The sequence below is a fragment of the Pseudomonas sp. DF11 genome (genome assembly GCF_058148565.1).
Genome location: NZ_JBYVYN010000004.1, coordinates 518083 through 575753, shown reverse-complemented (window position 1 = coordinate 575753; position 57671 = coordinate 518083). Strand labels below are relative to the sequence as shown.

Below are 57671 nucleotides of genomic sequence, written 5' to 3'. Positions count from 1 at the left end.
CAACACGATCATCGCGCCAATGGTAAAGGCCGAATACATTTTCCAGCTCTCGCGGGGAATGAACTCCGGCACCACCATCGAGACGCCCATGGCAGTGAGGATCATCACGCTGTAGGTACGCGCCGAATCGTCGTTGTAAGCCTGCTCGCCATGCTTGATCCCACCCATCAGCGCCGCGAGCCCGAGAATCCCGTTGATGTCGAGCATCACCGCCGAGTAGATCGTGTCCCGCACCAGTGTCGGCGACGCTTCGTTGCTCATCATGATCGCCAGGATCACCACTTCGACCAGCACCGCCGACAGGGTCAGGATCATGGTGCCGTAGGGATCACCGACTTTTTCCGCGAGCAGTTCGGCGTGATGGGCCACGCGCATGGAAGCCGCGACGATAAAACCGATCAGGACCAAACCGCCAAGCAACGCCACGATCTGCCCGCTGCCCAACAGCCAGTGCTCCAGCGGATAGGCAACAAACGCGGCGATCAGCGCCAGCAACAGCAGTTTTTCTTGCTTGATCAAAGTGAGCATCGCGGGCCTATCACCGTGGGCGGGGTCATGAGCTACTGACTATGGGGGGACGCGAACGTTTCGTTCGGTGTGGTGCACCAGGGGGTGGCGAGTGGTAGGCAGGTGCACCTTTATTGTTCTCAGGGGCCTCATCGCGGGCAAGCCTTGCTCCCACAGATATAGCGTCGCACTTGTGAAGCAAGCTTGCCCTCCCATGAGATTGGGCTGCCCATCTGTCGGGGTAAAGCCTGATTCCACATGGTTTGGCCTTGCACTTGTGGGAGCAAGGCTTGCCCGCGATGGCTGCATCGAGGTGTTAAATATTTGTTGTCTTGTTGGTCAGCATTTTGCATTGGTGCGGTACAGCCAACCTCACAACAAAACGGAGTTCGAGTTCATGCACAAACGCCCCTTGAAGAAGTTGCTTTGCGCCGTCGTCGCAGCCGTCGGCCTGGGCGCCGGCCTGAGTGTCAGTGCCGCCGATCCGCTGAAGGTCGGCTTCGTCTACATCGGCCCGATCGGCGACCACGGCTGGACCTATCAGCATGAACAGGGGCGCAAGGAGCTGGCGGCGAAGTTCGGCGAGCAGATCACCACCAACTACGTGGAAAACGTACCAGAAGGCGCCGACGCCGAGCGGGTGATCCGCAACATGGCCAAGGACAAGTACGACCTGATCTTCACCACCTCCTTCGGCTACATGAACCCGACGCTGAAAGTCGCCAAGCAGTTTCCCAAGGTGATCTTCGAGCACGCCACCGGCTACAAGCAGGACAAGAACCTGGGCACCTACCTGGCTCGCACCTACGAGGGCCGCTACGTCGGCGGCTTCCTCGCGGCCAAGATGACCAAGACCAAGAAGATCGGCTACGTCGCTTCCTTCCCGATTCCGGAAGTCATCCGCGACATCAACGCCATCCAACTGGCCCTGAACAAGTACAACCCCGGCAGCGAGATCAAAGTGGTGTGGGTCAATTCCTGGTTCGACCCGGGCAAGGAAGCCGACGCCGCCAACGCGCTGATCGACCAGGGCGTGGACGTGATATTCCAGCACACCGACAGCCCGGCACCGATCCAGGCCGCCGAGCGTCGCGGCGTCTATGCGGTGGGCTACGCTTCGGACATGGCTCACTTCGGTCCCAAGGCTGTGCTGACCTCCATCGTCAACGACTGGGGTCCGCATTACATCCAGGCGACCCAGAGCGTGATCGACCACAGCTGGAAATCCCAGGACTACTGGGGCGGCCTGAAGGAAGGCACCGTGAAATTGCCGATCAGCGACCTGGTGCCAGCGGCGGTCAAGGGCGAGGCCGAGCAGATCATCGCCGACATCGAGAGCGGCGCGTTCCACCCGTTCACCGGCCCGATCAAGGATCAGGCCGGCGTCGAGAAAATCCCGGCGGGCGTGAGCGCCACCAATGCGGAACTGGCGTCGATGAATTACTACGTCGAAGGTATGAAGGCTGAGATTCCGAAGTAATCCCGGCCTCAACACAACACCCCATGTGGGAGCGGGCTTGCTCGCGAAAGCGGCGGCACATTCACGATAGAAGTTGCCTGACACACCGCCTTCGCGGGCAAGCCCGCTCCCACATGGGGCCTTATTTCAATTCAGGAAAGCCGCATGAACAGCCTTCCCATCATCGACATCAGCCCTCTCTACGGCAATGAGCCCAGCGCCTGGCAAACCGTCGCCGAGCAGATCGACAACGCCTGCCGCCAATGGGGCTTTTTCTATATCAAGGGTCATCCGATCAGCCCGGCGCGCATCGCCGAGGTACTGGACAACGCCCGACGCTTCTTCGCCCTGCCCGTGGAAGAAAAACTCAAGATCGACATCACCCAGACCCGCCACCATCGCGGTTACGGCGCCGTCGCCACCGAGCAACTGGACCCGACCAAACCCAGCGACCTGAAGGAAACCTTCGACATGGGCCTGCACCTGCCGGCCGATCACCCCGATGTGCTGGCGGAAAAACCTCTGCGAGGCCCCAACCGCCACCCGGACCTGAGCGGCTGGGAAGCCTTGATGGAGCAGCATTACCGCGACATGCAGGCACTCGCCCAAACCCTGCTGCGCGCCATGACCCTGGCCCTTGGCATCGAGCGAGACTTTTTCGACACGCGCTTCAATGGACCCGTGAGCGTGCTGCGCCTGATCCATTACCCACCCCGCGACACCGCCAGTAGCGCCGAGCAGCAAGGTGCCGGCGCCCATACCGACTACGGTTGCATCACCCTGCTCTACCAGGACGCCGCCGGTGGCCTGCAAGTGCGCAACGTCGACGGCCAGTGGATCGACGCACCGCCCATCGACGGCACGTTCGTGGTCAACCTTGGCGACATGATGGCGCGCTGGAGCAACGACCGTTACCTGTCCACGCCGCACCGGGTGATCAGCCCGCTGGGTGTGGACCGGTATTCGATGCCGTTCTTTGCCGAACCGCACCCCGACACGCTGATCCAGTGCCTGCCCGGTTGCCAGGATGACCTGCACCCGCCGAAGTACCCGACCACCACCTGCGCACAATTCCTGTTGTCACGCTTCGCCGACACCTATGCTTATCGGCGGGAGCAACAGGCGGTGTAGTGGATCAGCCGGTCAGGTTTTACCAGACATTGCGGCCAGCCCCTGTAGAATGCCCGCCATCGATTCGCTGATGAGAAAAGACCATGTACGACTGGCTGAACGCCCTGCCCAAGGCTGAACTGCACCTGCACCTGGAGGGTTCGCTGGAGCCCGAGCTGCTGTTCGCCCTGGCCGAACGCAACAAGATCGCCCTGCCGTGGAGCGACGTCGACACTCTGCGCAAGGCCTATGCCTTCAACAATCTGCAGGAATTTCTCGACCTCTATTACCAAGGCGCCGATGTGCTGCGCACGTCCCAGGATTTCTACGACCTGACCTGGGCCTACCTGTTGCGCTGCAAGGCGCAGAACGTAATCCACACCGAACCGTTCTTCGACCCGCAGACCCACACCGACCGTGGCGTGCCGTTCGAAGTGGTGCTCAACGGCATCGCCGCCGCCCTCAAGGACGGAGAACAGCAACTGGGCATCACCAGCGGCCTGATCCTGAGCTTCCTGCGTCACCTGAGCGAAGAACAGGCCGAGAAAACCCTCGACCAGGCGCTGCCGTTCCGCGATGCCTTCGTGGCCGTGGGCCTGGACAGCTCGGAGATGGGCCATCCACCGAGCAAGTTCCAGCGGGTATTCGACCGGGCGCGCAACGAAGGCTTCCTGACCGTCGCCCACGCCGGTGAAGAAGGCCCGCCCGAATACATCTGGGAAGCCCTGGACCTGCTGAAGATCCAGCGCATCGACCACGGCGTGCGGGCCATCGAAGATGAGCGACTGATGCAGCGGATCATCGACGAGCAGATTCCGTTGACCGTCTGCCCGTTGTCCAACACCAAGCTGTGCGTGTTCGACGACATGTCGCAGCACAACATCCTCGACATGCTCGAGCGCGGTGTGAAGGTGACAGTGAACTCCGACGACCCGGCGTACTTCGGCGGCTACGTCACGGAAAACTTCCACGCGCTGTATACCCACCTGGGCATGACCCAGGACCAGGCCAAGCGCTTGGCGCAGAACAGCCTGGATGCGCGGCTAGTAAAACCCTAAGACTCGTGATGAACCCTTGTGGGAGCGAGCCTGCTCGCGATAGCGGTATGACATTCAACATTGATGTCGACTGACTCATCGCCATCGCGAGCAGGCTCGCTCCCACAAGGGGTTGGTGTTTAACCGGCCACCGTGCCCTCACTCAACTCCTCCAGTGTCCTGCCCCGCGTCTCCATCCCGAACAACCAGACCACCCCCGCCGCCACGGCGAAGCACAGCGCGCCGAGGGCGAACACACCGCCCTGGCCGGTGATGGGGAATACCAGCCCGGTCACCAGTGGGCCAAGCAACGAACCGACGCGCCCGATCGCCGAAGCGAACCCCGAGCCCGTGGCCCGGGCTGAGGTGGGGTACAGCTCTGGCGTGTAGGTGTAGAGCACCGCCCACATGCCGAACAGGAAAAACTGCATCAGCAGCCCGGTGCCGATCAGCAGGCCGACGTTGCCGCCAAACACCGCGCTCTGCCCATACAGAAACGCCATCACCCCGCCGCCCAACAGCGTGATGACGCATACCGGTTTGCGCCCCCAGCGCTCCACCAGCCAGGCTGCCATCAGGAAGCCGGGAATCCCGCCCAGGGAAATCAGCACGGTGTAGTACACCGACTGGGTCACGGCGAACCCCGACTGCTGCAACAGCGCACTGAGCCAGGACGTCAGGCCATAGAAACCGAGCAAGGCAAAGAACCATACGCTCCAGATCATCATCGTGCGCTGGCGATACAGCGGCGACCAGATCTGCGCCAGGGCCGAAAAGAAATTGCCCGGCGTGCTCTCAACCCTCGGCAAACGGATCGGCTCCGGCAGGTCGCGCCGGCCCAGCGAGGCCCGGACCTTGTCTTCGATTCGCTTGAGTACCACGTCCGCTTCGTCCCCCCGACCAGCCTGTTCCAGCCAGCGCGGCGACTCGGGAATGAAGAAGCGAATCGCCAGGACAAACACCGCCGGCACCGCCAGCACCAAGAAGATGTCGCGCCAGCCGATCACCGGCAGCAGGAAATACGACAGCACCCCCGCCGCCACGAAACCCAGCGGCCAGAAACCGTCCATCAAGGCAATGTAACGGCCCCGACGTTTGGCCGGGATCAGTTCCGAGAGCATCGACTGGGCAATCGGAAACTCCATGCCCATGCCGATCCCCAGCAATATGCGAAACAGCGTCAAGGTCTCGATGTCCTGCGCCGTGGAGCATAGGTAACTGGCAATGCCCCACAACACGATGCTCCATTGGAACACCGGTTTACGCCCGAAACGATCGGCCAGCATGCCCGACAGCGACGCCCCCACCACCATGCCGAAGAAGCTGGAGCTGGCGAGCAAACCGGCCTGGGCGCTGCTCAGGCCGAACTCGGCTTTGATCGATCCCAGCAGGAACGTCATCATCGCCAGGTCCATGGAGTCGAAGAAAAACGCCAAGGCAATGATGATGAGGATGACCCGGTGATAACCGCTGATGGGTAACCGTTCCAGGCGTTCCGCCGCGCTGTAGCCGTGAGTGTCCATGCCGCCTCCCCAATCCGATAATTCCCCGGGCTGAGTGTGCGCGAACCTTGCAGGTGGCTATTGCTGAATACGACCTGCCGACAGCCCTGAGCGACGCATCGGGAACGTTCCCTAGATCGCCATCTCCACCGTGTCCTGCCGGGCGAACCGGTGGATTTCCTGCTGGCCGAGCGTCGTCACCTGCAGCGCTCGCGAATCGTTGGGCAAGCTCAGCCATCCCGACTGCATGAACAGTTGCAGCAAGGCCGCCCCCAGCGCGCCCCCCAGGTGCGGACGCCGCTCGCTCCAGTCCGGACAGGCGCAGGCGACACGGGCGTTGCGATGGGCCAGGGCCTGGATGAACAGGCCACGCTCGGCCAGTTGATTGGCACCCTTGTGCGTGACGATCACCCGTTGCTCGAACTGCTCGATCCACCCGGCGTCCAGCAGACGTTGGTAGAGGTCGGCCGCCAGGGTTCCTCCCAGGTGATCGTCGCACAGCCTGGCCCGCATCAACGAAGCGGGGGCCGACGGAGCCTTGGTCGGCATGACCCTGCGCCTGAACACGTCCGGAATCTGCCGTGGCGTACTGACCAGCGTCGCGCTGGCCAGCGCTTCGACGGCAGCGCCGATTTCAGGCGCTGCCAGACGGAAAAACCGCTTGCGACCCCGGGCCTCGACTTTCAACAGGCCGCCGGCGGACAGGCGTCCCAGATGTGCGTTGGCCGAGGACGGCGACAGCCCGGCGAGCAACGCCAACTCGTCGGCCTGTCGGGCCGTGCCGTCCATCAAGGCCCACATCATTGCGCTGCGCTTGGGGTCAGCCAGCAACGTGGCGATCTGGCTGATGCAAGGTGCATGTTCCATGTATTCACTCCCTGTTGAATCATTCGTCTACTGCTCTGGCGCAGGCGGTCGCTAGTATAAGCGCGGCGATCGAGCTTTCCTGTCCTCCGGAAACCTTTGGAGGCGATTGTTCGTGAGGGAAAAGTCTCTATTTGCCCGCGACTAATGGTCGGCCCTTGTCGAGAATGGAAATCGGGCCGTCAACTGGCCGCAGCGGGCCTGGAGCATGTCCCGTAAAAGGTTGATGGGCTTGCTCAATTGCGCTCGATGGGCGCACAGCAGATTGAGGGGCGCGCGTTCGCATTGCAGGTGCGGCAAGAGGATTTTCAAGCGCCCGGCCAGCACGTCGGTGGACACATCCAGCCACGATTTGTAGGCAATCCCGGCACCCGCCACCGCCCAGCGCCGCACCACATCGGCGTCGTCACTTAAGCGGTCGCCACTGACGGTGAGACTCACCTCCCGTTTGCCATCATGAAAGCCCCATCGGTCATGGACCCGGCTGTCCAGCATGTACAACAGGCAGTTGTGCTGGGCCAGTTGTTCCAGCTGATGGGGTTCACCCCGGCGAGCCAGATAGTCTGGCGATGCGCACAACACCCGGCGGTTATCCGGGGCAATGGGTAGGGCGACCAGGCTCGAATCTTCCGGTTCGCCATAACGCAAGGCGATGTCCACCGGCTGCTTGAACAGATCGGCAATGCGATCGCCCAGCAACAGCCGCACCGTCAATCCGGGGTGCTCGCGCTGGAACGCATCCAGCCAGGGCAGCAGCAGGTTGCGTCCCAGGTCCGACGGTGCGGACAACTGCAACACCCCACTGACCTGGTCCTGACCGCTGGTCAACAACCGCCGGCCTTCATCGAGACTGCTCAACGCGGCACGGGCGTATTCGAGAAAGCCCTCCCCTTCGGCCGTCAGGCGCAGGCTGCGGGTGGAACGGGCCAACAGCCGCGCGCCGAGGTGCTGCTCGATGCGTTTCAACGCGGCACTGGCCACCGCCGCCGACAGGTCCATGACCCTGGCCGCAGCCGAAAGGCTGCCCAGGTCTGCCGCCCGGACAAACAATTGCAAGTCATCGAAGCGAAGCATGATGGCCCCATTATCAAAAAATTATTGAAAGAGCCTGTTCTTTTAGCCGGTTTTATCTCGGTGATAAATAGCTAAACATGGCCTCCATCGAACTCATCTCACGGAGCCGCTTCATGAAAGCCATCGCCTACTACCACTCGTTGCCCATCACCGATCCACAATCGCTCCAGGACGTCGAGCTGCCGGAACCGGTCGCCGGCCCCAGGGACCTGCTGGTGGAGGTCAAGGCCATCTCGGTCAACCCGGTGGACACCAAGGTCCGTCAGAACGTCCAACCCGAAGGCGGTGCAGCCAAGGTGCTGGGCTGGGACGTAGCCGGCGTGGTCAAGGCGGTGGGCAACGAGGTCACGCTGTTCAAGGCCGGGGACAAGGTGTTCTACGCCGGCTCCATCGCCCGGGCCGGCGGTAACAGTGAATTGCACGTGGTGGATGAGCGCATCGTCGGCCACATGCCCAAGACCCTTGGTTTCGCCGAAGCAGCAGCACTGCCGCTGACAGCGATCACCGCCTGGGAATTGTTGTTCGAGCGCCTGCAAATCCAGGAAGGCCAGGGCGACCAGGGCCAGAGCCTGTTGATCGTCGGCGCTGCGGGAGGCGTGGGTTCGATCCTGACGCAACTGGCCAGCCAACTCACCGGGTTGAAGGTAATTGGCACCGCGTCCCGCGCGCAGACCCAGGATTGGGTGCGCAGCCTGGGTGCCGACCTGGTGATCGACCACAGCCAGCCACTGAGCAAGGTATTGAAAGAAGCGGGTCAGCCCCAGGTGACTCACGTCGCCAGCCTGACCCAGACCGACCAGCATCTGGATGAGCTCGTCGAAGCCCTTGCGCCCCAGGGCAAACTGGCGCTGATCGACGATCCCAAGACACTGGACGTGACCAAGCTCAAGCGCAAGAGCCTGTCGTTGCATTGGGAGTTCATGTACACCCGCTCATTGTTCGAGACGCCCGACATGCTTGAACAGCACAAACTGCTCAACCGCGTGGCCGCCCTGATCGATGCCGGCACGCTGAAGACCACCGTCGGCGAACATTTCGGCACCATCAACGCCGAGAACCTGCGCCGGGCCCATGCGCTGCTGGAGAGCGGGAAGTCCAAGGGCAAGATTGTGCTTGAGGGCTTCTGACCAGCGATGAGAGCCAGACGCTTGTGAGAGCAAAACTGGCTCGCGATAGAGGTGGCGCGGTTCTCTATAGGACCGCGTCATCGTTTATCGCTCCTACAAGAAAAATCCCGTGCCGTCAGTCTGAGAATTGACTCTTGTCACAATTGCGATCGCATTCGGGTCTACACTCGAGGCCTTTGCAACGTAATCTTTTCGTGAGGAGGTCAGCAATGAAGATCCTGATAAAAGAAGTGGCAAAATCCCAATGGCAAGTGCGTCTTGACCAGCACGTCGTCACCTTCCGTACCGAGGCCGAAGCCCAGGCTTTCGCCACCACCTTGCAAGCGCGGATCCACGCGCCCCATCATTTCCCCGAACAACAACAGCAGCGCGCGGCCGGCTGAATCAGCCCTCGCGACTGGCCTGGGCCAATGCCCGGGCATTTTGCAGGCGACGGGTCAGCATCGCCGCACTCACCACCAACAGCCCGCAAAGGCTGATGACCAGCGCCATCGGCACGGCGGTGCCGTCATGCAGCGCCGCCACCAACGCCGCCGCCCCGGCCGCCACGGAAAACTGCAGACATCCCAGCATCGCCGAAGCGCTACCGGCCCGGGCACCCTGGCCACTCATGGCGCAAGCCGACGCGTTCGGAAGGATGCAACCCAGGCTGGCGATGCAGATGAACAGCGGGATTAGCAGCGGCCACAACTGCACAGGTTGCAACGCACTGACGGCCAACAGGCTCAGCCCGGCGCCCAGGTAGACCCATACCGCGCGGGTCAGCAGGAACGCCGGGCCGCGCTTGGACAGCAGCCGGGCGTTGACCTGGGCAACCAGGATGAAGCCCGCCGCGTTGGTACCGAACAGCCAGCCGAAATGCTCGGCCGGTACACCATAGAGCTTGATGAAGACGAAAGGCGAACCGGCGATGTAGGCAAACATCCCAGCGATAGCGATGCCTCCCGTCAGCGCATGGCCGAGGTAGACGGTGTCGGTCAATAACCGGCCATATTGGCGCAATGCCCCCGACAAGGGTTGCCGAGGTACATAGTCCGGCAAGCTTTCCGGCAGCCACAAGGCCACCGCCGTCGACGCCAATGCGCTGAACACGGTCAGGGCAATGAAGATTGACTGCCAGCCATGCAGGTTCACCAGCAACCCGCCCAGCATCGGCGCGAGAATCGGCGCCAGGCCCATCACCAGCATCAACTGCGAAAACACCTTGGCCGAACCCACCGCGTCGCATTTATCACTGACCACCGCCCGGGAAATCACCATCCCGGCGCATCCGCCCAGGGCCTGGATGAAGCGGGCGCCGATCAGCCATTCCAGGCTCGGCGCATAGGCGCAGGCCAGTGAGGCCAGGGTGAACAAGCCGACGCCCGTCAGCAGCGGAATGCGCCGCCCGAACCGATCCGCCACCGGCCCGTAGGCCAGTTGCCCGATGGATAAGCCGAGGAAGTAAGCCGCCAGGGTCAGTTGGATGTGCTTTTCGTCAGTACCGAAGGCCGAGGCCATCGCCGGAAAGGCCGGCAGGTAGAAGTCGATCGCCAAGGGACCGAAAGCGCTCAAGGCGCCAAGAATCAGAATGGTACGGAGGTTCATCGGGCGTCCAGCTCAGGCGTCGTTCGACAGCCCGACAGTCTAGCCGGGCCGGGCGCTCTTGAACATTCCGATAGGTCGCTAACGATTAAAATATTTCAAGCGACACTGACCTCATAGCCCTCCTCCTTGATGGCTGCGATCACGGCATCGGCCGGCAACGAACTCTGGACCTGGACGGTCCTGGTGCCCAGGTCGACGTGCACATCGGCCGCCGGATCCTTGGCCTGGACCGCCTGGGTGATGGCCTTGACGCAGTGACCACAGGACATTCCCTGAACATTGAAAGTTTGCATGAGATGACTCCTTTGGTTGAGGTTGTCGATAGCTTCAAGCTTGCCATCATGGCAAGGTCAAGTTCTGACAAAAACTGCCGGGCTGGCAATCGGCATCGCGCTCAGCCAAGCTGCACACATCAAGGATTTCACACCGGAGGTTCAGCCATGCGCTGGTCAGCGTTCAGCCTGTTTTGCATGCTCGGTTTTTCAGCGGTGGCGCCCCAGGCATCGGCCACCGGCGAAGACTACGGCGTGCTGATCATTTCTCGCGAGCGCCTGGAAGTGGCGACCTCATGCGAAATCGGCATCTACATCCAGGATCAGCTCTCGGCCAGGCTGTTCCAGGAGCAGAGCACCTCGTTCAATTTGCCACCGGGTCAATTCTCCTTGCGCCTGAAGTTGCTGCCAGGGCAGGTTCCGGGTTGCAACCCGGGCATGCTCGCACCGGGGTCGCAGAACATCACCCTCAAGGCCGGCGATATCTTGAAATTCCGCATTGCCATGAACGATGACGGCATGTACCTCAAGCCGACTGGGCTGGGTTACTGACACGCCACTCATCTTAGTGGTTGCGAGCCCCTGTGGGAGCGAGCTTGCTCGCGATGACGGCCTAACATCAACATTGATGTCGACTGACCTACCGCTATCGCGAGCAAGCTCGCTCCCACAGGGAATTGGCGCTTGACCTTGCCAGCATGGCAAGGTTGATCCTGTAGTCATTCACTACAGGGAGCCTGACCGATGTCCGAATCCACCACGTTCGATCTACCGATTGCCGGCATGACCTGCGCCAGTTGCGCCGGGCGGGTCGAGCGGGCCTTGAGCAAAGTCACCGGGGCCAGCGCCGTCAGCGTCAACCTGGCTACTGAAGTGGCGCGCGTGCAGGCCCCCGGAGACAGCCTGCCAGCCTTGATGCAGGCCGTCGAACAGGCGGGCTATAGCGTCCCCGTGCAAACCCTGGAGTTGAACATCGAAGGGATGACCTGCGCCTCCTGTGTCGGTCGGGTCGAACGGGCCCTGGGCAAGGTCGACGGCGTGAACAGTGTCAGCGTCAACCTTGCCAACGAGCGCGCCCACCTCGAACTGCTCGGCCAGGTGAATCCACAAACCCTGATCGATGCAGTCAAGCGTGCAGGTTATGACGCCACTGTCTGGCAGGCCGAGCAGCCCGCTGACACGCAGGTCAATCGCCTGAACCGTGAACGCCTGATACTGGTGCTGGCGATCCTGCTGTCCGTGCCGCTGGTGTTACCCATGTTGCTGCAGCCGTTCGGCGTGCATTGGATGCTCCCGGCCTGGGTGCAGTTCGCCCTGGCGACACCGGTGCAATTCATCTTCGGTGCACGCTTTTACGTCGCCGCCTTCAAGGCCGTGCGTGCCGGTGCCGGGAACATGGACCTGCTGGTCGCACTGGGCACCAGCGCCGGCTACGGCTTGAGCCTTTATGAATGGGTGATCGCCCCTCCCGGCAGTATGCCGCACCTGTATTTCGAGGCCTCGGCCGTAGTGATTGCCCTGGTCTTGCTGGGCAAATACCTGGAAAGCCGCGCCAAACGCCAGACCGCCAGTGCCATCCGCGCCCTCGAAGCCTTGCGACCGGAGCGGGCGATCCAGGTGATCGATGGCCAGGAGCGGGACGTTGCCATCAGCGCCCTGCGCTTGAATGACCTGGTCCTGGTCAAGCCCGGCGAACGCTTCCCGGTGGACGGCGAAGTGCTGGAAGGCCAGAGCCACGCCGACGAAGCGCTGATCAGCGGCGAGAGCCTGCCGGTCCCCAAACAACCCGGCGACAAAGTCACCGGCGGCGCCATCAACGGCGAAGGCCGGCTGCTGGTACGTACGCAAGCCCTGGGCACCGAAACCGTCCTGGCGCGCATCATCCGCCTGGTGGAAGACGCCCAGGCGGCCAAGGCCCCGATCCAGAAACTGGTGGATAAAGTCAGCCAGGTTTTCGTTCCGGTCGTGCTGCTGCTGGCCCTGGCGACGTTGATCGGCTGGTGGCTGTACGGCGCGCCACTGGAAACCGCGCTGATCAACGCCGTCGCCGTGCTGGTGATCGCCTGCCCCTGCGCCCTGGGCCTGGCGACGCCCACGGCGATCATGGCCGGCACCGGCGTGGCCGCGCGCCACGGGATCCTGATCAAGGACGCCGAGGCCCTGGAACGCGCCCATGAGGTCAAGACCGTAGTGTTCGACAAGACCGGCACCCTGACCTCTGGTACACCGCGCATCGCCCACTTGACGGCCCTGGAGGGAGATGAAGACGCGCTGCTGAAAATGGCCGGCGCGCTGCAACGCGGCAGTGAGCACCCCCTCGCCAAGGCAGTATTGGACACCTGCGCCGAGCGCGGCCTGGACGTGCCGGATATCAGCGACAGCCAGGCCCTGGCCGGACGCGGTATCGCCGGTAGCCTCGACGGGCGTCGCCTGGCCCTGGGCAATCGGCGCCTGCTGGACGAACTGGGCCTGCATCCCGGCTCGCTGGCCGAATCGGCCCAGGCTTGGGAAACCGAAGGCCGCACGTTGTCCTGGCTGATCGAACAAGGCGCGGCGCCTCGGGTGCTGGGCCTGTTCGCCTTCGGTGACACCCTCAAGCCCGGCGCCCTCGCCGCCGTACAAGCCTTGAATGAACAGCACATCGCCAGCCACCTGCTCACCGGCGACAACCAGGGCAGCGCCCGGGTGGTAGCCCAGGCACTGGGGATCTCCAATGTCCATGCCGAGGTATTGCCTGCGGATAAATCCGCCATCGTCCAGCAATTGAAGCGCGATTCGGTGGTGGCGATGGTGGGCGACGGCATCAACGACGCCCCAGCCCTGGCCGCCGCCGACATCGGCATTGCCATGGGCGGCGGCACCGACGTGGCGATGCATGCCGCGGGTATCACCCTCATGCGCGGTGATCCGCGACTGGTGCCGGCGGCGCTGGACATCAGCCGCAAGACCTACGCCAAGATCCGCCAAAACCTGTTCTGGGCGTTCGTTTATAACCTGATCGGTATTCCCCTGGCGGCGTTCGGTTTGCTCAACCCGGTGCTGGCCGGCGCGGCCATGGCCCTGTCGAGCGTCAGCGTGGTGAGCAATGCGTTACTGTTGAAGTTCTGGACACCCAAGCACCTGGAGGACAAGCGATGAACATCGGCCAAGCGGCCCGCCAGAGCGGCCTGAGCGCGAAGATGATCCGTTATTACGAATCCATCGGCCTGCTCAAGGCCGCCCATCGCACCGACAGCGGCTACCGCATCTATGGCACCGACGACCTGCACACCCTGGCGTTCATCAAGCGCTCCCGGGACTTGGGGTTTTCCCTGGAAGAGGTCGGCAAACTGCTGACCCTCTGGCAAGACCGCCAACGCGCCAGCGCCGACGTCAAGGCCCTGGCCCGGCAACACATCGACGAACTGAACCAGAAAATCCGCGAACTGGCCGAACTGCGCGACACCTTGCAAGACCTGGTAGAGCACTGCCACGGCGACCACCGTCCGGATTGCCCGATCCTCAAGGAACTGGCGTCGGGGTGTTGCAAGAATTGATGCCCACCGCCAATCCCCCTGTGGGGATCAGTGGTGAACTTAAATCCCGGGCCCCTCACACAGGGGGTTTACGGTGGGGTTGAGAGTTTCGGTAGACACAAAAAACCCGGCCATCGGCCGAATGCTGTTCACTTAAGAAGGTAGATGAACCTGTGGCGAGGGGATTTATCCCCGTTGGGCTGCGCAGCAGCCCTGCCCCCCGGTCGCCGCAGGGGCCAGGTGAATCGCATTCAAGCTTTTGGGGCTGCTACGCAGCCCAGCGGGGATAAATCCCCTCGCCACAATGAATCAGGCACGCCTTAAGTGAACAGCATTGCGGCCATGGCCGGGTCAACCGATCACTGCATCCAGGGCGGAGGCGGTTCTTCGGTCTTGCCGGGTGGAGCGTCGTCAGCGGCGCGAACGGCCTGGCGGCGTTCCTCGTCCAGGCGGGCGGCCTCGATCTCGCGCATGATCCCGCCAACGTCCGCCAGTTCCTCCGGTTCGTCGAACTCGCCGGTCAACACGCTGGCCGGATGCAGGGTGCCGGCTTCGTACAGCGCCCACATCTCCTTCGCGTACTTGGTGCGCTTGAGCTCCGGGGCAAACCGGCCGAAGTACGACGCCATGTTGCCTACGTCCCGCTCCAGCATGCTGAAGGCATGGTTGTTACCGGCGGCGTCCACCGCTTGCGGCAGGTCGATGATCACAGGTCCCGTCGGCGTGAGCAGGACGTTGAACTCCGACAGGTCGCCGTGCACCAGACCGGTACACAACATCAGCACGATCTGGGAAATCAGATAGGCGTGATACTCACGGGCCTGGTCCGGCTCCAGCACCACATCGTTCAGGCGCGGCGCGGCATCGCCATACTCGTCGGCCACCAGTTCCATCAGCAGCACGCCTTCAAGGAAGTCGTACGGCTTGGGCACGCGTACACCGGCACTAGCCAAGCGGAACAGCGCCGCCACTTCGGCGTTCTGCCAGGCGTCTTCGGTTTCCTTGCGCCCGAACTTCGAGCCCTTGGCCATGGCCCGGGCCTGGCGGCTATTGCGGACCTTGCGGCCTTCCTGATACTCGGCCGCCTGACGAAAACTTCGCTTGTTCGCCTCCTTGTAGACCTTCGCGCAACGTAGCTCGTTACCGCAGCGCACCACATAAACAGCTGCTTCTTTACCACTCATGAGTGGGCGCAGCACCTCGTCGACCAGACCGTCCTCGATCAGGGGTTCAATGCGTTTTGGAGTCTTCATCAGCTTTTATTGTGGGTCCTTTATTACCAAACACGCGAATGACAGTCGTTATACGGCAATCCTTCCTCCACGGGGAGGGGTTGCCGACCTATGAACCTGCAATGCACACAATGTGCCGGATTAATCGACCGAGCCGAATCATAGCCGAGACCGGACTTGGCGTTGCCCATTGAATGCACGGGTATTTGCGACAAGAGCTGACAGCCGTGCCTACCGTCGGTTGTAGGCAGTGCGACGACTCAATGCTTGAACAGTTCCCCCGGCGTAAAGCCGAACATTCCCTTGAACGCGGCAATGAACGCCGATGTTGAGTCATACCCACAGGACAACGCGGCGCTGGTGACGCTGTCGCCTTTCTCCAGCGATCCCAGGGACGACAACAAGCGCATGCGTTGGCGCCAGGCGCGAAAGCTCAGGCCGGTCTCGCGCTGGAACAGGCGCATCAGGGTCTTTTCCGACGTACCCAAGCGTTCGGCCCAGGCTTGCAGGGTGACGTTCTGCTCCGGCTGCTCGATCAACTCGTTACATAATCCCAGCAAACGGGCATGTCTAGGCAGCGGCAGGGAGAAGCCCACTTCCGGCAGGGTTGCCAGTTGATCCAGCAACACCTGCACCAGCCGTTCTTCCTGGGTATCGCCCTGCGGGTAATCGACCGGAAGCTGGCAGAACACCTTGATCAACTCACGGGCCAGTGGCGTGACTTCCAGCACCCGACAGCGTTCATCGGCCCATGGGCAGGCGTGGCGATGCACATATAGGCTGCGCATTTCCGCCCGGGTGGAGGTGACGACATGGTGCTCCAGGTCGGCCGGGATCCAGATGCCCCGTTGTGGCGGGGCAAAGAAGCTGCCCGCGGCGGTGTGTACACCGAGGACGCCGCTGATGGCGTAGGAGAACTGCACCCAGTCATGCCGATGGGCTTGCGTCCAGGAACCGGCGCTCAAGCTTTCGACACGGGCATAAAGCGGCCTGGGCAATTGCACCAGGTCGGGAATGCGGCGTTCGAGCTGTTGGTGTCCGTTAGGCGGCATTGATTGGCCTTATGTCGCAAGACGACTAGTAGGGACGACGTTAGGCTAAGTCGACTCTTCTTACAACTTGCGGTGCCCTATGCACATCTTCAGACACCTCAAACGCATGGCGACCGACTGGTTCCTGTGCGGCATGTTGCTCGCCACGCTGCTGGCGTACTTCTTTCCTACCTTTGGCGCCACGGGCGGGGCCATGCATGCCGAATGGGTGGTCAACATCGGCATCTTCGTGGTGTTCTTCCTGCATGGGGTCAACCTGTCCGGCGAACAGATCCGCCACGGCTTGAAGAACATCCGGCTGCACGTGATGGTGCAGGGCTTCACGTTTGGCGTATTTCCGTTGCTCTGGCTGCTCAGCAACTGGCTAGTGGGCAGTCATGTGCCAGCGCTGCTGATGCTGGGGTTCTTCTACTTGTGCGCCCTGCCCTCGACCATTTCTTCCTCGGTGGCCCTGACCGGCAGTGCCGGTGGTAATGTGCCGGCGGCGATTCTCAATGCGAGCCTGTCCAGTGTAATGGGGGTTGTCCTGACGCCATTGCTGGTCAGTTTCGTGGTCGGCAGCGGTGCCGGTGGCATCGACCTGGGTTCGACCTTGCTCGACCTGTGCATGATGTTGCTGCTGCCGCTGGTGCTGGGGCAGTTCCTGCGGCGTTGGCTGGCCGGTTTTTTCGGTCGGTACAAACGCTACACCAGCGTCATCGACAAGCTGGTGATCCTGTTGCTGGTCTACGCGGCGTTCTGCAACTCGATGGTGTCGGGGATCTGGCAGCAGCAGGGCCACGGCGTGTTGCTCAGCGCCGTGATTGGCAGTGCCGTGTTGCTGGCAATCATCTTGTGGGCGACCACCCGCACCGCCCGAGCCCTGGGATTCAACAGTGCCGATGAAGTTGCCGCCGTGTTCTGTGCCAGCAAGAAATCCCTCGCCGCCGGGGTGCCGATGGCGGCGTTGATTTTCGGCAACCATCCCGGCCTGGGGCTGATCCTGCTGCCGATCATGATCTATCACCCGCTGCAGTTGATCGTCTGCTCGATCCTGGCCGAGCGCTACGCCAGCCGTCACCGGGAACTGGCGTCTGGCCAGAACGGCGCCCTCCTCAACGCTCGATAATCGCCGTCACGCCCTGGCCGGCGGCGGCGCAGATGGAAATCAACCCGCGACCTCGCCCTGCCGCATCCAGCAACTTGGCGAGGTTGGCGACAATTCGCCCGCCCGTGGCGGCAAACGGGTGCCCGGCGGCCAGGGAACTGCCCTTGACGTTCAACCGGCTGCGGTCGATGGCCCCCAGCGGCGCGTCGAGGCCCAGGCGGGTCCTGCAGTAGTCCGGGTCCTCCCAGGCCTTCAGCGTGCATAACACTTGGGCGGCGAACGCTTCGTGGATTTCGTAGTAATCGAAGTCCTGCAAGGTCAAGCCGTTGCGTGCGAGCAAGCGCGGCACGGCATAGACCGGAGCCATCAGCAGCCCTTCGGCGCCATTGACGAAATCCACCGCCGCCGTTTCACCGTCGCGCAGGTAGGCCAGGATCGGCAAGCCCCGGGCCTTGGCCCACTCTTCACTGCCCAACAGCACCAACGAGGCGCCATCGGTCAGTGGCGTGGAATTGCCCGGGGTCAACGTGCCCTTGGCGCTTTTTTCGAAAGCGGGCTTGAGGGAGGCGAGTTTTTCCAGGGTCAGGTCCGGGCGCAGGTTGTTGTCCCGGGTCAGGCCAAGAAACGGTGTCATCAGATCGTTCTGCCAGCCTTCGGCGTAGGACGCAGCCAATTTCTGATGGCTTTCCAAGGCCAACTGGTCTTGCGCTTCCCGGGGGATCTGCCAGGTTTGGGCCATCAATTCGCAGTGCTCGCCCATGCTCAGCCCGGTGCGCGGCTCGTTGATGCGCGGTAAGTCCGGCAGCAAGTGTTGGGGGCGCAATTGCAGGAATACTTTGATTTTCTCGGCGGTGGTCTTGGCGCGATTGGCTTGCAGCAAGATCCTGCGCAACCCTTCATTGACCGCGATCGGCGCATCCGACGTGGTGTCGACGCCGCCGGCAATGCCGCTGTCGATCTGGCCCAGAGCGATTTTGTTGGCCACCAGCAGCACCGTCTCCAGCCCGGTGCCACAGGCCTGTTGGACGTCATAGGCCGGCGTCATCGGTGACAGCCGCGAACCGAGCACGCACTCGCGGGTCATGTTCATATCCCGGGAGTGCTTGAGCACCGCCCCGGCGGCCACTTCGCCGATGTGCAAGCCATGCAGGTTGTAGCGCTCGATCAGCCCCTCGAGGGCAGCCGTCAACATCGCTTTGTTGCTGGCGGTGGCATAGGGCCCGTTGGAGCGGGCGAAAGGAATGCGGTTACCACCAATGATCGCGACGCGGCGTAGCTGTGCCATGAAGAACTCCCCGTGTAAGTCTGAAGGCGCCAAAGGGCCTGAAAAAGACACTGTTCCTGCCCAAGCTTAGGCTTTATCTGGCCGATCGAACGACTGATTGCCAATCATGGTCCACACTTGGAACCTCATCAGCCGGAGTGTGTTCCATGTCTGACCGTTATATCGACTTCGCCAATTCGCCCATTGGCCGGCGCATGGTCGAGTCCCTCGGCCTGCCATCGCCGGTACGCCTGGAACGCTGGCACGCCGGGCGGCTGCGGCCGATCGAAGGCGCATTGCTGCTAGGCGGCGGGCCGTTGACCGAACAGATCGGCACGTTTGCCAAGCGCTTGACCGATGCCATTTTCATCTATGGCGGCGAGCCGACCCTGGCCACCGAGTGGATCCCCGGCCACGGCCCGAAAATCAAGGCAGTGGTGTACGACGCCAGCCATTTGGCGCAGGTTGACCAGCTCAAGCAGCTACGGGAATTTTTCCAGCCGCTGATGAAAAACCTCGACCACAGCGCCCATGTCGTCATCCTCGGTCGCGCGCCAGAGCATCTTGCCGATCCGTTCGCCGCTAGTGCCCAGCGGGCGTTGGAGGGTTTCAGCCGTTCCCTGGCCAAAGAGCTGCGCCACGGTGGGACGCTGCAACTGCTGTACGTCGGCGACGGCGCCGAAGCCCAGTTGGAAGGCGCATTGCGGTTTTTCCTGTCGCCCAAGAGCGCCTTCATCTCCGGGCAGGTCATTCGCCTCAACGCCTGTGACACCCAGGTCCAGGACTGGACCCGGCCGCTGACCGGGCTCAAGGCACTGGTCACCGGTGCCGCCCGCGGAATCGGCGCTTCCATCGCCGAAACCCTGGCTCGCGATGGCGCCGACGTGATCCTGTTGGACGTGCCGCAGGCCAAGACCGACCTCGACGCCCTGGCCGCACGCTTGAACGGGCGCAGCGTAACGCTGGATATCTGCGCCGAAGACGCCGCCGCACAACTGATCGAGCACCTCCCCGACGGCGTCGATATCGTGGTGCATAACGCTGGCATCACCCGGGACAAGACCCTCGCCAACATGACCCCGGAATTCTGGGACGCGGTGCTGGCCGTCAACCTCAATGCCCCGCAAGTGCTGACCAAGGCCCTGCTCGACAGCGGCACCCTGCGCGACAACGGCCGGGTCGTTCTGCTGGCATCCATCAGCGGTATTGCCGGCAACCGTGGGCAAACCAACTATGCGGCGAGCAAGGCCGGGCTGATCGGCCTGGCCCAGGCCTGGGCGCCGCTGCTGCAACCACGGGGCATCAGCATCAATGCCGTGGCGCCGGGTTTCATTGAAACGCGCATGACCGCCGAGATTCCCTTCGCCTTGCGCGAAGCCGGGCGGCGCATGAGTTCCCTGGGCCAGGGCGGCCTGCCCCAGGATGTCGCCGAAGCCGTGGCATGGCTGGCACAACCGGGCACGGGGGCCGTGACCGGACAGGCCCTGCGGGTATGCGGGCAAAGCCTTTTGGGAGCATGAGCATGACGATCCAATGGCATGAGGTCAGCAGCCCGCCGTCCATGTCCGGGCTGTATTCGAAAGCCGCGACACGGCGCAAAGTCACTGGAACGACCTTGCCCGAGGAAGGCCTGCGGCAAGTGCTTCAGGTCGATCCACAACGCCTGGCCGCCTATCGTAAGGTCTGCGGCTTCACCGACAACGGGCTGCTGCCGCCAACCTATCCCCACGTTTTGGCGTTCCCCCTGCAAATGCAACTGCTCACCGCCCGCAACTTTCCGTTCCCGCTGCTGGGGCTGATTCACTTGAGCAATCGCATTCGGGTATTGCGGCCCATGGGTGGGGTCGGCCAGGTACGGGCCAGCGTCAATGTCGAGAATCTGCTGGCCCACGCCAAGGGCGCAGTGTTCGACCTGGTGACCCGCCTCGATGATCAACTGGGACCACTGTGGGAGGCCCGCAGCCAGATGCTTTGCAAAGGTGTCCAGCTCGACGGAGCACTTGTGGAGGATTCACCGCAGGCCAGTCTGCCCTTGATCGAAGTCGCCCGCTGGACGGCACCGGCAGACATCGGCCGGCAATATGCCAAGGTGTCCGGCGACTACAACCCGATCCACCTGAGCGGCCTCAGCGCCCGCTTGTTCGGCTTCCCCACTGCCATCGCCCATGGCCTGTGGAACAAGGCCAGGACCCTGGCGGCATTGGACGACCATCTGCCCGAGGCCAACATCGAGATCGACGTGACCTTCAAGAAACCGGTGCGCCTGCCCAGCGAGGTGACGCTGCTGGCGAGTGCGGCGGGCTCCAGTGGGCAACTGCAACTGATGGGGGCTGGGGGGTTGGAGCATATGGTAGGAGAGTGGCGGCCGGTGGCCTGAGCAAGTCGATGGTGTTCACCGTAAATCCCTGTGGGAGCGGGCTTGCTCGCGAAAGCGGTGGGTCAGTCTGCATCAATGTTGACTGTTCGGCCGTCTTCGCGAGCAAGCCCGCTCCCACAGTTTGTTCCGGTCCGGGGTGTTCACAGAGCTGGTGTCCGCCACAAAATCCTTGTGGGAGCGAGCCTGCTCGCGATAGCGGCGGGGCTACTGGCGTCCATCTTGAATGCACCCTGGTCAGCGCGGTGGATAGTTGGCCAGGATCCGCCCCACTGTCTCGCGCACGGCCGTGTTGCGGTCCGTCGGGTTGGGGGAGTTGCTGAGCAGTTGTTCGTCACTGCCACGCCACACCAGCTTGCCGTCCTTGCCATCGAGCAGGTCGATCTGCACGGTGGCGACCTTGTAGCTGATGTTGCGGGTTTCGTTGTACATCGGCCCACCCCAATAGCCGTTCCAAGGGCCGCCCCAACCGCCGCCATAGTTGGTCGTGACCTGCTGCTGGCGATCCTCGACGATCAAATAGGTCTGGACCAGCACATCGCCGCGTCCGCCAGCCGCAGCCGGGCGCAGGCCGCGTTGATCGAGTTGATCGGCAACCGCCTGGCGGATTCGCTGCTCGGTCAGGTCGCTCTTGATGCGTGGATCATCAGGGCGATATTGCAGCGCCGGCTCTTTCCAGCTCCAACTGCGATACGCCGCGAAATCGCGGCTGGTGTCGAAGTCATGGTTGACCTGGTTAGAGGCACAAGCGCCCAACAGCAGGGTGAGGGCCAGTAGAGCAAGACGGCGAAACATGGTTTTTCTCCGTTGAGCAATCAACTTGGGGGATACGCCGACAGGGCTTTTTCCACCGCTTCGCGAATGGCGTCGGTGCGCTCGCTCTGGTTGCCACGCTGACCGGTCTCGGCGCTGGCACTCCACACCGGTTGCCCGGTGCGGGCATCGAACAAGTCCACCCGAACCACCACGACCTGCTCCTGATATGTGCGCACCATCGGCACCGGATGGTACACGCCATACCCCGGGCCATAGCGGTCATAACGGTTATAGCCGCCGTAGTAACCGGCATCGTAGTCGTCCCGGACCTGGCGTACGCGGGTCTCCAGGCGCAGGTCGGCGCTGACGAACAAATCGGCGGGCCGGTTGTCATGCAGCGGGCGCAGGCCACGCTGGTCCAGGGCATTGCTCACCGCTTCGGCCACCTGGGCCGAATCCGCCCAGGCGGTACCCGAGGGCAGGCGTCCGTCGCGCCAGGCCCAACTGCGATAGCGCCCATAATCGCGGGGCGGCGCCGGGTAGGCGCTGCGGTCGAACACCGTGGCGGCCTCGGGCGGCGCCGGCGGCAGCGGGTTGGAAGTGGCGACATAGGGATTGCTGCCCTGGCAGGCCACCAGCCCCAGGCACAGCACCAACAACCCTGAACGACCTTTCATTTCGCTCTCCGATTGCCCCCTCCGATCAGAGGGGACGGCAGATCCAGTGCAGGTAACGCCCCAACCCGGCAAACGCCGGATGGCGACGGTGGGCCAGTTCCATTTCCAGCAACTGCGCAAGCTCCACGCGGCCCTGGAATTCCACCGGCATGTAGTCATGGAAAACCCGCACGCCACTCTGGCTTTCGACCTGCCACAGGCCTTCAAGTTGCGCCGCCAATGCTCGCGGATCAAGGGGTTGTTGCGGCGTCAGGCTCTGTTTTTCGCCGGCCATGTCGTTCTTGCGCAACTTGCGGAAATGTCCCTTGAGCAGATTGCGATAGACCAGCGCGTCGCGGTTGTAGAACGCCAGGGACAGCCAACCGCCAGGCACCGTGAGTTGATGCAGCACCGGCAGGATCGCATGGGGCTCGGCCAGCCACTCCAGCACCGCGTGACACAGCACCAGGTCGTACGGTTCAGTGAGCTGGCCGAGCAGGTCCTGCCACGGCGCCTGGATGAACGTGGCGCTCTGGCCCGCATCGGCAAAGCGCTGGCGGGCGCCTTCGAGCATGGGCTCGGCCGGCTCGGCCAGGGTCACCTGGTGGCCACGCTCGGCCAGCCACAACGACATATGGCCCAGGCCAGCGCCGATATCCAGCACCCGCAGCGGACGCTGGGGCAAGGTTTCCAGCAGATCGGCCTGAAGCACCGCCAGGCGGATCGCGCCCTTGGCCCCACCATAGATTTTTTCCGCAAAGCGCGTGGCGAGTTGATCGAAATGCCGGTCGCTCATTGGCCGAACCGCCGCTCGCTGTCGGCCAGTTTGCTGCGCACCACGGCGTCCATGTCCAGGCCCAGCTCGCTGCACAGCAGCAACAGGTACAACACGATGTCACCGACCTCCTGCCCGGCGTGGGCCAATTTGTCCGCCGGCAACTGGCGCGACTGGTCCTCGGTCAGCCACTGGAAAATCTCAACCAGCTCGGCCATTTCCACGCTGGCGGCCATGGCGAGGTTTTTCGGGCTGTGGAATTGCCGCCAGTCGTTACGATCACGAATGGCATGCAGGCGTTCGGTCAGTTCAACAAGGTTCATCGGGTTCTCCTGAATGCGCATAGCTTCAGGGGGATGACCGGGGAAGGCAAGAGTCTCGGTAGGAAGCGACGGTTTACCCCATAATCGAACCAACTCGGCCGCCACAGCTCCTACAATCAGGAGCCAACGGCTCAGCTCAAACTCCCTCCCATCAGGATGCACATATGCAGGTAGAAAGCTTTTTCGAATGGCTCGGCCAGGCGCTCGGTTCGGTGATCCGGTTCATCGTCGACCTGCTCAGCGGTCTCTTCAACACCCTGGCCAATGCCGGCGGCAACTTCGTCGATGGGCTGTCACACACCCTGGGCATGGACACCTCGATCATCAGCATCATCGCGCTGATCCTCGGGCTGATGCTGCTGTACTCGGCCATCCGCGCTTTCATGCGGGCCTCGATCGTCATGGGCATCATCTGGCTGGTGCTGGGGTTGTGGCTGTTGAGTTGGATCATTCACTAAAAGCATCCACCGATCCCAATCCGGGTACCACCTTGTGGCGAGGGGATTTATCCCCGCTCGGCTGCGCAGCAGTCGCAGACCGGACGGTACGGTTCAACTGGTGCACCGCAGCGCCTGACTTTGGGGCTGCTGTGCAGCCCAGCGGGGATAAATTCCCTCGCCCCAATGAGTTCGCGTTACGCAAAGAACCATCAGACCATAACCCGCTACAATCGCGCTCCATCAAGGAGCCCGCATGTCCAACCTGATCACCGACTGGCGCGACCGCCTGACCCATCGTCGGGTCTGGGCGCTGGCTGCGCCGATGATTCTCTCCAACATTTCCGTGCCGCTGGTGGCGCTGGTGGACAGCACCGTCATCGGCCATTTGCCCCATGCTCATCAATTGGGCGCGGTGGCGGTCGGGGCGAGTCTGTATACGGTGTTGGCCTGGGCCATGGGTTTCTTGCGCATGGGCACCACCGGGTTCGCCGCCCAGGCTGCCGGGCGTGGTGACGGCGCGGCATTGCGGCAAGTGTTACTCCAAGGCCTGCTGTTGGCCACGGGGCTGGCGGTGCTGCTCGGTGCCGTCGGCGTGCCGTTGAGTGACGTGGCGTTGCACTTCATGCAGCCGTCCGCCGAACTCAATCAGTTGACCCGTGACTTCTTCCACACCCGGCTCTTCGGCTTGCCGGCGGCGCTGGCCAGTTATGCGCTGGTGGGCTGGTTCCTCGGCGCCCAGAATGCCCGGGCGCCGTTGGCGATCCTGCTGGTGACCAACCTGGTCAACATTGCCCTGAACCTGTGGTTCGTGATCGGCCTGGACTGGGGCGTGACCGGTTCGGCCCGGGCCTCGGTAGTCGCCGAATGGACCGGTGCGCTGGTCGGCCTGGCCCTGGCCCGCCACACACTGCGCGCCTGGCCCGGACAGGTAGCCTGGGCCGCCCTGGGACTGTGGCAGAGCTGGCGCCCGCTGCTGGCCGTGAACCGGGACATTTTCATTCGCAGCCTGGCGCTGCAGGCGGTGTTTTTCCTCATCACCGTGCAAGGCGCGCGCCTGGGGGATGCGACCGTGGCGGCCAATGCCTTGCTGCTCAACGGCCTGTTGCTGACAGCCCATGCCCTGGACGGCCTGGCCCATGCCGTCGAAGCGCTGTGCGGCCATGCCATTGGCGCCCGCGACCGCCTGGCGCTGCGCCGCTCGCTGGTGGTGGCGTGTGGCTGGTCGCTGATTGCCAGCCTGGGCTTTGCACTGTTGTTCCTGCTCGCCGGCCACCTGTTCATCGACATGCAGACCGACATCCCCGACGTGCGCGATACCGCTTACCGCTACCTGCCTTACCTGGCGGCCCTGCCACTGATTGCGGTCTGGAGCTATTTGCTCGACGGGCTGTTCATCGGCGCCACCCGCGCCCGGGAAATGCGCAATGGCATGCTGCTGACGCTGCTGCTGGTGCTGCCAATCGCTTGGGCGCTGCAAGGGCTGGGCAACCATGGGCTGTGGATCACCTTCCTGCTGTTCATGGCCTTGCGCAGCCTGACCCTCGGCGCTTTCGCCTGGCACTTGCAGCGGCGCGACCGCTGGCTGGGCGCCTCAGCCCAGTAACCTTCAATCCTGGCTGTCCTGCCAGCGCCGTCGCAGTTGATCGAGCCGCTCACGCTGCGACCCGCCCACCAGATCCGGCACTGGCCGGGCATCGGGGTATTGCAGGCGCAGCCACAGCCAGTCATCGAGCACCGCCCGCTCCGTGAACCCCAGCGTCAGTCCCTGCTGCAAATCCTCCCAGAGCCGACGGTAATCACGTCCGGTGGCACGGGACCATTGCCAGGCGTGCCGCTCCAGCAGGCATCGTTGCAACTGGCTCTGCTGTCGGTCGCTGAGGCAGTGCTCCGTCTCCAGCGCCGCCACCGGCAGCCCCGGGTTGGACAGTTGCTGCCAACCCTGGCTGCCGATCGCCCGGTCGGCCCAGGTGCCACCAAACCAGCGCAACAGGCTGATCGGGCCCAGCCAGCAACTGAGTTCCTGAGGGTCGCAACCGTCGAAGAAATAGCTGGCAATGTGCGGGTTGTAGTAGCTCAACAAGGCTTTGTGATGCAGGCCTATCGTCACCGTCAGCATGCGCCGCAGATGCGCCAGCAATTGCCCGACGGGCGATGAGCTGACCAACAGCAGCCCCGGCCAGGAACGTGGGTCCAGGTGACAGAGGCTGGCCAGAGCAGGCGATTGACGCAGATCCACCAGCAGCGGACCGTGCTCTCGCAGCCCATGCAGCTCGGTACCTTCAAACAGGGCAAAGCACGGGGCCTTGGCGAACTGCGCATGCACAAGCCGCGCAGCTCCGGGCGCACTCGGTACATCGAGCAACAGCCATTGCGGCGTTGATCCAGACAGGGCAGCGGCACTCATCGAGCAATGCCCGCGCCACGCCCCATGAGCATACGGCAGGTGCACAGCGGTTGGGCGCATGGGCTGAAGGGCCCGCCTTCAGGCAACAGGCACAACAAGACCAGCGGCTCGGCGTCACGGATTGCAGCCAACAGGAGCGGATCGGCAACAGACTGCCCAAATGTTTCGCCTGGGGATGATTCATCCGCAACCGCCCCTGGGACAGGCACGTTCAGAAATGCACTGATCAATGGCCGATCCGGATCGCCTTCGATAAAGCTCACCAGCACCTCGGTGCCGTCACCCAGGGCGCCCGCTCCGCCCGCGACCAGTTCGGGCGCCAAGGGCAGCCAGCAATGGCTGGGGCTGGAACCTTCGCCCTGATAGACCCAGTCGAACTGCACCGCCACACGCCCTGCCCCCAACGCCGGCGGCTCGTCCACCGCCACGACCCAGCCGCGTTGCCGGCTCACCATCCGCGGTTTTGCCGGGATCTTATCCGGCACGAACAGCACGCCCCGGGGGATGGCCCTGAAATGATTGCCGTACACCCCCGCCTGCGCCCGGTGCTCGACCTTCGTCAACAGCCAGCGCCGGTTCCAACCGGCAAAAGGATGATCCGTCAGCGACAACACCTGACCACCATGCAGGTTCATCAGATCACTACGGCCCCGGGCGACCTGCTCCCCCGACACATCGGTCTGCACGCTGAAGGTCCGCACCGCGACAGTCGCCCCGTCGCCTGCGTAAACCGCTGCACCGGCGGGGGGAAAACTGTGGGCATTGTCGGCGAACACCAGACAGTGTCCGTCCCGGGTGTGTTCGAAATGAAAATGAATCCCCGCCTGGGCGCATACGCGTTGAAGAAACTGCAAGTCCGATTCCCGATACTGGGTACAGAAATCCTGCGGTGGATAATCACCACTCAAGTCCAGGCACAGGCCGCGGCCACTGATGCCATGGGCCTTGAGCACCTGGCGAATGATCTGCGGCACCGAGCGGGCGCTGAAGACCCGTTGGCTGAAGCGCTGCGCCAGACAGGCCAGCTTCGGTCCGATACGCACCCGGCAGCCGGCGCCATGAGGGTGTTGGACCAACTCATGAAGCTGCCCGTGAATGCCCCGGCCTGGCGCCCCGAAGCTCAACCAGACGCTGCGGTACAGCAGGCCCGCCAAGTCCAGGTTCGCATCGGGCAACAACAGCTGCGCTTCATAGACGAAGGGTTCGCTGATGGCTTCGCTACCCGTGAAGGCCACGACGTCAACGGGCTCGGGCAGACCGGCTATCTCCAGACGAAATGCTGGTTCGCTGGCTGGATCGGACATCGGCGTTTCTCTACAGGAGGGGCGGCCGGGGATTCTCGCCGAGAGCCATGGCCGAGTAGAGGGGCCAAGTACAAGTTAGGAAAGGGACTACACGAAATAAGGACATCGCCGGTTAAACGCACCGGAGGGAGGAAGTAGCCGTGGCGTAAACAAAAACGCCCTCCGGAACTATCCGAAAAAACCCGCAACATGCGGTGTTTTTTCTGACAGCTCCGGAGGGCGATGCCGATCAGTTAAAAGGGGGAGCCCCTCGCCACAAACTTGCCCATCAAGACGACAGGTAGGACGAACGCGTCAGCCCCAGGCGCAAGGCATCGAGGAACTGGGTACGTTCGGCGGCGCTGATACGGGCGCTGGCGCACTTGTCGCGGTAGTGAGTCATCAACTCCTCCGGCGACAGGTGCACATAGCGCAGCATGTCTTCGATGGTGTCGTGGGTTTCGATACCGGCGTGGTATACGCTGCCATCGGCGTTCTGGTAGATGTTCACCGAGTCGGTGTCACCGAACAGGTTGTGCATGTCACCGAGGATTTCCTGGTAGGCGCCCACCAGGAAGATGCCCAGCAGATAGTCTTCACCTGGATTGAGACCGTGAACCGGCAGGCTGGTCTCGATGCTCTGCTCGTCGACGTACTGCTTGATCTTGCCGTCGGAGTCGCAGGTCAGGTCTTGCAGCACGGCGCGGCGCAACGGCTCTTCGTCCAGGCGATGCAGCGGCAGGATTGGCAGCACCTGGCCGATGGCCCAGGTGTCCGGCAGGCTCTGGAAAACCGAGAAGTTGCAGATGTATTTGTCGGCCAGCTTGTCGTTGAGCTCATCCAGCACTTGCCGATGGGAACGCTGGCGGGCCTTCAACGAGTTGTGCAGGCGACGGCACACCGCGAAGTAGCACTGCTCGGCCAAGGCTTTTTCAGCCAGGGTCAACTTGCCGTCGGCATACTGGGTCGCCACGTCGCTCATGTAGTGAGTGGCGCGCCAGTAGGTCTCGGTGACCATCTCGATATCGGTCGGGCCCAGCAGGTCAACTAGCCATTGCACGGTTTCCGGCAGGCTTTCCTTGTTTTCGATCACCGGCACGTCATCGTTGTGTTTCTCGACGTCGGTCACCTGCACCACCAGCATGGCGTGGTGGGCGGTCAGCGAGCGGCCGCTTTCGGAGAAGATGTGCGGATGCGGCAAACTCTGGGCATCGCAGAACTCCTTGAGCATGCCGACCACGACCCCGGCGTAATCGTCCATGTCGTAGTTGATCGAGCTGGCATTGCGCGAGTGGGTACCGTCGTAGTCCACGCCCAGGCCGCCACCGACGTCGATGTGATCCACCGGCAGGCCGAGGTTGCGCAGTTCACCGTAGTAACGGATCGCTTCCTTGAAGCCGTGCTGGTAGTCCGCCAGGTTGGCGATCTGCGAGCCCATGTGGAAGTGCAGCAGGCGAATGCCCTGGTCCAGGCCGGCCGCGCGGAAGCGCTCGACCACCGACAGCAATTGCGCGGCAGACAAGCCGAACTTGGATTTCTCGCCACCGGTATCAGCCCACTTGCTCGACGCCAGGGACGACAGGCGCACCCGCAGGCCAACCTGTGGCTTGACCTTGAGCGCCGTGGCCTCTTCGATCACCAGGCCGACTTCGGACTCTTTCTCGATGACGATGAATACATTGTGACCAAGCTTCTGGCCCATCAGCGCCAGGCGGATGAACTCACGGTCCTTGTAGCCGTTGCAGACGATGGTACCGCCCTTCGGCGCCAGGGCCAGCACCGCCAGCAGTTCCGGCTTGGAACCGGCTTCCAGGCCGATGGAGACGTTCTGGGTGGCGATGATGTTCTCGATCACCGCTTCTTGCTGGTTGACCTTGATCGGATAGAGCGCGGTGTACTTGCTCTGGTATTCCAGGCGCGCGATGTTGCTGTCGAAGGCACCGGTAAGCTGGCGTACGCGGTCTTGCAGGATGTCGGGAAAGCGCACCAGCAAAGGCAGCGACAGGCCACTCTGGCGCAACTGATCGACTTGCTCGAACAGGTCGATGGGCGAGCTGTCGGGACCGTTCGGACGGACTTCGACGCGACCGGCTTCATTGATCGCGAAATACCCGGCCCCCCAATGGCGAATCCCGTAAACACTGCGGCTGTCCGCAACTGTCCATTGGCTGCCATCGTCTTTGCGTGTGCGTCGTACGGACATCGAAGTCCCCTATAAAGAAGTCAAAATGCACCATCCGGTCGGAGGCTGGGGCAGTCTAGAGAGTGAAAATGACGAATTGCCTGTTCGCAAGGTAGACCCTGCTCCCAGCGATGAGTTTAGAAACCCGTTCAGAACAGGCTCTGTGAAAACCATGCGGGCGACCTCGAACGTGGGTTCGGGTCAAGCCGAGGGTGGTTTTCACAGAGGCTGCTAGCCGCCGGATTTCTTTGCCTTGAACCCGTGCTTGACCAGTTCCGCCAGCAGCAGCTCGACGTGATCGCCCTGGATCTCGATGATGCCGTCTTTCAACGCGCCACCGGTGCCACAGCGTTTCTTCAGCGTGGTGGCCAGTTCCTTGAGCGCGTCTTCGGCCAACGGCACGCCGGTAATCGTGGTCACTGTCTTGCCGCCGCGGCCTTTGCTTTCACGGCGCACGCGCGCAATGCCGTCACCTTCAGGGATGGCGGTCTGTTTGCAGATGCAGGCATTCACCGGTTGACGGCAATCAGGACAATGACGACCGGCGTCGGTAGAAAATACCAGGCCGCCCAGGGCGGCGAAGGATGCGGCTTTTTTGGCCACCGGCAATCCTCTTGGGAGGACAAAGACTGGCCGAGGGGGAACGTGCCTCGACCGCGAAACCCCACTCAGGCAGGGGCAGCGCTACTGGACCGCAGAGACGGTTCAGCTTGAAAAGTCGCGCAGTGTAACGGCAAAAAGCCGACTTGCTAAGGGCCAATCAGCGCCAATTTATAGCTTCTTTGCGACGCCGTCGCCATGGGCCCGCAAATAGCGCTCGAGCGCCGCCAAAGAGTCTGGGCAGTAAGGCTTGCACTGGATTTCCTCGAGCACCTGCTCGAGCGGCAGGAAACGCGCTTCGAGGACCTCTTCCGGTTGCAGGACCAGCGGGCCGTCCCACACCGCCGAGAACGCCGAGCACCACAGGCGACTGCCGGGGTCTTCGAAATAAAAATGGTCGTGGGCGGTCAGTTCCACGCCGCTCACCCCCAGTTCTTCCGCCAGCTCACGGGCGGCCGATTCGGCGTAGGTCTCATCGGCCTGCACCATGCCACCCGCCGCCACGTCCCAGAAACCGGGGTAAATGGCCTTGCTCAGGGTACGCCGGTGCACGCAGAGCTCACCGGCCGAGTTGAACAGCATGATGTAGGTGCCACGTCCGATCAGGCCGCGCTCGCGCAGCTCTGAACGCACCAGGCTGCCAAGCAGGTTGTCCTGCTCATCGACCCACGCGATCAACTCGGCATCCGAGGCCACTCGGTGAGCGACCTCCCGGGGGCTTTCGCTCATGTATCAGCCCTGGTTCAGCAGTTGCCGCAAGTCGATGACCGCTGCGTTGGCCCGGGAAATGTAGTTGGCCATGACCAGCGAGTGGTTCGCCAATACACCGAAGCCGCTGCCGTTGAGGATCATCGGGCTCCAGACCGGTTCCTGGGACGCTTCCAGTTCACGAATGATCTGCCGCACGCTGACCGTGGCGTTCTTTTTCGCCAGTACATCGGCGAAGTCCACTTCGATGGCGCGCAGCAGGTGCGACAGCGCCCAAGCCTGACCGCGGGCCTCGTAGAACACGTTATCGATTTGCAGCCACGGGGTCTCGACCACTTCTTCATCCACTTGTGGCACCTGGCCCGGGGCCGGGACTTCGGTTTTCAACGAGGTGTTGAGCTTGACCCGGCCAACGCTGGCCGACAGGCGCTGGGACAACGAACCCAGGCGAGTGCCGACATCCCCCAGCCAGTTGTTCAAGTTGTCGGCACGGGCGTAGAACAGTGCGCTTTTCTGGCTCGGGTCGGACAGGCGCGCCTGATAGCGGCTCAGGGAGTTGATGCCTTCCTGATACTCAGACTCACTGGAGGGCAGCACCCAACTGCGGTTATCGAAGTTGAAGCGCGGCTCGGCCTTGGCCAGGTCGGCGTCCTCGGCGGACTGGGACTGGGAACGGGCGAAGTCCTTGCGCAGGGCGCGGCTCAGGTCGCGAACCTGCACCAGCACGCCATATTCCCAGCTCGGCATGTTGTCCATCCACAGGCCTGGCGGGAAGCGGTCATTGGAGATGTAGCCACCCGGCTTGGTCAGCAGGGTCCCGGCCACCGTCTTGAGCGTCTCGACCGTGGTGTAGCCCACCACCATCTGCCGGCCGTCCTTCTCGGCCGCGGCCTGGGCGTTCTGCTGCACCGGGAACAGCGCGGGCTCCTGGCTCCAATACCAGCCGACGGCAATGGTCACCAACAGGTAAAGGCCGATCAACGTGGCCAGTGCGCGGCTGAAAAAAAGCCCGCCCAGGTAGCTGCGGGCCTCCGATTTCGGCTCGGCGGCACGTTCAGGCGCGCTGCCCGCGCGGTTTTTCCAGTCCAGCATGGCGATATCCCTTCAATCACTTGAGTTCACGGTTCGACCACAACCCTACGCCATCGTGCCTGATTTGAAACGCGATAATGCGCCACCAATCATGCCGGCCACGACAAGGCAGTCGAACCGGCACTATAAAGGAAGCGCTGCCAGCGGCCTATGAGACTGACCGGTCACAAACTGAATTTCGTGCCAGGACAGATTATTGACGTATGACACTCATGTGGGTGAAAAGAGGTGCTAGCATAGAGCCACCAGTCAATCTCAGCATGCACCTTAACTAGTTGTCAGGATATGACCGAGCCAGAAGACCCCAGCCGTGAGCGCCTCAAGCACCACTTTGCCCAGCGGGTAATTCATCAGGCTCGTCAGATCCTGGAGATTTGGCAGCGCCTGCAACGCACTGAGTGGTCAAGCACCGACCTGGCCGAGCTCAGCGAGGCCAATCTGCGCTTGCTGCGCTTTGCCGAGCGCTTCGAACAGCCCGAGCATTCCCAACTGGCCCAAGGCATCAGCCAGTCGCTGCAAGCGGTGGACGCCAATCGCGGGCGCCTGAGCAGCCACCTGATCACCGAAATCAACCGCTTGATGCAGCGCTTGTCTCGTACCGGCCTGCGCCACGGCGACCAGCTCGAACAAACCTTCCTGCCACCGCTGCGCAAACCCATCTACGTGTTGCTGCAGGACCATGACCGCGCCGAGCGCCTGGCCAAACAGCTGGAGTTCTTCGGCCTCAGCGCCCAGGCGCTGGACAATGTCGCGGCGTTCCGGGCCGCGATGGTCGAGCGCCTGCCGGCAGCGATTGTCATGGATGTGGATTTCAGCGGCCCCGGCGCCGGCCTGAAACTGGCCGCCGAAGCCCAGGAAGGCCTGGAACAACCGTTGCCGCTGTTGTTCTTCAGCCTGTTGGAAACCGACACGCCGACACGCCTGGCCGCGGTGCGCGCCGGTGGCCAGGAGTTTCTCACCGGCACCCTCGAAGCCTCGAGCCTGCTGGAAAAGATCGAAGTGCTGACCTGCGTCGCCCAGTACGATCCGTACAAAGTGCTGATCATTGATGACTCCCGCGCCCAGGCCATGCACACCGAACGCTTGCTCAACAGTGCCGGCATCATCACCCGCACGCTGATCGAACCCATCCAGGCCATGGCCGAGCTGGCGGATTTCCAGCCCGACCTGATCATCCTCGACATGTACATGCCGGCCTGCACCGGCACGGAACTGGCCAAGGTGATTCGCCACAACGACCGTTATGTCAGCGTGCCGATCATCTACCTGTCCGCCGAAGACGACCTGGACAAGCAACTCGACGCCATGAGCGAGGGCGGCGACGACTTCCTGACCAAACCGATCAAGCCCCGGCACCTGATCACCACCGTGCGCAACCGTGCCGCACGAGCGCGCAACCTCAAGGCGCGGATGGTGCGCGACAGCCTCACCGGCCTGTACAACCATACCCATATCCTGCAACTGCTCGAGGATTGCAGCTTCCGCGCCCGTCGCGAAGGCAAGCCCCTGAGCTTCGCCATGCTCGACATCGACCATTTCAAACGGGTCAATGACAGCCACGGCCATCCCATGGGCGACCGGGTGATCAAGAGCCTGGCGCTGTTTCTCAAGCAGCGCCTGCGCAAGACCGACTTCATCGGCCGTTACGGCGGCGAAGAATTCGCCATCGTCATGCCCGACACCGATATCGACGCCGCCTGCAAGGTGCTGGATGAAATTCGCCAGCGCTTTGCCGAAATCCACTATCCGGCCCAGCCCCAGGATTTGTGGTGCACCTTCAGTGCCGGCGTGGTGGAGATGAGCGATGACTCCGACAGCCTGATGATGGCCAGTCAGGCGGACGAAGCGCTGTACCGCGCCAAGCACGCCGGGCGCAATCGGGTACAGAGCGCCCGGCAATCAAAGCAAAGTGCCACCTTTTCATCGGAATCGACCGATTCAGTCATAAACCTGTAACGCAAGCGCAATAAATTCAGGCACTTACGATTCTGCCCTTGGTAGACCCTTGATGCGCCTGAAGCTGCTGACCAATCTCAACACCCTTCTTCTCGTTGCCGTGTGCCTGGGCCTTGGGGCCACGCTATGGTGGTCGCAGGTCGCCCTGGAACGCCCCTACTTGCTGATGGAGCGCTACCTGGGCCTGTCGCGGCAATTCCAGGGCGATGTGGCACGCAACATCGAGGACTACCTGGCCAGCGGCGACGCCTTGCGCCTGAGCGCTGCGACCCAGGCCCTGGAGACCCTGCAAAAAGACCTCGATCAGTTTCCCCCGGCACTGGCCAAGACCCTGCGCCCGAGCCTGTCGAACCTCGACAGTTTCAGCAAGACCGACCTGCTGGCCGCCGGCAAACTGGCCGGCGATCCGCAAGCCTTGTTGTTGCAAGCCGAGCGCGAACTGAGCGCCAGCCTCGACCAACTGGCCCAATACGCCAATGGCACCCCAGCCTACTTGCCCGCGTTGTTTGCCGCTTCGCAGCACCTGGGCCGGTTATCCCTTACACGGGACAAACTGGTCAGCAGCGGTCGCAGCGAATTGGCCGCCGACGTCGAGCGGGAACTGGCGAGCATTCGCCTGGAGGCCGAACGCCTCGACAGCCTGCCACTGCTGGGCGTCACTGCCAGCAGTGAGTCGGGCAGCGATGATTTCGCCGCGCTGATGGGTCTGGAGACCCAGGAAAAAACCGCTGCCGAAGATGCCGGCATCGCCCTCAAGCGTGAACTCAACAGCCTGCTGGGCCGCTACCCCGCCGAATTGACCCGTACCCGCGAACTGATCCAGAAACGCACCGAGCTGAGCAGCGCCACGCACCTGAAAATCGCCGACGTGCAACAGGCGATCGATGCCATGGAACCGGCGGTGCGGGCCCAGCATGGGCAGATCCAGGGAGAGGTTCGCCTGATCCAAGGGGTGATGATTGGCTTGATCCTGCTGATCGCACTGCTCATCGACACCTTGCAGCGACGCCTGGCCCGCACCTTGACGCACCTGGCTCCGGCCCTGTCGACCTGGGCCGAAGGGGATTTCAGCCGCGATATCCATGTGGGCGCCAGCAATCGCGAGTTGCAAGACATCGAAGCGTCGCTCAATCGTCTGCGCGCCTATCTGGTGGACCTGGTGGGCACCATCCGCGTCAACGCCGAACAGGTTGCCGGCAGCAGCCGGGCCCTGGCCGAGTTGAGCGGCGAGCTACACAGCGGCGCCGAGGATCAGGCCGGCGACACGGCGCTGATCCGTGATTCCCTCAGCGAACTGGAAGCGACGATCCAGCAAGTGGCCGGCGACGCCAGCCAGGCCGCGGACGCCAGCCGCAGCGCCGGCCATGCCGTGGAGCAAGGACAGAAGGTTATCGGCCTGAGCCTCACCGGCCTGCACGCACTGGTGGGGGAAGTGCAGGGCAACGCGCAGATGATCGAACAACTGGCCGAGGAATCCGCCACCATCGGCGGCGTATTGACGGTGATTCGCTCGATTGCCGACCAGACCAACCTGCTGGCCCTCAACGCCGCCATCGAAGCGGCCCGCGCCGGGGAAATGGGCCGGGGCTTCGCGGTGGTGGCCGAGGAGGTCCGTTCCCTGGCCCAACGCACGGCCGGCGCCACTGCCGAAATCCAGACGCTGATCGCCCGCTTGCAACTGGCCGCGCGCCAATCGGTGGACGGCATGCGTGCCCAGGTCGAACACGCCGAAGCCACCGCCAACCAGGCGCAAGCGGCCGACGGCGCGCTGGACGAAATCGTCGGCGCCATCCAGACCATCTCCGCCACGGCGGTACGTATCGCCGACGTCACCGCCCAACAAAGCGGCGCCGTCAGCGAAATCCGCGACCACAGCGAGCGGATTCACCAATTAGGTGCAGACAACCTGCTGCGCATCGGCCAGGGTCGGGAACAGGGCGACAACCTGCTGGTGCTGGGCGGACGGCTGCACACCGCAGTGCAGGCGTTCCGAGTTTAAGCGCCACAGAACCATTCCGGTCGCAGGACTAATGTCCGCCACTGAACCATTGAGGGAGCGAGCCTGCTCGCGATCGCGGTGGGTCAGCTTGCATCGATATTGAATGTGCCGCCATCTTCGCGAGCCTGCTCGTACCAAAGGGTTCAGTACAGTCTGGCGAAACCGGGGATGACCGGATTTTGGAGCATGGTCACAAATTTCGCGTAAACATCGGTCATCGTGCTGGCTATTGCCGAGAACTGGACAGTCATTAAGGCTTTGCGGCATAGTCGCCAGGTTCTGATACCTGCTCACAGATAACAAGGAACAGCAGATGGCGACCCTATTGGTCCTGCATGGACCCAACCTGAACCTGCTGGGCACCCGTGAACCGGGCGTCTACGGGGCCGTGACACTGGCCCAGATCAACCAGGACCTCGAGCAGCGGGCCCGCAATGCCGGCCATCATTTGCTCTATCTGCAAAGCAACGCCGAATACGAATTGATCGACCGCATCCATGCCGCCCGTGGCGAAGGCGTGGATTTCATTTTGATCAATCCAGCAGCTTTTACACACACAAGTGTCGCATTACGTGACGCGCTGCTGGCGGTGAGCATCCCATTCATCGAAGTGCATTTGTCCAACGTGCACAAACGCGAACCTTTCCGTCATCACTCCTACTTCTCCGATGTAGCAGTGGGAGTGATTTGCGGCCTCGGCGCCAGTGGTTACCGACTGGCCCTGGAGGCCGCCCTAGAGCAGCTTGAAAGACCGGCAACAGCTTGAACAACAAGCGTTAAACGCCCCTGACCGACCCTTGGGAGTTGATGATTCATGGATATCCGTAAAGTTAAGAAATTGATCGAATTGCTGGAAGAGTCCGGCATCGACGAGCTTGAGATCAAGGAAGGCGAAGAGTCCGTACGCATCAGCCGCCACAGCAAGACCCCGGCCCAGCAGTTCTATGCACCGGCCCCAATGCAGGCTCCGGCCGCCGCGCCCGCTCCAGCAGCCGCCCCGGTTGCCGCCGCAGCGCCAGCCGCACCTGCGGCACCGACGCTCAACGGCACTGTCGCCCGTTCGCCAATGGTGGGCACGTTCTATCGCAAGTCTTCGCCAACCTCGCCGTCCTTCGTTGAAGTCGGCCAGACCGTGAAGAAAGGCGACACCCTGTGCATCGTCGAAGCCATGAAGATGATGAACCACATCGAAGCTGAAACCAGCGGTGTGATCGAGTCCATCCTCGTCGAAGACGGCCAGCCGGTTGAGTACGACCAACCGCTGTTCACCATCGTTTGAACCGCGGAGAGCCTTTGATGACTGCGAAGTTGGAAAAAGTTCTGATCGCTAACCGCGGTGAGATCGCCCTGCGGATTCTGCGTGCCTGCAAAGAGATGGGCATCAAGACCGTCGCCGTTTACTCCAAGGCCGACAAAGAACTGATGCACCTGGGCCTGGCGGACGAATCCGTCTGCATCGGTCCGGCGTCGGCTGCGCACTCCTACCTGCACATCCCGGCGATCATCGCCGCTGCCGAAGTGACCGGCGCCACCGCCATTCACCCGGGCTACGGCTTCCTGGCGGAAAACGCCGACTTCGCCGAACAGGTCGAAAATTCCGGTTTCGCCTTCATTGGCCCGAAAGCCGAAACCATCCGCCTGATGGGCGACAAGGTATCGGCCAAGCACGCCATGATCGCCGCCGGCGTTCCAACCGTTCCGGGTTCCGACGGCCCGCTGCCTGAAGACGAAGAAACCGCTCTGCGCATCGGTCGCGAAGTCGGTTATCCGGTGATCATCAAGGCCGCTGGCGGCGGCGGTGGTCGCGGCATGCGCGTGGTACACAAGGAAGAAGACCTTATTTCCTCGGCGAAACTGACCCGCTCCGAAGCTGGCGCGGCGTTCGGCAACCCGATGGTCTACCTGGAAAAATTCCTGACCAACCCACGCCACGTCGAAGTCCAGGTGCTGTCCGACGGCCAGGGCCATGCGATCCACCTGGGCGACCGCGATTGCTCGCTGCAACGCCGTCACCAGAAGGTTCTCGAAGAAGCGCCGGCACCGGGCATCGACGAGAAAGCTCGCGAGGAAGTCCTGGCACGCTGCGTCAAGGCCTGCATCGACATCGGCTACCGCGGTGCCGGTACGTTCGAGTTCCTGTACGAGAACGGGCGTTTCTACTTCATCGAAATGAACACCCGTGTTCAGGTGGAGCACCCGGTTTCGGAAATGGTCACCGGTATCGACATCGTCAAGGAGATGCTCAGCATCGCCGCCGGCAACAAGCTGTCGTTCACCCAGGATGACGTGGTCATCCGCGGTCACGCGCTGGAATGCCGGATCAACGCCGAAGACCCGAAAACCTTCATGCCAAGCCCAGGTACGGTCAAGCACTTCCATGCCCCGGGCGGCAATGGCGTTCGCGTCGACTCGCACCTGTACAGCGGTTATGCCGTTCCACCGAACTACGATTCGTTGATCGGCAAGCTGATCACCTACGGGGCAACCCGTGACGAAGCCATGGCGCGCATGCGCAATGCCCTGGACGAAATCGTGGTAGACGGGATCAAGACCAACATCCCGCTGCACCGCGACCTGGTCCGTGACGAAGGCTTCTGCAAAGGCGGCGTCAACATCCATTACCTGGAACACAAGCTGGGCAGCCAGCACTGATGTTTCAAGTGGTGTAGAAAAGACCCCGGTCAATTGGCCGGGGTCTTTTTTTGCCAGTCTTTCAGACACGCGAATGAATCAGCTCAGCGCCACGGTAGCGAACGCGTGCGCTTCGATCTGCGCCGCCGTCGCCGGCCTGCCCTGCGGGGTGTGAACTGCACCATTGGCATTGGCTACCAGTGGTTCGCTGCGCAAGCGCGTCATGAACCCACGGGCACGCACCGACACCGGATCAGAACTCTTTTTCGCCCTCGCCAGCACCGGGATGTAGTAGCGCTCAACCTGATTCTGTGAGGTCTTGAATACCGAGGTGACCCCACTGCGCAGATCCAGTGACACGCCGTAGGTATTCCCGAAGCAGGAAGAATACGACCAATGATCCCAGGTAGGCTGCAGCCCCTTGCGCCTCATCGCCGATCTCACCCGCCCGCCAATATCGGCCCCCGTCAACCAGTCTCCACCCACCAGGGTGGCGCGGATATCCTTGGCGGCCCCTCCCAGGCGCTGCGTCACATCACGAACACTGCGTTCGATCAACGTGCGGATATTGTGATCGAAATGAATGACTGCCCCCACCCTGGTGGCCGGGTTGTACAGCGAAGCGATCACACAGGTCTGCGCGTTCAACGAGAACAGATAATTGTCCGCCGCCGCTTCGCTGAATCTCGCCACCACCGCTTCGCCTTGCAACGCGCCTCGCGCCACATCGGGGAAGACATGCCCGGGAAACCCCTCCCGCAGATCGCTCACTCGCCCCAGATTGCGTACCTCGTCATTTCCGCCGCTCATACCGACGGGTCTACGTGCCCATTTGCCATTCGCCATCCGGTACACGGGCGGCTTGTAAAATGCGCCGGGACGACGGGCATCCACCAGGCACAAACCGTCGAAATAGACATCTCCCCTTACCTGGTAGTACCGGCCTTTATGCCGTATGTAGAAGGCATTTCGTGGCTGGGTTGCGCTGGACGGGCTGAGATAGGTGCCCTGGAAAGCCCCGTCGGGCACCCACTGCAAATCCTTGGGCGGTTTCCTGACCGCCTGTTTCGGATTGAAACGGATGGGCTGGATCAGCGGCCCGGCTTCCTTGGTGGCAACCGCTGGCACATGCCTCAAGCGCTGGGCAGCCAGTGACGTCGGCCTCACGGCGAGCTTCAAGCTCCGGACGGCGTGCCCCAGCAGTGTGGCCATGCTCATTGCCCCAAGCGTGCCGAACAGCGCCCCCCAAGTCGCTTGCAACCAATGCTGGAGCGCCCGATTCGTGTCGCCCTGCACATGCGCCTCGATCGCCTGCCTGGAACTGAGGGCGATGAAACCGGCATCCAGCAATAGGGCAAAGGGCGGATAAACCATGCACACAGGAGCGGAGGCAAAGAGCAGTCCCTTGATCACCTGATACCTGATCATCTCGCCACGACTTTTGGTGACGTCCTCCACGTCGGTGACAGCGCGCTCGATGTAGGCATCGAATTGCGACGAGATATCCATCACCCGATTGAACTCACGCAATGCATCGATGCCAACACTCGCCGTCGCCAACCCCACCAGCGCGCGCCTTGCGGCGGCACGGGCACCGACTGCCACGCGCTCGAGCATGTAGTCACGCAGGCGCGCAGCGACCGCCCCGGGGAAGTCCTGGTATTGGCGGAACATGACGCCATCCGGAGCGTCGGGCGTGTACAGCCAATAGACCCCCTTCGGATCAAAGTACGCAAAGACATAGACGCCCAATACGACATGACCGCCGACGGTAAACCTGAACAGCCCCTCACGCGTTGCGACGGCCTCTGAACTCACTGCACCGTCTACAGGCATCGACTCACTCAGCAGCGTGATTTGCCGGGTGAGCCACCAGAATTCACCGGCACTCACCAAGGACTTGCCCGCCGCGACACGCAGGTCGCGATCCATCCTGGTCAACAACAGGCTGCGGTAAGCATTGCGTCGCCTGGTGTATTCGGGAGCACTGGCATCGAGGAACCGGGCGCGAATCTGGCGTGCATACTGCTCCCCCACATAAGCCCGCCGAATATAGGTCGCCAGCTCCGCACTGCGGACCTGCCCCAGGTCCTGCCCAACCGATGAATGGACGCCCTTCCTGGGATTATCGATGCCCCAGTTATCGTCATACCCATGGATGGCGAGATCCAGCAGGCTGGCGACCTTCGTCTTGCCATCCGCCAACCCCGGGCTGTAGTCGATGAGCACCGTTGCCGGGTCAACCGCTTCGCGCACACCCTTGCTGCGCATGTACGGCGCGATGGCCTGGCTGACCGTACGCTTGGCGAAGTCCACAAAGACTTCATAACCGGCCATCTGCTCGTTGAAGATCTGCTGATGAAGCCGAAACTCCTGGCTCAAACTGCTGATGATTCGCCGGGACTCCAGCGCCAGGGTGGCGTACCACTGGGGTGATTCGTCCTGCTCCACCTGCGCAAGGTTATTGGCCAGGCCCATTGCAACGGACGTCTCGAGACATGCCCTGAAGACCGTCGTCGTCCCCCTGAGGTCTGTGTTCAGATCCCACACCGCCGGCTTGTCCGCCACGCTAGCAAAGTACTCACGCGCCACATCACGCTCGGCCACAGAGAGTTGCTGCAGCAGGTATTGGCGACCCGCTTCGTTTTCAAGCCATGCCCCAATCTCCGCGCTCACGGCCCGAAGCGAGGGCAACTCGATCCATTCCTGGCCATCAGGCTTGCCGGGGGCATACAGCAACAGGTCACTGAGCTGTCCCGGCCTGTCTTCACGGTAAAACAACAGCAGATCGGAACACTTCAGCGCGTTTGGAAGGGCAAGACAGGACACCCGCCAAATGCTGCCCGATTGCGCCGAGGCCTCGCTCTCCCAGAGGGTTTTGAGAGCGTCGTGGTGGGCTGCCTGCAAATGACCGGCACAACGGGCGATATACGCGCTTTGCTCCAGCCGCGCCACGAACCAATCGAGCATGGCGTCCTTCAGGTCCGCGCGGTCATATTGGCTGCGCAATGCCGACAAATACCCGCCGGGAGCATCCACATCCGCCAGCAGTTGGATAATGAAGGCCGGCGACAGTGGCTGGTTACGCAACATGCCACCGTTTTCAACCAGGAACACCGACACGCTGTCCGGCCTTACCGGCCCCGCTGCCAACAGCTCGCTCAGGCTGCGGGTCTGCACCGGCTGGTCAATGATGGAACGCCACTGCAACTGCACGCGAATGCTGTCGGGCTCGACCTCCATGTCCAGTTCGCGCCGGACATAGTCCTTGGCCAGATGCCGGGCGAAGGCTCGCAGCGAACCCAGGCCCTCAAGCAGTTCATCCACCAGCGCCTGTGCTTGCGCGGTCTGCTCCTGAAAAGCCCTCAGCCGTTTGTGCTCAGCGTTGCTCAGCCCCCGCAGCCAATCAGGCAACTGCAAACGGGTTATCGCCTTGAGATTCTGGCGCTCCTGAGCAGTTGCCAAAGCGCTCAACTGATTCGTCCGACGCCAGGAGTCCTGAAGCTTTTCGATGTTTTCCCGTAGCCCATCGGCATCCAGGCCGATCAACTGGTCTGGCTGGAACAGCCTGTCGATCGCGACCCTATGCTCGCCGAGTTTTTGCCTGATCAGCGCCTCAAGCGCAGCGTCGCCCTCTGCTATTTGCCAATGACGGCGCAGATAGTCCTTGTAGTGCTGGATAAAACCGGCGGCGGTTCCTTCCACCACCTGGGCAATGACCTCCTGGCGCTCGACCGCAAAGCCCAGGTCGGCTCCGCCCGGCCACCGGTACGGCGCGTCCTGTTCATCGTCAGCCGCCACGGGCTCGCGATCGATCAAACGTTGTAGCACCGTGTCGAGCAGGGTGCCGATAAAGTGTGGATCAATGTTGCCTTGGTAATAATGGGTGCGCAGTTCGACCAATAAATACTCTTCCAGCAGCTCCAGCAAGGTCATCTGGGTTTGCAGTCGAGCGTCGATAACCGCCTGCCAGCGAGACAGTTTTTCCAAAGTCGCCTGGGCAGTTGCCACCTGCGGGGTCGCGACTACCCCCGCGCCGTTCACGTTTGTTTGCCACTCGGCCGTGTAGTCCATCACATTCCTCCCTGTTGCGTGGACCCGCACCTTATCCGCCCCTCAATGCGCCTATGTCATACATATATATATCGAAACACCCACACGGTCGGACGAGACTCGCTTATCCACTTTGACGGCGACCTGGCGTACACTGCGCGCCTTTGCAGCCCCGCGCTGCCTCCTGTAGATTTTTTCCAAAGGTGCCCGCCATGCCTTGGCTGCAAGTACGTCTGGCCATCAGCCCGGAACAAGCCGAAACCTACGAAGACGCGTTTCTTGAAGTAGGCGCCGTATCGGTAACCTTCATGGACGCCGAAGACCAGCCGATCTTCGAGCCAGAGCTCAATACCACCCCGCTGTGGTCCCACACCCATCTGCTGGCCCTGTTCGAAGGCGGTACCGAAGCGGCCAGCGTCCTGGCCCATCTCGAATTGCTCACCGGCAGCCCGCTGCCCGAGCATCACAGCGAAGTGATCGAGGATCAGGACTGGGAACGCAGCTGGATGGACAACTTCCAGCCGATGCGTTTCGGCCAGCGCCTGTGGATCGTCCCGAGCTGGCATGCCGCACCGGAGCCGGACGCGGTCAACCTGCTGCTGGACCCGGGCCTGGCGTTCGGCACCGGCACCCACCCGACTACCGCACTGTGCCTGGAATGGCTCGACGGCCAGGACCTCAAGGGCTGCGACGTGCTCGACTTCGGCTGTGGCTCGGGGATCCTGGCGATTGCCGCGCTCCTGCTGGGCGCCAGGGAAGCGGTCGGCACCGACATCGACGTCCAGGCCCTGGAAGCCTCCCGCGACAACGCCGGGCGCAACAATATTACCGAGGCGCAGTTCCCGCTGTACCTGCCGCAAGACTTGCCAGCGGTCCAGGCTGACGTGCTGGTGGCCAATATCCTCGCCGGCCCCCTGGTGTCCCTGGCGCCGCAATTGTCGAGCCTGGTCAAGCCGGGCGGACGCCTGGCGCTGTCGGGCATCCTTGCCGAACAGGGCGAAGAAGTCGCTGGCGCTTATGCCGCGGACTTTGACCTGGACCCGATCGCCAATCGCGATGGCTGGGTGCGCATCACCGGACGTCGGCGCTAGAATGACCGCCTGTACCCACCGGATTGCCGCATGACTGACAGCTTCGTCACCCAGTGCCCGCATTGTCACACCCGTTTTCGCGTCAGCCATGCTCAATTGAGCGTGGCCCGCGGGGTGGTTCGTTGCGGCTCGTGCCTGCAGGTGTTCAATGCCGCACGACAGTTGCTGGAACAGCGCACTGCCAAGCAAGCGGCTCCTGCCGTCGCGCCGCCCTCCAAGCCTGCCGTCGAAGCTCCGCCCCGGGCGATCAGCCAGAAACAATGGAGCGCCGCCGAGCTGGATCTGGATGACCTGGACAAGGAACTGGCGCGCCTGGAGCGGCGCGACAATCGCGCGCCGGGAAACACTGGCCGACGCCGGGAAGACAACCTGAGCGCGCAACGCGACTCGCTCTCCAGCGAGCAGCAAACCTGGCCCGACAGCCTGTACAGCGAAACCCCGAGCGAGCGCGTCGAAACCGTCCTCGATACCCCCTTCGAACCGTTCGAACCCCACGAACCGGCGCGACCACCGCGTACCGAGCCGTCCCTGTCCCTGGCCCTTGAACCACTGGAACCGGACGACGAACCTGTCGCCCCGCTCCACCTGGCGCCGGACGACGAGCCCGACGAACACCTCGAGCGCCTGTCCGCCACCGACGACCACGACGACGAACCCGAGCAACCGGCACCGTTGCGAAAGTCACGCGAACGCCAGGAACCCGGGATACGTGCCGAGGCACTCCACGACCTGGACGACGACCCGCTGCAACTGGACTGGCGCAAACGCCGCTCGCCCTGGGGCCGCCGCCTGCTGTGGGGCCTGTTGGTGCTGCTCGCCGCCGCGGCCCTGGGCGGCCAGTACGTTGCCTACCATTTCGAGGAATTGGCCCGCCAGGACCAGTATCGGCCATGGTTCCTGCAAATCTGTCCGACCATCGGCTGCGACGTGCCTTCCAAGGTCGACATCGCCAAGATCAAGAGCAGCAACCTGGTGGTGCGCAGCCATCCGGAATTCAGCGGCGCCCTGGTGGTGGACGCGATCATCTATAATCGCGCGCCCTTCTCCCAGCCTTTTCCGCTGCTGGAACTGCGTTTTGCCGACCTCAACGGGCACCTGATCGCCAGTCGCCGCTTCAAGCCTGGGGAATACCTGGGTGGCGATCTCGAGGGCCGCGGCGAAATGCCGCCACAGACGCCCATCCACATCGCGCTGGATATCCTGGACCCTGGTCCCAAAGCGGTGAACTACAGCCTGAGCTTCCATTCTCCTGAATGAAGCCGGCGCGGGTCGGTCGATTGACGGCAGCTTTCTGACTCACCCCACCCAGACCAAACCGCTGGCGATAACAAAATAGCTGTTCAGATTTTATCCAATTCGACCTTTATCCAGTCATCGAGAGCGGGTATCATGCCAACCCTTTTTCGAACTCTCATGATCCGGCCCCACTTCAGGGAAGTCCTATGTCGGCGGTACGCATCGGCCCATATACATTGCAGAACGGCCTGGTTCTCGCCCCTATGGCGGGCGTCACCGACCAGCCCTTTCGTCAGCTGTGCAAACGCTTGGGCGCAGGTCTTGTGGTTTCGGAAATGGTCACCAGCGACATGAGTTTGTGGAACACCCGCAAATCGCGTCTGCGCATGATCCACGAAGGCGATCCCGAGCCGCGCTCGGTGCAGATTGCCGGTGGCGATGCACAGATGCTGGCGGAGGCGGCCCGGGCCAATGTGGCGTTGGGCGCGCAGATCATCGATATAAACATGGGCTGCCCGGCAAAGAAGGTCTGCAACAAGGCCGCAGGCTCGGCACTGTTGAAGGATGAAGCCCTGGTCACCGAGATCCTGCAGGCGGTCGTCGCCGCAGTCGATGTGCCGGTGACCCTGAAGATTCGCACCGGGTGGGACCGGGAGAACAAGAACGGCCTGACGGTGGCGAAGATCGCCGAACAGGCAGGTATCACGGCGCTGGCGGTCCACGGCCGCACCCGTGCCGACCTGTACACCGGCGAGGCCGAGTACGACACCATCGCCGCGATCAAGCAGGCGGTGTCGATTCCGGTCTTTGCCAATGGCGACGTCGACTCGCCCGAGAAGGCCCGGTACGTGCTGGACACGACCGGTGCCGATGGCCTGTTGATCGGCCGGGCCGCCCAGGGGCGGCCATGGATTTTTCGTGAGATCGAGCACTTCCTGCGCACCGGCGAAAAGCTCGCTGCGCCGCAGTTGTCCGAGGTGGAACGTATTCTGCTAGAGCATCTGGCCGCGCTCCATGCCTTCTACGGAGAAGTCATGGGCGTACGCATCGCTCGCAAGCATGTGGGCTGGTATCTCGCAACCCTGCCGGGCGCCAGGGAGTTTCGCGCCCGTTTCAATCGTTTGGATGGTACGCAAGCACAATGCGCCGACGTTCAGGCGTTCTTCGCTGAGCGTTACAAGAGCCTGACAGGGGACGAAGGGGTGGCCGCATGACGATGATGACCGAGACTTTAGTGAGTGGAACAACACCCGTGAGCGACAACGTGAATTTGAAACAGCACCTCAATACGCCCAGCGAAGAAGGCCAGACCCTTCGCGGGAGTGTCGAGAAGGCGCTGCACAATTATTTCGCCCACCTTGAGGGCGCTGCCGTCACGGATGTGTACAACCTGGTGCTTTCCGAAGTCGAGGCGCCTTTGCTCGAAAGCGTGATGAACTACGTCAAGGGCAACCAGACCAAAGCCAGTGAGCTGCTGGGCCTGAACCGCGGCACCCTGCGCAAGAAACTCAAGCAGTACGATCTGCTGTAAGCATTCAATCAAACCAGAAAGGCGCCCGTGTAAAAAACGGTCGCCTTTTTTGCTGACTTCCCTTGCTTTTGATGGAAATTGAAATGACCGACCAGACCACCCGCCTGCCGATCCGCCGCGCCTTGATCAGCGTCTCCGACAAGACCGGGATCCTCGAATTCGCCCGCGAGCTGCAACAGCTGGGCGTCGAGATTCTCTCCACCGGCGGGACCTTCAAGCTGCTGCAGGACAATGGCGTTGCCGCAGTGGAAGTCGCGGACTACACCGGTTTTGCGGAAATGATGGACGGTCGAGTCAAGACCCTGCACCCGAAAATCCATGGCGGGATCCTCGGTCGTCGCGGCATCGACGATGCGATCATGAACGAACACGGCATCAAGCCGATCGACCTGGTAGCGGTCAACCTCTACCCGTTCGAAGCCACCATCAGCAAGCCTGGTTGCGACCTGCCGACCGCCATCGAAAACATCGACATCGGTGGCCCGACCATGGTCCGCTCGGCAGCCAAGAACCACAAGGACGTGGCCATCGTGGTCAACGCCAGCGACTACGCCAGCGTGCTGGAAAACCTCAAGGCCGGTGGCCTGACCTACGCCCAGCGTTTCGACCTGATGCTCAAGGCCTTCGAACACACCGCGGCCTACGACGGCATGATCGCCAACTACATGGGCACCGTGAACCAGGCTGCTGAAACCCTTAGCACAGAAGGCCGCAGTGAATTCCCACGCACCTTCAACACCCAGTTCATCAAGGCCCAGGAAATGCGCTACGGCGAGAACCCGCACCAGAGCGCGGCGTTCTACGTGGAAGCCAAACCTGCCGAAGTCGGCATTGCCACCGCCACCCAACTGCAAGGCAAGGAACTGTCGTTCAACAACGTGGCCGACACCGACGCCGCGCTGGAGTGCGTGAAGAGCTTCGTCAAGCCGGCCTGCGTGATCGTCAAGCACGCCAACCCGTGCGGCGTGGCCGTAAGCCCGGACGCCGAGGGCGGCATCCGCCAGGCCTACGAACTGGCCTACGCCACCGACACCGAGTCGGCTTTCGGCGGCATCATCGCCTTCAACCGTGAACTGGACGCCGCGACCGCCAAGGCCATCGTCGAGCGTCAGTTCGTCGAAGTGATCATCGCCCCTTCGGTCAGCGAAGAAGCCCGCGCCATCGTTGCCGCCAAGGCCAACGTGCGTTTGCTGGCCTGCGGCCAATGGTCGGCCGACCGAGTGCCGGCCTGGGACTACAAGCGGGTCAACGGTGGCCTGCTGGTCCAGAGCCGCGACATCGGCATGATCGGCAGCGAAGACCTGAAAGTGGTGACCAAGCGCGCCCCGAGCGAGCAGGAAATCAACGACCTGATCTTCGCCTGGAAAGTCGCCAAGTACGTCAAGTCCAACGCCATCGTCTACGCCAAGAACCGCCAGACCATCGGCGTTGGCGCCGGCCAGATGAGCCGCGTGAACTCGGCCCGTATCGCCGCCATCAAGGCCGAGCACGCCGGTTTGCAGGTACAAGGCGCGGTCATGGCCTCCGATGCGTTCTTCCCGTTCCGCGACGGCATCGACAATGCGGCCAAGGTCGGCATCACCGCGGTGATCCAGCCGGGTGGCTCGATGCGTGACAACGAAGTGATTGCTGCGGCCGACGAGGCTGGCATCGCCATGGTATTCACCGGCATGCGCCACTTCCGTCACTAACAAGACGACGGCCGCACTGAAGCCGGTATCTGCTGCGTTGGAGCCGACCTCGATGATGCTCATTGCCAAAAGGCAACTCCGCTCATCGAGGTCGACTCCGCCTTGCATCTACCGACTTCATTGCGACCTCCTACGGCACAAAATGCCCTAGGCTCCAAACAGAATCAGCGTCATCCGAGGTTTTTGAAATGAATGTTTTGATCATTGGCAGCGGTGGCCGCGAACACGCCCTGGCCTGGAAAGTGGCTCAGGATCCGCGTGTGCAGAAGGTCTTCGTGGCACCGGGCAATGCCGGCACCGCCATCGAAGCCAAGTGCGAAAACGTCGCCATCGACGTGCTGGCCCTGGAACAACTGGCCGATTTCGCCGAGAAAAACGTTTCACTGACCATCGTCGGCCCGGAAGTGCCACTGGTCGCCGGCGTGGTCGATCTGTTCCGCTCCCGTGGCCTGGACTGCTTCGGTCCGACCGCCGGTGCCGCGCAACTGGAAGGCTCGAAAGCGTTCACCAAGGATTTCCTGGCGCGGCACAAGATCCCGACCGCCGACTACCAGAACTTCACCGAAATCGAACCGGCCCTGGCCTACCTGCGCGAGAAAGGCGCACCGATCGTGATCAAGGCCGACGGCCTGGCCGCCGGTAAAGGCGTGATCGTCGCCATGACCCTGGCCGAAGCCGAAGACGCCGTGCGCGACATGCTCGCTGGCAATGCCTTCGGTGACGCCGGTTCGCGCGTGGTGATCGAAGAATTCCTCGACGGCGAGGAAGCCAGCTTCATCGTCATGGTCGATGGCAAGAACGTCCTGCCAATGGCTACCAGCCAGGACCACAAGCGCGTCGGCGATGGCGACAGCGGCCCGAACACCGGCGGCATGGGCGCCTACTCCCCGGCCCCGGTGGTGACCGCCCAGGTGCACGAGCGGGTCATGGACCAGGTGATCTGGCCGACCGTGCGCGGAATGGCCGAGGAAGGTAATGTCTACACCGGTTTCCTCTATGCTGGCCTGATGATCGACAAGGCTGGTAACCCAAAAGTCATCGAATTCAACTGCCGTTTCGGCGATCCTGAGACCCAGCCGGTGATGCTGCGCCTGCAATCGAGCCTGGTCCTGCTGGTCGAGGCCGCACTGGCCCAGGCACTGGACAAGGTCGAAGCCCAATGGGACCCACGCCCAAGCGTCGGTGTCGTATTGGCGGCCGGCGGTTACCCAGGCGACTATGCCAAAGGTAGCGCGATCTTGGGCCTGGACGCCGCGGCCCGGTTGGAAGGCAAGGTCTTCCATGCAGGCACAGCGTTGAAGGATGGACACGTGGTCACCGCCGGCGGTCGTGTGCTTTGCGCCACCGCCATGGGCGCGAGTGTCGACGAAGCTCAGCAGCAGGCCTACAAGCTTGCCGCCGAGATCGACTGGGAAGGTTGTTTCTACCGCAAGGACATTGGCTATCGCGCCATTGCCCGTGAGCGTGGCGAAAATCTGGAATAACCCAGCCATTCAGCCAGGCAAGGGTCTGCAGCCCTTGCCTGACTGTTCCGGCGCCGCGCATAGTTATAATCTGGCATCAACCTACGAAGGGATTTCGCCGTGCGCTGGCTCAGGATTGCCATAGGCCTTACCGTCACCCTGCTGACGCTGCTCTGCATGCTCCCGGCCCAGGCCGCGCCAGGCAGTGGCTGGGCGGTATTGCTCGACGAACAGGGCGACCTGACGCTGAGCGACATCCGTTCTCCCCGCTACACCAATCAATTCAGCCCCATCGACCTGGATCGCCTCAAGGCCGCCGAGCCCGGTGGGGCATTGTGGTTGCGTTTCCGCCTGGCCCCCGACCGACACGAACAGATCCTGCGCATCTTCGCGCCCGACCTGTCGCGCCTGAATCTCTATGTGCTGGACGGCGACACCCTGGTTGACCAACAAGTCAGCGGCAATGCCACGCCGCACACCGAACCTGTGGTACCCAGCAACGACTTCATGCTGCCCCTGCCGCGCAGCGACAAATCGCTGGACGTCTACCTGCAGCTGGCCTCGCGCCATGAACTTCGCCCCTACGTCACCTTGCAATCGGCAGTCGTGGCGGCGGCCGACCAGAACCAGACGCTGATCTATGGGTTGCTGTTCGGCTGCATCGCCATGCTGATCCTGCACAACCTCACCCGCTATGCCTACACTCGCTCACGCAGTTGCCTGTGGCTGGCAGCCTGTGAAGGGCTGCTGATGCTCAGCCTCGCGCTGCTGCTGAACCTGGCCGGGCCCTGGCTGCCTGACTGGCCGGCGGTCCAGACGCCGGGGGCCTACCTGGCCTTGTTGCTGACGGCGCCCTGCGGCCTGATGTTCGCCTACCGTTTCTTCGCGCCCCTGGGACCGCACCCGTTGAACCGGCTGCTGCTGGGGGACATTGTGTTCGTCATGCTGTGCTGCCTGTTGCTGTTGTTCGTCAATACGCTGCCGCTCAATATCATGACCTATGCCCTGGTGGCCCTGGCCGGCCTGAGCATGCTGTTCGTCAGCGCCTGGCACTGGCAAAAGGGCTACCGCCCGGCCCGGCTGTTCGTCGCGGCCATGGTGGTCTTCAACCTGGGTACGCTGATCACCCTTCCGGCGCTGCAAGGGCTCACCGAAGTTCCTCCCCAGGGCTTGATCATCACCCTGCTGATCTTCATCTGCATCAGCGGCCTGTTGATGAGTGTCGCCTTGGGCGAACGCCAGCGCTCGATCAACGAGAGCCGCTTCAGCATCAGCCGCGACCTGGCGGCGAGCAATGCCGAAATCAATGCCAAGGCCGAGTTCCTGGCCAAGATCAGCCACGAGATCCGCACCCCGATGAACGGCGTGCTGGGCATGACCGAGCTGCTGCTGGGTACGCCGTTGTCGGTCAAGCAGCGCGACTACGTGCAGACGATCCACAGCGCCGGCAATGAACTGCTGACCCTGATCAACGAGATCCTCGACATTTCCCGGCTCGAATCCGGGCAAATCGAGCTGGACGACGTGCAGTTCGACCTCAACGCACTGATCGAGGATTGCCTGAGTATCTTCCGCGCCAAGGCCGAACAGCAGAATGTCGAGCTGATCAGTTTCATCCAGCCCCAGGTGCCGCGAGTGATCAGTGGTGACCCGACACGGCTGCGCCAGGCGCTGCTGAGCCTGTTGGAAAACGCCCTGAAGAAGACCGACGAGGGCGAAGTGCTGATCGTCGTCGCCCTCGACGAGCGCAGCAATCAGCCACGCCTGCGCATCGCCGTGCAGGACAGCGGGACACCGATGGACGCCGAAGAGCGCGACACGCTGATGCACGCCGAGCTGCACAGCAAGAATTTCCTTTCGGCCACGCGCCTGGGCGGCAACCTGGGCCTGGTCATCGCCCGCCAGTTGATCATCCTGATGCACGGGGAATTCGGCATCAAAAGCGGCAGCAACCAGGGCAGTACCTTATGGCTGACCCTGCCCCTGGACCCGGATCGCCTCGAACATCCGACTTCCGACCTCGATGGCCCCCTGCAAGGGGCACGGGTGTTGATCGTCGACGACAACGACACCTGCCGCAAAGTACTGGTGCAACAGTGCAGCGCCTGGGGCCTGAACGTCAGCGCGGTGCCATCGGGCAAGGAAGCCCTGGCGCTACTGCGCACCAAGGCCCACCTGCGGGATTACTTCGACGTGGTGCTGCTGGACCAGAACATGCCGGGCATGACCGGCATGCAACTGGCAGCCAAGATCAAGGAAGACCCGAGCCTGAACCACGACATCCTGTTGATCATGCTCACCGGTATCAGCAACGCGCCGAGCAAGATCGTGGCGCGCAACAGCGGGGTCAAGCGCATCCTCGCCAAACCGGTGGCCGGTTATACCCTCAAGACCACCCTGGCGGACGAGCTGAACCAGCGCAACAGGGGCCAGGCGACGAATGTACAAGTGAATGCCGGCCCGCCCATGCCGGTGAAGGTACCGAGCGATTTCCGCATCCTGGTGGCCGAGGACAACAGCATTTCCACCAAGGTCATTCGCGGCATGCTCGGCAAGCTCAACCTGCAACCCGACACCGCCAGCAACGGCGAAGAAGCCCTCAAGGCCATGAAGGAACAGCGCTACGACCTGGTCCTGATGGACTGTGAAATGCCGATCCTCGACGGCTTTTCCGCCACCCAGCAATTGCGCGCCTGGGAAATGGGCAACCAGCGGACCCGCACTCCCGTGGTGGCGCTCACCGCGCACATCCTGGCCGAACACAAGGAGCGCGCCCGTCAGGCCGGGATGGACGGGCACATGGCCAAGCCGGTGGAGCTGTCGCAATTGCGCGAGCTGATCGAGCACTGGGTGGCTCAGCGTGATCAGCAGAACAGGTCGGCGGCGCACACATCCTAGGCGGCGACATGGCAGTCAGCGGGCCCCGCCGCTCTGTTCAAAGTTCCAACGCATGCAGATGGCGGACTGTCTCGCTCATCACCGCGGCGGCGACTTTCTCCCTGAACGTTGCGTAGTGCAGCGTGTTGAATGTAATGACCGCCATTTCTTCCTGGCTGCTTTCCACCACGTCCTCTATCGGCCAGAACAGAAATCTCGAGACCGTTCTGCGGGTACGGAACTGCTTGTGGTAGAGGCCTATTTCTATTCTCCCGGAAGACTTGGACGTGCAAGGGATCACCTGGAAGCATCCCGTGTCACGCATCAGGCTTGTCCTTTCGAATACCTCGAGCGCATCGGGATTACGCCTCAGGGTTCCTAACGCCTGGCTCGCCTGCCGGGAAAAGCGTTCATCAAATGACCGGGATATTTGCCGCGAAACGCTATCGGCCATCAATCCCTGCCCCGCCCGCCCGGCATTGACAGGACGCGCCGAATCCCATCCCAGATACCTGAGTTTATTCTTGTAATAGTCAAACCAGTTGCCGACCAAACCGTCCTTGTAGGCCGAACGTGTTGCCAATTGCGCGTACAAGTTACTCAGGTAGATATCCTCTCGATCCTGGAGGGACAGGCCCTCATCGAATGACACGATACTGCCACCCACCACGGCAGCCGCCGGAGTGTCACTGCGCAGAAGTACCTGCCCATTGGCCGGTCGAATCCCCATGTCATTCATAAAGACACAGCCCCCGTCACCCCATGCTCGACCGCGTCGGAAATATCAAAGATGTTCCTGGCGGCCTTATCCCCCAGTTTCTTGATAATTGCATCGCGAACAGGCGCATAGAGCGCATCGGACAAGTTCGCCTGAAAGCACCGCAGTTGAATTGTGCCCGGTACCGGATCGGTGGAGAAAAGTGGCCCAAGCGGATTAGCGGTACTGTGCCTGGTGTCAAATTCCAAGCAGACAACGTTCAGCACAGGCCCTCGCTGGGCCAGAATGACTTGCAGCCTGACCCTGCACGAAAGCTCCGGGGATTTGGGGCCCTGAACCCACTCGCGCAATTCTTCAATGGCCGGCAAGGAGCAAGGCAATTGAGCGACACGATTCAACAGGCGCGTGAATTCAGTCACTTTAGTTTGACCAACATACGCCCCCAGTCGTTTTTCCACCCAAGACATCATGGTGTATTTTGATGGCGTATCGAGTGTAAAGTTGTCCCACGTTACCGCCTTTTGCAACCAACCGTTCTGTAATACTTCCCGGTATGCCCCATACCATTCATCCGGCGAAGAAAGAGCTGGATACTTCTTGCTGGCTACCAACTGCGCAAACAACACCGAATTCATTACATCGCACTTCTCCTGTTCCAGCATATCGGCTGACAGCAAGACAACAGCTCCGGCATTGATAAAAACCGAACAATCATCACTCATTATAATCACCTGATTCGCTAAGGGATGGCGACCACTGCGTGGTCGCCAAGAGATCACATGAGGTTAAATCTCATACTCTTCGATCTTTTTCTGCGCACGATCACCCAACCTTGCAATGATGGTGGCTCGGGTCCGATTAATAATTGACGGCACCATGGTCATATGACATTCACCGCGATACAGATCGACCGAACTGCTGTCCCAATTCACAAACAGCACTTTGGTCTGATTCGTCCGATTAATGAAACGCACGGCCCCCAATGCCATGATGACTTCGCCGTGTGGGGTTTCGTGGCAGGTCGCCACACCAAAACCACCCGCACCGGTCTCCCTGATATTTTGATCAAAGAGTTGAAGTGGCTTGTCACTGCTTTGCAGCGCAGCTATTGCGTCACCTGCCACTTTAAGCATCAGCGCCGACGTTGGACCAGGAACAGCGGCGGCAGCCACGGCCGAACCCAGGATCCTCAACACCAGTTGATCCATCTTGAAGCTCCTGCCCGACGCCGCGACTGTGTCGTAATAGCGTTGCAGGATCGTCCAGCCGCAGTCTTGCATGACTTGCAGAAAGAACTGATACCACTCTCTACCTTGATCTTCCCGTGGATACGCCCTGTTCGCCGCCAGCGATGCATACAGATAGGAATGCTGGATATCCACCTGATTTTGCTCAGTCATTCCCGAGACGAATGCCAGGATACTTTCCCCGACAATCGAAGCGCGGTCCGGCTTTTCCACAGCTGCTTTATACCCGACAGGATTGATTGCAACAGTGCGCGAAGAAACAACAACATTTTCCGGCATGATTTCATAACTATTCAGCCGATCAAGACGATCAGCCAAGGTTAAAACCGAATCAAACTTAACACTCATAGATATATTCCTTATTTAATTAAGGCCCTCCATGGACCCCGAGAACAACATGACTCAAACCCACCCCGAACAACAACTGCAAAACTGTAACGACACATAATGCCTGCGACACTAACATTTCAACGACACTCCGCTTTCCCATAATAAAGCGAAGTTTTCGGCACTTAAAAATTTCATGTTCACGGCGAGCCGACAGACACCCCCGGCGCCTGATAAACTCCACGCCAATTTCATTCGTCGTGAGCCTCGACCATGCTCCATGTGCTGTTCAGCGTTTACTTGAAGATGTTGGTGCTCTACAGCCCCTTCTTCGTATTGTCGTGCTTCATCGGCCTGACTCGCGGCTACTCACGCAAGGAACAACGCCGCCTGGCCTGGAAGGTCGCGACCGCGACGCTGGTGTCCAGCGTATTGCTGTACCTGTTCGGGCGGGTGATTTTCAGCGTGTTCGGCATCACCGTGGACGCGTTTCGCATTGGCGCCGGCAGCGTGCTGTTCATTTCGGCACTGGGCATGGCCCAAGGCAAGTCGGCCGTCCAGACGGACAGCGTCCAGCAGGACGTGGCCATCGTCCCGCTGACCATTCCATTGACCGTCGGCCCCGGCACCATCGGCGCCCTGCTGGTGATGGGTGTGAGTCAACCGCACTGGGACGACAAACTCATGGCCATCATCAGCATCGCCCTGGCCAGCTTCACCGTTGGCGTGGTGCTGTACCTGTCCAGCCGCATCGAGCGGATTCTGGGCGACCAGGGCTTGCAGATCGTCAGCCGCCTGATGGGGCTATTTGTCTGTGCGCTCGCGGCGCAGATCATTTTTACCGGGGTCAAAGGCTATCTGGTGCCGTAATCAACCCACCTCATTGGTTTCCACCGCAGGCGACACGCTCGACAACGCCTTGAGCGTGACGCCGCCCTGGGCGTCCGGCAAGGCATCCAACCGCTCTATCAGGGTTGAAACGGCATAATGCCGATTGCTGCCAAAACTGAGCAGGACTTCTCCGCGCAAGTTGATATCTGCCGCATACACCTCGCGAACGATCACACTGTGCCCACTGTCCGGATCAATGATCACCAGGTGTTCATCGACCCGACTGAGCAACAACTGATCAGGCTCATCCAGGTCCCAGATCAATTTACCGGGGATTGTCACCGCGCTGCCCAGGGAATGGCGGCAGTCGAGGATGACCGACTTGACCCGCAACCAGGCCGCTTTTGACAGCCGGTAACTCACCGCGCCTTGCCCCATGCGCAGGATCAGGGTCGTGACACCGTCCGGCATCAGCGCCAGGAGATCATCGATTTTCACCTCCTGGCCCTCGACCACCAGCACCTCACCTTCACGCTGGACATAACTGAGTGGCCCCATCTGCCCTGTACCGGGCAAGGTCAACAGCTGTCCACTCCTGCTTTCATGAAGTAATACCTGGGTCTGCCGCTGGGTCCCCAACAGCTCGAAGGACTCCGGAATGGCGGCCCTGGGAACCCGGATCACACGTCCGGTCCTGGCGACGAACCACTTCAGGTTCCCGGGCTCCTCCACCGACAGCAGTGCGCTATGGAACGACTGGGCCACCAATTGCCTGAGCCCCTCATGCTCCCGGCCATCCTGAGCGACAACCCACTCATGAGTGACACCGGTGATCGAGGCCGGCTCCTGGTCTCGTAACGCGACCACCACCCCCTCGAATGTCACGCCACGCAGCCCCACACCTTCAGCCTTCAGCTCGACAAACTGGCAGGGCGCCCATTCACGTTCCGCGCGGGGCAACGCATCAGCCTGCAGCAAACGTGAACCCTGGCCAAAAGCCGCCTCCAGTTTCTGCGGATCGATAAAGGCCTGGCGATAGACCTCGCCGCTCGACACATCGAATAACCACGCTGCCTCGCCGTCCGGGGTGGCGCCAAGCAGGCGGACTTCCTTCGCATGTCCCAGGTCAGCCAGCAACAGCCGGTTGCCGACATACCAGGCACATAACTTGGCATCGTCGTTGAAGTTGCTCAAACCGATGAGGGCAAAGCGCTCGCTCGCGTATTGCCGGGCCAGCGACTCCAACGCCGACCACCAATGCTCCCGATCCTTGAACCATGCCTCGTTCACGCCGCCCAGCACGAGGTCGCCCTGGCTCGTCAGGTTGAAAAACCGGCCATCGGATGTCAGCGCCACGTAGCCGCTCTCGACAGCGATCACATTCTCCAGCCTGTCGGACTGCAACCACCTGTTGGACCACTGCCCTTTGCCCGCGACCAAGGTTCGCTGCCTGAGGCACAGCTCTTTTGCGAGCCGGTCATACACCACAAACCTATCGCTGTCGTCCGCCAGCGTGAGCAGCGTCAGGTCGGTCATGTTCTTGATCGAGTCGGCCCAGCCACGGGAACGGCCGCGTCTCGTCGAAGGACGAACGATCAAGCCGTCCCTGTGGCGAACCCAGGCCATGTCCCGTAACTGCGCCTCGCTCTTCCAGCAGACCGAAACGAAGGGCGCCGGTTGCCAATTGACGGTGGCAAAGCTGTCCTCGTTGCTGACAGACGGGACAAAGGGGTAGTCG

Annotated in this window: 50 protein-coding genes (2 of these 50 only partly in view); 26 read left to right on the top strand and 24 right to left on the bottom strand. The window is 62.0% G+C overall.

The window, feature by feature from the left end; all coding sequences use genetic code 11:
• On the bottom strand, positions 1–528 hold the 5' end (the start) of the coding sequence (locus AC30D9_RS16020) for a calcium:cation antiporter (RefSeq protein ID WP_490144388.1). Its footprint begins 564 nt before the window's first position; only the first 528 of its 1092 coding nucleotides appear in the window; it begins with the start codon at positions 526–528; its stop codon lies beyond the left edge, outside the window.
• A gap of 376 nt (positions 529–904) precedes the next feature.
• On the opposite strand from AC30D9_RS16020, the gene AC30D9_RS16015 reads away from it, so the two are divergent.
• The 3 genes from AC30D9_RS16015 (at position 905) to AC30D9_RS16005 (ending at position 4134) form a co-directional block, all read left to right on the top strand.
• Positions 905–1987, top strand: a complete 1083-nt coding sequence (locus AC30D9_RS16015) for a BMP family ABC transporter substrate-binding protein (protein WP_490144387.1) — start codon at positions 905–907, stop codon at positions 1985–1987.
• Between the two features lie 144 nt (positions 1988–2131).
• Positions 2132–3097, top strand: a complete 966-nt coding sequence (locus AC30D9_RS16010; protein ID WP_490144386.1) for a 2-oxoglutarate and iron-dependent oxygenase domain-containing protein — start codon at positions 2132–2134, stop codon at positions 3095–3097.
• Positions 3098–3180: 83 nt separating this feature from the next.
• Entirely contained in the window at positions 3181–4134 is a 954-nt protein-coding gene (locus tag AC30D9_RS16005) for an adenosine deaminase (protein WP_109752310.1), read from the top strand.
• Positions 4135–4253: 119 nt separating this feature from the next.
• Here AC30D9_RS16005 and AC30D9_RS16000 read toward each other — a convergent pair whose 3' ends face one another.
• The 3 genes from AC30D9_RS16000 to AC30D9_RS15990 form a co-directional block, all read right to left on the bottom strand.
• Positions 4254–5636 (bottom strand): MFS transporter, encoded by a 1383-nt coding sequence (locus AC30D9_RS16000; RefSeq protein WP_490144385.1) that lies wholly within the window; start codon positions 5634–5636, stop codon positions 4254–4256.
• A 111-nt stretch (positions 5637–5747) separates the two neighbouring features.
• The gene (locus AC30D9_RS15995) at positions 5748–6482 is read right to left on the bottom strand and encodes an ArsR/SmtB family transcription factor (RefSeq protein ID WP_307576010.1); all 735 of its coding nucleotides are present in this window, start codon (positions 6480–6482) and stop codon (positions 5748–5750) included.
• Between the two features lie 141 nt (positions 6483–6623).
• Positions 6624–7553 carry a LysR family transcriptional regulator gene (locus AC30D9_RS15990; protein ID WP_490144384.1) on the bottom strand — a complete coding sequence of 310 codons (930 nt, stop codon included), beginning with the start codon at positions 7551–7553 and terminating at the stop codon, positions 6624–6626.
• 113 nt (positions 7554–7666) lie between these two features.
• Between AC30D9_RS15990 and AC30D9_RS15985 the strand changes: the two genes are divergently transcribed.
• Together AC30D9_RS15985 and AC30D9_RS15980 are read left to right on the top strand one after the other, a co-directional pair.
• Complete coding sequence (locus AC30D9_RS15985; protein WP_134922708.1) at positions 7667–8680, top strand: zinc-binding alcohol dehydrogenase family protein; 1014 nt, start codon at positions 7667–7669, stop codon at positions 8678–8680.
• Positions 8681–8889: 209 nt separating this feature from the next.
• The gene (locus AC30D9_RS15980; protein WP_162893890.1) at positions 8890–9063 is read left to right on the top strand and encodes a hypothetical protein; all 174 of its coding nucleotides are present in this window, start codon (positions 8890–8892) and stop codon (positions 9061–9063) included.
• 1 nt (position 9064) lies between these two features.
• Here the strand turns inward: AC30D9_RS15980 and AC30D9_RS15975 are convergent, their stop codons facing one another.
• Both AC30D9_RS15975 and AC30D9_RS15970 read right to left on the bottom strand, forming a co-directional pair.
• Positions 9065–10267, bottom strand: coding sequence for a multidrug effflux MFS transporter (locus AC30D9_RS15975; RefSeq protein WP_307576004.1), 1203 nt, complete (start codon positions 10265–10267; stop codon positions 9065–9067).
• 95 nt (positions 10268–10362) lie between these two features.
• Positions 10363–10560, bottom strand: a complete 198-nt coding sequence (locus tag AC30D9_RS15970) for a heavy-metal-associated domain-containing protein (protein WP_116834093.1) — start codon at positions 10558–10560, stop codon at positions 10363–10365.
• A gap of 147 nt (positions 10561–10707) precedes the next feature.
• Between AC30D9_RS15970 and AC30D9_RS15965 the strand changes: the two genes are divergently transcribed.
• From AC30D9_RS15965 to cueR, 3 genes are all read left to right on the top strand, one after another.
• Positions 10708–11091 (top strand): hypothetical protein, encoded by a 384-nt coding sequence (locus AC30D9_RS15965; RefSeq protein WP_134922706.1) that lies wholly within the window; start codon positions 10708–10710, stop codon positions 11089–11091.
• A 192-nt stretch (positions 11092–11283) separates the two neighbouring features.
• Positions 11284–13677, top strand: coding sequence for a heavy metal translocating P-type ATPase (locus tag AC30D9_RS15960; RefSeq protein WP_490144383.1), 2394 nt, complete (start codon positions 11284–11286; stop codon positions 13675–13677).
• Complete coding sequence (gene cueR, locus AC30D9_RS15955; protein WP_109752292.1) at positions 13674–14075, top strand: Cu(I)-responsive transcriptional regulator; 402 nt, start codon at positions 13674–13676, stop codon at positions 14073–14075. Before AC30D9_RS15960 ends, cueR begins: the two co-directional genes overlap by 4 nt.
• Positions 14076–14413: 338 nt before the next feature.
• Here the strand turns inward: cueR and AC30D9_RS15950 are convergent, their stop codons facing one another.
• Entirely contained in the window at positions 14414–15307 is an 894-nt protein-coding gene (locus AC30D9_RS15950) for a PA4780 family RIO1-like protein kinase (protein WP_014336406.1), read from the bottom strand.
• A gap of 239 nt (positions 15308–15546) precedes the next feature.
• Complete coding sequence (locus AC30D9_RS15945) at positions 15547–16338, bottom strand: AraC family transcriptional regulator (protein ID WP_109752288.1); 792 nt, start codon at positions 16336–16338, stop codon at positions 15547–15549.
• A gap of 79 nt (positions 16339–16417) precedes the next feature.
• On the opposite strand from AC30D9_RS15945, the gene AC30D9_RS15940 reads away from it, so the two are divergent.
• Positions 16418–17446, top strand: coding sequence for a bile acid:sodium symporter family protein (locus AC30D9_RS15940; RefSeq protein WP_134922704.1), 1029 nt, complete (start codon positions 16418–16420; stop codon positions 17444–17446).
• Here the strand turns inward: AC30D9_RS15940 and AC30D9_RS15935 are convergent.
• A complete protein-coding gene (locus AC30D9_RS15935) occupies positions 17433–18710 on the bottom strand; it encodes an acetyl-CoA C-acetyltransferase (RefSeq protein ID WP_307575996.1) in 1278 nt (425 codons plus the stop codon). The two genes, AC30D9_RS15940 and AC30D9_RS15935, sit on opposite strands and share 14 nt — an antisense overlap.
• A gap of 146 nt (positions 18711–18856) precedes the next feature.
• Between AC30D9_RS15935 and AC30D9_RS15930 the strand changes: the two genes are divergently transcribed.
• Entirely contained in the window at positions 18857–20209 is a 1353-nt protein-coding gene (locus AC30D9_RS15930) for a 3-oxoacyl-ACP reductase (protein WP_490144382.1), read from the top strand.
• Between the two features lie 2 nt (positions 20210–20211).
• Positions 20212–21066 (top strand): MaoC family dehydratase, encoded by an 855-nt coding sequence (locus tag AC30D9_RS15925; protein ID WP_490144381.1) that lies wholly within the window; start codon positions 20212–20214, stop codon positions 21064–21066.
• A gap of 234 nt (positions 21067–21300) precedes the next feature.
• Here AC30D9_RS15925 and AC30D9_RS15920 read toward each other — a convergent pair whose 3' ends face one another.
• From AC30D9_RS15920 to AC30D9_RS15905, 4 genes are read right to left on the bottom strand one after another with little or no spacing between them, the layout of a single operon-like run.
• Positions 21301–21858 carry a DUF4136 domain-containing protein gene (locus AC30D9_RS15920; RefSeq protein ID WP_490144380.1) on the bottom strand — a complete coding sequence of 186 codons (558 nt, stop codon included), beginning with the start codon at positions 21856–21858 and terminating at the stop codon, positions 21301–21303.
• Between the two features lie 20 nt (positions 21859–21878).
• On the bottom strand, positions 21879–22496 hold the full coding sequence (locus tag AC30D9_RS15915) for a DUF4136 domain-containing protein (RefSeq protein WP_134922700.1): 618 nt from the start codon (positions 22494–22496) through the stop codon (positions 21879–21881).
• Positions 22497–22521: 25 nt separating this feature from the next.
• On the bottom strand, positions 22522–23271 hold the full coding sequence (locus tag AC30D9_RS15910; RefSeq protein ID WP_490144379.1) for a methyltransferase: 750 nt from the start codon (positions 23269–23271) through the stop codon (positions 22522–22524).
• Positions 23268–23573: a MazG-like family protein gene (locus tag AC30D9_RS15905; RefSeq protein WP_003186192.1), complete on the bottom strand. Its 306-nt coding sequence runs from the start codon at positions 23571–23573 to the stop codon at positions 23268–23270. Before AC30D9_RS15905 ends, AC30D9_RS15910 begins: the two co-directional genes overlap by 4 nt.
• A 164-nt stretch (positions 23574–23737) precedes the next feature.
• Here AC30D9_RS15905 and AC30D9_RS15900 point away from each other — a divergent pair, with 164 nt between their 5' ends.
• Entirely contained in the window at positions 23738–24031 is a 294-nt protein-coding gene (locus tag AC30D9_RS15900) for a hypothetical protein (RefSeq protein WP_490144378.1), read from the top strand.
• Between the two features lie 235 nt (positions 24032–24266).
• A complete protein-coding gene (locus AC30D9_RS15895) occupies positions 24267–25616 on the top strand; it encodes an MATE family efflux transporter (protein ID WP_490144377.1) in 1350 nt (449 codons plus the stop codon).
• Positions 25617–25619: 3 nt separating this feature from the next.
• Here AC30D9_RS15895 and AC30D9_RS15890 read toward each other — a convergent pair whose 3' ends face one another.
• The 6 genes from AC30D9_RS15890 to AC30D9_RS15865 form a co-directional block, all read right to left on the bottom strand.
• Positions 25620–26417, bottom strand: a complete 798-nt coding sequence (locus AC30D9_RS15890) for a DUF4123 domain-containing protein (RefSeq protein WP_490144376.1) — start codon at positions 26415–26417, stop codon at positions 25620–25622.
• A complete protein-coding gene (locus AC30D9_RS15885) occupies positions 26414–27721 on the bottom strand; it encodes a type VI secretion system Vgr family protein (protein WP_490144375.1) in 1308 nt (435 codons plus the stop codon). Before AC30D9_RS15885 ends, AC30D9_RS15890 begins: the two co-directional genes overlap by 4 nt.
• A 268-nt stretch (positions 27722–27989) precedes the next feature.
• Positions 27990–29903 carry an arginine decarboxylase gene (gene speA / locus AC30D9_RS15880; protein ID WP_490144374.1) on the bottom strand — a complete coding sequence of 638 codons (1914 nt, stop codon included), beginning with the start codon at positions 29901–29903 and terminating at the stop codon, positions 27990–27992.
• A 210-nt stretch (positions 29904–30113) separates the two neighbouring features.
• On the bottom strand, positions 30114–30485 hold the full coding sequence (locus AC30D9_RS15875) for a translation initiation factor Sui1 (protein ID WP_490144373.1): 372 nt from the start codon (positions 30483–30485) through the stop codon (positions 30114–30116).
• Between the two features lie 168 nt (positions 30486–30653).
• Entirely contained in the window at positions 30654–31211 is a 558-nt protein-coding gene (locus AC30D9_RS15870; RefSeq protein WP_490144372.1) for an NUDIX hydrolase, read from the bottom strand.
• Positions 31212–31214: 3 nt separating this feature from the next.
• Positions 31215–32282 carry a DUF2333 family protein gene (locus tag AC30D9_RS15865; RefSeq protein WP_109752262.1) on the bottom strand — a complete coding sequence of 356 codons (1068 nt, stop codon included), beginning with the start codon at positions 32280–32282 and terminating at the stop codon, positions 31215–31217.
• 285 nt (positions 32283–32567) lie between these two features.
• On the opposite strand from AC30D9_RS15865, the gene AC30D9_RS15860 reads away from it, so the two are divergent.
• From AC30D9_RS15860 to accC, 5 genes are all read left to right on the top strand, one after another.
• The gene (locus AC30D9_RS15860) at positions 32568–34238 is read left to right on the top strand and encodes a GGDEF domain-containing response regulator (RefSeq protein WP_116834085.1); all 1671 of its coding nucleotides are present in this window, start codon (positions 32568–32570) and stop codon (positions 34236–34238) included.
• A 52-nt stretch (positions 34239–34290) separates the two neighbouring features.
• Complete coding sequence (locus tag AC30D9_RS15855; protein WP_307575976.1) at positions 34291–36237, top strand: methyl-accepting chemotaxis protein; 1947 nt, start codon at positions 34291–34293, stop codon at positions 36235–36237.
• 313 nt (positions 36238–36550) lie between these two features.
• Complete coding sequence (gene aroQ / locus AC30D9_RS15850) at positions 36551–37003, top strand: type II 3-dehydroquinate dehydratase (RefSeq protein ID WP_109752257.1); 453 nt, start codon at positions 36551–36553, stop codon at positions 37001–37003.
• Between the two features lie 48 nt (positions 37004–37051).
• On the top strand, positions 37052–37516 hold the full coding sequence (accB, locus tag AC30D9_RS15845; protein WP_134922689.1) for an acetyl-CoA carboxylase biotin carboxyl carrier protein: 465 nt from the start codon (positions 37052–37054) through the stop codon (positions 37514–37516).
• Between the two features lie 17 nt (positions 37517–37533).
• The gene (accC, locus tag AC30D9_RS15840; protein ID WP_490144371.1) at positions 37534–38889 is read left to right on the top strand and encodes an acetyl-CoA carboxylase biotin carboxylase subunit; all 1356 of its coding nucleotides are present in this window, start codon (positions 37534–37536) and stop codon (positions 38887–38889) included.
• Between the two features lie 78 nt (positions 38890–38967).
• Here the strand turns inward: accC and AC30D9_RS15835 are convergent, their stop codons facing one another.
• Complete coding sequence (locus AC30D9_RS15835; RefSeq protein ID WP_490144370.1) at positions 38968–42942, bottom strand: type III effector 1; 3975 nt, start codon at positions 42940–42942, stop codon at positions 38968–38970.
• A 191-nt stretch (positions 42943–43133) separates the two neighbouring features.
• Here AC30D9_RS15835 and prmA point away from each other — a divergent pair, with 191 nt between their 5' ends.
• The 7 genes from prmA to AC30D9_RS15800 all read left to right on the top strand — a co-directional run bounded on the left by prmA (position 43134) and on the right by AC30D9_RS15800 (position 52831).
• Positions 43134–44012, top strand: a complete 879-nt coding sequence (prmA, locus tag AC30D9_RS15830) for a 50S ribosomal protein L11 methyltransferase (protein ID WP_490144369.1) — start codon at positions 43134–43136, stop codon at positions 44010–44012.
• 30 nt (positions 44013–44042) lie between these two features.
• Entirely contained in the window at positions 44043–45269 is a 1227-nt protein-coding gene (locus AC30D9_RS15825; RefSeq protein ID WP_134922686.1) for a DUF3426 domain-containing protein, read from the top strand.
• 185 nt (positions 45270–45454) lie between these two features.
• The gene (gene dusB / locus AC30D9_RS15820; protein ID WP_307575970.1) at positions 45455–46462 is read left to right on the top strand and encodes a tRNA dihydrouridine synthase DusB; all 1008 of its coding nucleotides are present in this window, start codon (positions 45455–45457) and stop codon (positions 46460–46462) included.
• The gene (fis, locus tag AC30D9_RS15815) at positions 46459–46779 is read left to right on the top strand and encodes a DNA-binding transcriptional regulator Fis (protein ID WP_003186237.1); all 321 of its coding nucleotides are present in this window, start codon (positions 46459–46461) and stop codon (positions 46777–46779) included. Before dusB ends, fis begins: the two co-directional genes overlap by 4 nt.
• A gap of 83 nt (positions 46780–46862) precedes the next feature.
• Positions 46863–48470 (top strand): bifunctional phosphoribosylaminoimidazolecarboxamide formyltransferase/IMP cyclohydrolase, encoded by a 1608-nt coding sequence (gene purH / locus AC30D9_RS15810; RefSeq protein WP_134922685.1) that lies wholly within the window; start codon positions 46863–46865, stop codon positions 48468–48470.
• 188 nt (positions 48471–48658) lie between these two features.
• Positions 48659–49954: a phosphoribosylamine--glycine ligase gene (gene purD, locus AC30D9_RS15805; RefSeq protein WP_134922684.1), complete on the top strand. Its 1296-nt coding sequence runs from the start codon at positions 48659–48661 to the stop codon at positions 49952–49954.
• A gap of 99 nt (positions 49955–50053) precedes the next feature.
• The gene (locus tag AC30D9_RS15800) at positions 50054–52831 is read left to right on the top strand and encodes a hybrid sensor histidine kinase/response regulator (RefSeq protein WP_490144368.1); all 2778 of its coding nucleotides are present in this window, start codon (positions 50054–50056) and stop codon (positions 52829–52831) included.
• 37 nt (positions 52832–52868) lie between these two features.
• Here the strand turns inward: AC30D9_RS15800 and AC30D9_RS15795 are convergent, their stop codons facing one another.
• The 3 genes from AC30D9_RS15795 to AC30D9_RS15785 form a co-directional block, all read right to left on the bottom strand.
• Positions 52869–53549 carry a hypothetical protein gene (locus AC30D9_RS15795; protein ID WP_490144367.1) on the bottom strand — a complete coding sequence of 227 codons (681 nt, stop codon included), beginning with the start codon at positions 53547–53549 and terminating at the stop codon, positions 52869–52871.
• Positions 53546–54250, bottom strand: a complete 705-nt coding sequence (locus AC30D9_RS15790) for a hypothetical protein (protein WP_490144366.1) — start codon at positions 54248–54250, stop codon at positions 53546–53548. Before AC30D9_RS15790 ends, AC30D9_RS15795 begins: the two co-directional genes overlap by 4 nt.
• Positions 54251–54313: 63 nt before the next feature.
• Positions 54314–55123, bottom strand: coding sequence for a hypothetical protein (locus tag AC30D9_RS15785; protein ID WP_490144365.1), 810 nt, complete (start codon positions 55121–55123; stop codon positions 54314–54316).
• Between the two features lie 252 nt (positions 55124–55375).
• Here AC30D9_RS15785 and AC30D9_RS15780 point away from each other — a divergent pair, with 252 nt between their 5' ends.
• The gene (locus AC30D9_RS15780; protein ID WP_134922680.1) at positions 55376–55972 is read left to right on the top strand and encodes a MarC family protein; all 597 of its coding nucleotides are present in this window, start codon (positions 55376–55378) and stop codon (positions 55970–55972) included.
• Here AC30D9_RS15780 and AC30D9_RS15775 read toward each other — a convergent pair whose 3' ends face one another.
• Positions 55973–57671 carry the 3' portion of a TcdA/TcdB catalytic glycosyltransferase domain-containing protein gene (locus tag AC30D9_RS15775; RefSeq protein WP_490144364.1) on the bottom strand. Its footprint extends 5357 nt past the window's final position, so the window shows 1699 of its 7056 coding nt (coding positions 5358–7056); its start codon lies off the right edge, out of view; the stop codon is at positions 55973–55975.

What these genes read in the sequence shown, in the direction of transcription:
- AC30D9_RS16015 (WP_490144387.1), top strand. Translation starts at nt 905, where the DNA reads ATGCACAAACGCCCCTTGAAGAAGTTGCTTTGCGCCGTCGTCGCAGCC.
- AC30D9_RS16010 (WP_490144386.1), top strand. Translation starts at nt 2,132, where the DNA reads ATGAACAGCCTTCCCATCATCGACATCAGCCCTCTCTACGGCAATGAG.
- AC30D9_RS16005 (WP_109752310.1), top strand. Translation starts at nt 3,181, where the DNA reads ATGTACGACTGGCTGAACGCCCTGCCCAAGGCTGAACTGCACCTGCAC.
- AC30D9_RS16000 (WP_490144385.1), bottom strand. Translation starts at nt 5,636, where the DNA reads ATGGACACTCACGGCTACAGCGCGGCGGAACGCCTGGAACGGTTACCC.
- AC30D9_RS15995 (WP_307576010.1), bottom strand. Translation starts at nt 6,482, where the DNA reads ATGGAACATGCACCTTGCATCAGCCAGATCGCCACGTTGCTGGCTGAC.
- AC30D9_RS15990 (WP_490144384.1), bottom strand. Translation starts at nt 7,553, where the DNA reads ATGCTTCGCTTCGATGACTTGCAATTGTTTGTCCGGGCGGCAGACCTG.
- AC30D9_RS15985 (WP_134922708.1), top strand. Translation starts at nt 7,667, where the DNA reads ATGAAAGCCATCGCCTACTACCACTCGTTGCCCATCACCGATCCACAA.
- AC30D9_RS15980 (WP_162893890.1), top strand. Translation starts at nt 8,890, where the DNA reads ATGAAGATCCTGATAAAAGAAGTGGCAAAATCCCAATGGCAAGTGCGT.
- AC30D9_RS15975 (WP_307576004.1), bottom strand. Translation starts at nt 10,267, where the DNA reads ATGAACCTCCGTACCATTCTGATTCTTGGCGCCTTGAGCGCTTTCGGT.
- AC30D9_RS15970 (WP_116834093.1), bottom strand. Translation starts at nt 10,560, where the DNA reads ATGCAAACTTTCAATGTTCAGGGAATGTCCTGTGGTCACTGCGTCAAG.
- AC30D9_RS15965 (WP_134922706.1), top strand. Translation starts at nt 10,708, where the DNA reads ATGCGCTGGTCAGCGTTCAGCCTGTTTTGCATGCTCGGTTTTTCAGCG.
- AC30D9_RS15960 (WP_490144383.1), top strand. Translation starts at nt 11,284, where the DNA reads ATGTCCGAATCCACCACGTTCGATCTACCGATTGCCGGCATGACCTGC.
- cueR (WP_109752292.1), top strand. Translation starts at nt 13,674, where the DNA reads ATGAACATCGGCCAAGCGGCCCGCCAGAGCGGCCTGAGCGCGAAGATG.
- AC30D9_RS15950 (WP_014336406.1), bottom strand. Translation starts at nt 15,307, where the DNA reads ATGAAGACTCCAAAACGCATTGAACCCCTGATCGAGGACGGTCTGGTC.
- AC30D9_RS15945 (WP_109752288.1), bottom strand. Translation starts at nt 16,338, where the DNA reads ATGCCGCCTAACGGACACCAACAGCTCGAACGCCGCATTCCCGACCTG.
- AC30D9_RS15940 (WP_134922704.1), top strand. Translation starts at nt 16,418, where the DNA reads ATGCACATCTTCAGACACCTCAAACGCATGGCGACCGACTGGTTCCTG.
- AC30D9_RS15935 (WP_307575996.1), bottom strand. Translation starts at nt 18,710, where the DNA reads ATGGCACAGCTACGCCGCGTCGCGATCATTGGTGGTAACCGCATTCCT.
- AC30D9_RS15930 (WP_490144382.1), top strand. Translation starts at nt 18,857, where the DNA reads ATGTCTGACCGTTATATCGACTTCGCCAATTCGCCCATTGGCCGGCGC.
- AC30D9_RS15925 (WP_490144381.1), top strand. Translation starts at nt 20,212, where the DNA reads ATGACGATCCAATGGCATGAGGTCAGCAGCCCGCCGTCCATGTCCGGG.
- AC30D9_RS15920 (WP_490144380.1), bottom strand. Translation starts at nt 21,858, where the DNA reads ATGTTTCGCCGTCTTGCTCTACTGGCCCTCACCCTGCTGTTGGGCGCT.
- AC30D9_RS15915 (WP_134922700.1), bottom strand. Translation starts at nt 22,496, where the DNA reads ATGAAAGGTCGTTCAGGGTTGTTGGTGCTGTGCCTGGGGCTGGTGGCC.
- AC30D9_RS15910 (WP_490144379.1), bottom strand. Translation starts at nt 23,271, where the DNA reads ATGAGCGACCGGCATTTCGATCAACTCGCCACGCGCTTTGCGGAAAAA.
- AC30D9_RS15905 (WP_003186192.1), bottom strand. Translation starts at nt 23,573, where the DNA reads ATGAACCTTGTTGAACTGACCGAACGCCTGCATGCCATTCGTGATCGT.
- AC30D9_RS15900 (WP_490144378.1), top strand. Translation starts at nt 23,738, where the DNA reads ATGCAGGTAGAAAGCTTTTTCGAATGGCTCGGCCAGGCGCTCGGTTCG.
- AC30D9_RS15895 (WP_490144377.1), top strand. Translation starts at nt 24,267, where the DNA reads ATGTCCAACCTGATCACCGACTGGCGCGACCGCCTGACCCATCGTCGG.
- AC30D9_RS15890 (WP_490144376.1), bottom strand. Translation starts at nt 26,417, where the DNA reads ATGAGTGCCGCTGCCCTGTCTGGATCAACGCCGCAATGGCTGTTGCTC.
- AC30D9_RS15885 (WP_490144375.1), bottom strand. Translation starts at nt 27,721, where the DNA reads ATGTCCGATCCAGCCAGCGAACCAGCATTTCGTCTGGAGATAGCCGGT.
- speA (WP_490144374.1), bottom strand. Translation starts at nt 29,903, where the DNA reads ATGTCCGTACGACGCACACGCAAAGACGATGGCAGCCAATGGACAGTT.
- AC30D9_RS15870 (WP_490144372.1), bottom strand. Translation starts at nt 31,211, where the DNA reads ATGAGCGAAAGCCCCCGGGAGGTCGCTCACCGAGTGGCCTCGGATGCC.
- AC30D9_RS15865 (WP_109752262.1), bottom strand. Translation starts at nt 32,282, where the DNA reads ATGCTGGACTGGAAAAACCGCGCGGGCAGCGCGCCTGAACGTGCCGCC.
- AC30D9_RS15860 (WP_116834085.1), top strand. Translation starts at nt 32,568, where the DNA reads ATGACCGAGCCAGAAGACCCCAGCCGTGAGCGCCTCAAGCACCACTTT.
- AC30D9_RS15855 (WP_307575976.1), top strand. Translation starts at nt 34,291, where the DNA reads ATGCGCCTGAAGCTGCTGACCAATCTCAACACCCTTCTTCTCGTTGCC.
- aroQ (WP_109752257.1), top strand. Translation starts at nt 36,551, where the DNA reads ATGGCGACCCTATTGGTCCTGCATGGACCCAACCTGAACCTGCTGGGC.
- accB (WP_134922689.1), top strand. Translation starts at nt 37,052, where the DNA reads ATGGATATCCGTAAAGTTAAGAAATTGATCGAATTGCTGGAAGAGTCC.
- accC (WP_490144371.1), top strand. Translation starts at nt 37,534, where the DNA reads ATGACTGCGAAGTTGGAAAAAGTTCTGATCGCTAACCGCGGTGAGATC.
- AC30D9_RS15835 (WP_490144370.1), bottom strand. Translation starts at nt 42,942, where the DNA reads ATGGACTACACGGCCGAGTGGCAAACAAACGTGAACGGCGCGGGGGTA.
- prmA (WP_490144369.1), top strand. Translation starts at nt 43,134, where the DNA reads ATGCCTTGGCTGCAAGTACGTCTGGCCATCAGCCCGGAACAAGCCGAA.
- AC30D9_RS15825 (WP_134922686.1), top strand. Translation starts at nt 44,043, where the DNA reads ATGACTGACAGCTTCGTCACCCAGTGCCCGCATTGTCACACCCGTTTT.
- dusB (WP_307575970.1), top strand. Translation starts at nt 45,455, where the DNA reads ATGTCGGCGGTACGCATCGGCCCATATACATTGCAGAACGGCCTGGTT.
- fis (WP_003186237.1), top strand. Translation starts at nt 46,459, where the DNA reads ATGACGATGATGACCGAGACTTTAGTGAGTGGAACAACACCCGTGAGC.
- purH (WP_134922685.1), top strand. Translation starts at nt 46,863, where the DNA reads ATGACCGACCAGACCACCCGCCTGCCGATCCGCCGCGCCTTGATCAGC.
- purD (WP_134922684.1), top strand. Translation starts at nt 48,659, where the DNA reads ATGAATGTTTTGATCATTGGCAGCGGTGGCCGCGAACACGCCCTGGCC.
- AC30D9_RS15795 (WP_490144367.1), bottom strand. Translation starts at nt 53,549, where the DNA reads ATGAATGACATGGGGATTCGACCGGCCAATGGGCAGGTACTTCTGCGC.
- AC30D9_RS15790 (WP_490144366.1), bottom strand. Translation starts at nt 54,250, where the DNA reads ATGAGTGATGATTGTTCGGTTTTTATCAATGCCGGAGCTGTTGTCTTG.
- AC30D9_RS15785 (WP_490144365.1), bottom strand. Translation starts at nt 55,123, where the DNA reads ATGAGTGTTAAGTTTGATTCGGTTTTAACCTTGGCTGATCGTCTTGAT.
- AC30D9_RS15780 (WP_134922680.1), top strand. Translation starts at nt 55,376, where the DNA reads ATGCTCCATGTGCTGTTCAGCGTTTACTTGAAGATGTTGGTGCTCTAC.